This is a genomic window from Hyunsoonleella flava (assembly GCF_004310325.1).
In the GTDB taxonomy this organism is placed as follows: domain Bacteria; phylum Bacteroidota; class Bacteroidia; order Flavobacteriales; family Flavobacteriaceae; genus Jejuia; species Jejuia flava.
The window spans coordinates 1-57,671 of sequence record NZ_SIRT01000012.1 but is presented as its reverse complement, the minus strand read 5'-3'; the positions used below and the strand labels follow the sequence as shown (position 1 = coordinate 57,671).

Below are 57,671 nucleotides of genomic sequence, written 5' to 3'. Positions count from 1 at the left end.
TATGCTGAAAAACTTAAACAAAAACTGTTCAGTTTGGATGACGAACTGTTAAAACCATATTTCAAACTTGAAAATGTGATAGATGGTTCATTTAAGATTGCTAACAAATTATTTGATCTTCATTTTGAAGAAATAGACACTATCGATAAATATCACGAGGATGTATTGACCTATAAAGTAACCGATTCCAAAGGTAATTTAGTATCTATTTTTTATGCTGATTATTTTCCAAGAGCAGGAAAACGAAATGGAGCGTGGATGACCGTTTACAAACCTCAATACGTTAAAAATGGAGAAAATAGCAGACCGCATATTTCTATAGTTTGCAATTTCACCAAGCCAACAAAAACCAAACCTTCGTTGTTGACATTTAATGAAGTCACAACGCTTTTCCATGAATTCGGACACGCTTTACATGGTATGTTGGCCAATACCACCTATCCCAGTTTATCGGGAACTAGCGTGTATTGGGATTTTGTGGAATTACCAAGTCAGGTGATGGAAAACTGGTGTTATGAAAAAGAAGCTCTAGAATTGTTTGCAACGCATTACGAAAGTGGAGACCTAATTCCTATGGATTTGGTTGAGAAAATAAAGGAATCAGCTACGTTTCACGAGGGTATGCAAACCTTACGCCAATTAAGTTTTGGGTTGTTGGATATGAGTTGGCATGCTGGCGAGTCGCCAGAGACCATTGAGAGCGTAAAAGCTCACGAATCTGAAGCATTTAAAAACACAAAACTATACCCTGATGTTCCTGAAAATTGTATGAGTACAGCTTTTGCACATATTTTTCAAGGCGGTTATTCTTCGGGATACTACAGTTATAAGTGGGCAGAGGTTTTAGACGCCGATGCTTTTGAGTATTTTAAGGAAAAAGGCATTTTCAACAAAATTGTTGCCGATAAATTTAAGGACAATGTGCTTTCTAAAGGTGGCACAGAAAATCCAATGACGCTTTACAAACGTTTTAGAGGTCAAGAACCAAAACCTGAAGCGTTGCTGAAGCGAGCGGGATTGTTGAAATAAATTGACAGGATTTTTCGTTTAGGTGTTTATGAAGTTTTTAAAACTGATTGGACACCTTTTCTTTTTTATTTTTTCTAACATTACTAACTCAAGTTGGCGGAATAATTTGGTTGTTGAGTATATGGTTTTCAAAACTTCTACAAAAGAAAAAGCGTTTTGTCTTTCCTCTGATATATTTAGTATGTAATCTTTTATTAGTTGAACCCATTGCAAAAGTTTTTGGCAGAGAGGCTTTACCTGTTTTTAATTCTGAACTAAGACCAAGAAATCTAGTCTATCCTTTACTATTTAGAAATTATGTGAACCCTGTACTCAAAATTAAACTAGAAGATTCTGCTCACGCTTTATTTACATCTCATCATATCAGTATCACCTATCTAGATGCCAATTTCCCCTTTTTTGATAGCTTTCCGCTACTGCCCCATCTTAGTCATAATGATGGGAAAAAGATAGATATTTCATTTATGTATTTAGATAGTGATAAAAAAACTTCAAACAAAAAACCATCAATTTCTGGCTATGGAGTTTTTGTAGATTCAGACAAGAACCCAACAAGCAACAGATGCTTATCACAAGGATATTGGCAATATGACTTTTCAAAATATTTAACTTTTGGAACTATTAATAAATTAGAATTTGATACAACAGGGACCAGAACTTTAATTCTAAACCTACTATCCAAACCTTCCGTTAAGAAAATATTTATCGAACCCCATCTTAAAGAATCGCTTGGTTTATCTGACCAAGGTAAAATTCGCTTTCATGGCTGTCATGCAATAAGGCACGATGATCATATCCATTTAGAAATCAAATAAACTTTCATAAATTATTGAAAGTTTAGAAATTATTTATATCTTTGTATAAGAAATCAAAATTATAAGATTGTGGAATATCAAGAAGCCAAAGAAAAATTTATTAGCACATGGGGTAGTTTAGGCTCAATGTGGGGCATAAATAAGGCTATGGCCCAAATCCAATCTTTACTTTTTATTTCTACAAAACCTCTGTCCATGGAAGAGATTATGGATGAATTGAAGATTTCGCGCGGTAATACAAGTATGAATTTACGCCAACTTATGGATTGGGGAATTGTAACCAAAGAACTAGTTCCTGGTGAACGCAAAGAGTTTTTTACCACTGAAAAAGATGTACAAGAATTGGCGAGACATATAGCTAAGGAACGCAGCAGAAGAGAAATAAAACCCGTAATAAAGGTGCTAAAAGAAGTTTCTAGCATTCAGGACGACGGAACAGCAAAAACAAAGGAGCTTATAAAGCAAACAAAAGCATTGCATGATCTGGCAGACGCTGCTGATTCATTATTAAATAAAATAGCAACACAAGAGCAAAACTGGATTACTAAATCTTTGTTGAAATTATTTAAATAAAAAAATTTAAGATATACTTTCAATATTTTCTGAAAGTTTAAAATAATTGAAAAATGAACTATAATGTCATTTCTTATATCATTTACATCCCAACTATATTCTATATAATGATTTATGTTGGGTGGTTATTTTATCATCATGGAGAAAAATTCCTTCTTAACTTATTTCATAATAACAAATCGTTGGTTAAAAGTATTAACAATTTATTGCTACTAGGTTACTATCTCGTCAATCTCGGTTACGCCATAATTACCATAGCCTCTTGGGAAGTTGTCGAGTCCATTCCTGACATGCTTAATACTTTAAACCATCGTTTGGGAATTATAATTGTTGGCCTTGCCGTTTTGCATTACAACAATGTCTTATGCCTTACCTATCTCGTAAAATCAAAATCATTAAAACAATAAATCATGGAAAACTCAAAAATCATTTTCGCTTATCTCATCTATTTACCAATAGTAATTGCATTAACTATTTATGTTTCAAAAATGCTATTCAAAAATGGCAAACTATTTATGGTAGATATTTTTAAAGGAAAAGAAGATATAGCTATTGCAACTAACAAGTTATTCGAAATAGGATTTTATCTTATAAATATTGGGTGGGCGATGCTAATTCTTAAAATATCGTATTACAGTATAAATGAAATGAGCTATCAAACACTTATAGAAATACTAAGCAAAAAAATTGGCGGATTTTCAATCTATTTGGGAATAATGCTATTCATCAATTTATTCTTCTTTTTTAGAGGAAGGCGAATTTCCAGAAAATCCTTAAGAACTAATAATGAAGTATAATTGAATACATATGAAGACGATACTAATTGCAGGAGGAACAGGGTTTTTGGGAAAAATCCTTGAAGACTATTTCTCAAAGAAAGAATTTACAGTTAAAATATTGACCAGAAATCCTAAAAAAGAAAATCATATTTTTTGGAATGCTAAAGATATTGGAACTTGGACAAGAGCACTTGAAAAAATTGACGTGCTTATAAATCTTACTGGGAAGTCTGTAGATTGCAGATATACCAAAGAAAACAAAAAACTAATTTATGATTCTCGAATAGACGCTACGCATTTACTTGGTTTGGCTATTAATTTATGTGATAACCCACCCAAAGTTTGGATTAACTCATCAACTGCAACTATTTACAGGCATTCCCTTGATAAAGAAATGTGTGAAAAAAATAGTGAAGTTGGTGATGATTTTTCAATGAACATTGCAAAAGCATGGGAAAACACGTTTAACTCAATACCAAACCCCAAAACAAGGAAAATTATTTTAAGAACCTCAATTGTACTTGGAAAAAAAGGTGGTGCACTAATTCCTTTAAAAAATCTAACAAGGTTTGGACTTGGTGGTTATCAAGGAAGTGGAAACCAAAAAGTAAGTTGGATTCATGAATTAGATTTTGCACGCTCAGTAGACTTTCTAATAGAGAATAAACAACTATCGGGTATATTCAATCTATGTGTACCAAAACCAACAAGTAACACAAACTTAATGCAAGCATTAAGAAGAGCTCTCGGTATTCCGTTTGGAATAAATCATTCTAAGCTGCTATTAGAAATAGGCGCAAAAATAATAGGTACAGAAACAGAACTTATTCTCAAAAGCAGAAATGTAATTCCAAAAAAACTATTAGAAAATGGATTCAATTTTAAATATACAAATATTGAAAATGCATTACTTAACCTCATTAAAAACTAAGCAGAATGACATTTCTAAGAGCATATTGGAAAAACCTGATTCTTATAAATTATGAAATACCTCAAGAGCTATTGCTACCTTATCTTCCAAAAGGCACTGTATTAGATTTCTATAATGGTAAATGCTATGTAAGCTTGGTAGGTTTTATGTTTCAGGACACTAAAGTTCTAGGTTTAAAACTTTTTAATCATGTTAATTTTGAAGAAGTTAACCTTCGATTCTATGTAAAAAGAAATAACAAAAGGGGTGTAGTTTTTATTAAAGAGATTGTGCCTAAACCGCTTATAACCTTTATTGCCAACTCCATTTACAAGGAGCATTACCAAACGCTTGAAATGCAACATCGTTGGACGTATGGAGAAAAAACAAAAAACTTTGAATACCAATGGCTGATAAACGACACTTGGCAATCGATTGCTGTACAAACAGAAAAAAACCTATCACCTATTCCCAAAAACTCCATTGAAGAATTTATTACTGAACACTATTTTGGATACACAAAACATGGTAATACAACCTTTGAGTATGAAGTAGAACACCTGCGATGGCAACAGTTAAAAGTAAAACGTTTTGAAATTCATATGGACTTCGAAAACACTTATGAAAGTGATTTTAAATTCCTTAACCAATCAAAACCTGAATCTGTAATTCTTGCTACTGGTTCCAAGATTTGTGTTAAGAGCAAAAAAAAGATTTGACCAGCGCTTAACGAAGGCCGAGATTTTAGTTTTCTTTCATACTTTAACTCTTGAATTTATCAGAAAAATTAGCGAAATTCGTTTAGCAGCCGGTATAGTTTATTAAAACCAGGCAATATATCTACATTGGTAAACATTTCTTCATAATTCAATGAAAATATTTGAAACACAGCGGTTAATACTTAGAGAGTTAAAAATTGAAGATATATCTTCATTATTTCAAATATTGAATGATAAGGATACAATGAGTTATTATCCTTCTACCTATGACATTTCTGGTGTAACAAAATGGATTGAAAAAAACATGAATAGTTATAGAGAAAATGGCTTTGGCCTTTGGGCTGTTTTACTTAAGAAAAACAATCAGTTTATCGGTCAATGTGGGATTAGTCTACAAAATATTAATGGGAAGATAGTCCCAGAAATTGGTTATCATATAAACAAAAATTTCTGGAATAATGGATATGCCACCGAATCTGCAAAAGCATGCCTTGAATTTGGATTCAAAAATTTAAGATTAGATGAAATCTTCATTCATACTTATATAAAGAATATTGCTTCTCAAAGGATTGCAGAAAAAATTGGAATGACAAAATTATATGAATACGAAAAACTACTAATCGCACATAATGTTAAATGGAATCATGTGGTCTACAGTAAAAAGTGTTAGCCACAACGTTTATAACTAAAAAATAAGGCAACCATTTCGTTTACATTTATATAAATCAAAATTTTAGCTTATTTTTGAGTTTCCAAAAAAAGAGCTATACGAATGCCCGATCATAAAATTGATCCTAATAAGTGGATTGACCTTTATTCTGACTACCTTTTTAACTACACTATAACACGTGTAAGTGATCGTGAGATTGCGCAAGATTTGGTACAGGAAACTTTTTTGGCTGGGTTAAAGTCTATGAAAAACTTTAAGGGAGAAGCGAGCGAGCGTACGTGGCTTATCTCTATTTTAAAGCGAAAAATAATTGACCATTATCGTAAAATTAACTCTAATAAAGGTAAGGCCGAAGTTAGAATTAATTATAATGATGCTGAAAGTGAAGGCGATTGGCTAGAGGAACGTGTTGCAGATCCGTTTGACAAAACTGCGGAAGACACCTTGCAAAATAATGAGTTGGGAGACGCCATACACAATTGCTTAGGCAAGTTGCCCCAGAAGCAAGCCGATGTTTTTAAAATGAAAACCATTTTAAATTATGAAACTGAAGTTATTTGTAATGAACTAGGTATAACTGCGTCTAACCTTTGGGTAATTATCCATAGAGCGAGAACTGCCATGGCGGATTGCCTTAAAACAAATTGGTTTTAGTTATGAGTAAGTTTAAAATTTTAATGCCTTGTGACGAAGCAAATCATACCTGTGACAAAACACAGTATAATGATGCAACGCTATGGGAAAAAATTAAACTAAACATCCATTTAATATATTGTAGAGCTTGCAGAAAGTACACTGCAAACAATAGCAAGCTTACAAAAACCATAAAAAAAGCTGATGTTGAGTGCTTGGATACCTCTACTAAAGCTGAAATGAAAAAAGAGTTTGATAGAGTATTGAACGAAGTTTCTAACTAAGAAACAACCTAAACAGGAGCCATAATATTGGTACGCCTTCAACCCAAAACGCACTGTAATATTTATCTTGTTCTATTTTAGAAAACAGTACTAAAACTGCTGTAATTACTAAGGTTATAAAAAGGGAAAAGATACTTTTATCAGTTATTTCATCCTTTAAAAACTCCAATAAAAACATCATCAAAGCCAAAGCTATTCCAATATACTTGGTGTTCTTTACTCCAATTTTCTGAGGGATCGTGGAAAGCTTCAAGCTATCAAATTTTAAATCCCTAATTTCAAACGGCAACATTAAAACTATTACAAAAATGAACCTCTGAAAGGCAGTTATTAGCACGTCATCGTTTATTGACAGGCCATTGCTTAAAATGGGTAAAAAAACCGTAACGCCACACCATACTAAGGCTATAACATACACCTTTAAACCGCCTATACTCCTCAAGTTATGCTGCTTATCTACAAAAATTCGTTTTGGTAAAAATGGAACCGCATAAAAGAAGGTAATCAGTCCAAAAACTAATATGTACATTAAAATCTTGGTTGGCAGTTGCAAACCGTAACAGCACATTAAAACAAAACATACCAAAGAAAATATTTGAATAGCTTTTAACCAAGTTGCTAAACTTCGATGATGAAATTTTGCGAGTCCAAAATACTTCACAAAATTATAACCGGTAATTGTAGCGTAAAACACAAAATACAACACCGGCTTATCATATGAAATACCAAACTCAACAAGAGTTAAATACGTAAGCGCATATACAGCCAGTGCCACATGTATACTGCTATTGATGTAAAAATTGAAGAGTTGTTTTAAGACGCTCATTCTGTAAAAATAGACAATGTGTTAATAATTGCACCAGATGGTTAAAAACTTTCCCTTTTCTTCAATAAAAGCTTTCTAATATTCACTAATTTTGCAAATTATGTAATAAATTTTGCTTGAAATGAACACAAATGCTTTCGCTTTGCGCCATATAGGTCCTCGAGAAGAAGATCAAAAACTAATGTTAGAAGCCTTAGGTTTAAACGCTTTAGATGAATTAATCTCTGAAACTATTCCCGATGATATTCGTCTTAAAACAGACCTAAATCTGGATGAGCCAATGTCTGAATATGACTATTTATTACATATCCATGAGTTATCTAAAAAGAACAAAGCACGAAAAACATATATTGGTTTAGGCTACCATCCAACGGTAATGCCAGCGGTAATCCAAAGAAACATTTTAGAAAACCCAGGATGGTATACAGCTTACACACCCTATCAAGCCGAAATTGCCCAGGGCAGATTGGAAGCGCTGTTAAACTTTCAAACTATGGTAACGGACCTAACGGGCATGGAGATTGCAAACGCCTCTCTTCTTGATGAAAGTACTGCAGCAGCAGAAGCCATGAGTCTTTTATTTTCGGTTAGAAGCAGACCCCAGAAGAAAGCGGGCATAAACAAGTTTTTTGTGTCTGAAAACATTTTGCCTCAAACCTTATCCTTGTTACAAACTAGATCTACGCCTATTGGTATAGAGTTGGTTATTGGCAAAGAAGAGGACTTTAGTTTTTCTTCAGATTTTTTCGGGGCTATACTCCAATATCCTGGAAAGCATGGGCAAATTACCGATATAAAATCCTTTATAGAAAAAGCAAATGAAGCTGAAATAAAAGTTGCCGTTGCAGCCGATATTTTAAGTTTGGTAAAGCTAGAAGCTCCTGGAAAATTTGGAACTGATGTTGTTGTAGGGACAACGCAACGTTTTGGTATCCCGATGGGGTACGGAGGCCCTCATTCTGCTTATTTTGCTACTAAAAAAGCATATAAGCGTGATATTCCTGGTCGTATTATAGGCGTTACCAAAGATACTGATGGCAATCGTGCTTTACGAATGGCATTGCAAACTCGCGAGCAGCACATTAAAAGGGATAGAGCAACCTCAAATATCTGTACAGCACAGGTATTGCTTGCTGTAATGGCAAGCATGTATGTTGTATACCATGGCCCTAGAGGTTTAAGTTTTATTGCGAACCAGATACATAATAAAGCATCAAAAGTTGCTCAAGTTCTTCAATCATTGGGCTACAACCAAACCAATACTTCCTTTTTTGATACGCTTCAAATCAAAACAAATTCAAAGAAAATTAAGAAAGTAGCTTCAGATAAAAAGGTGAATCTTTGGTACCCTGATAAAGAAACCGTTACAATTTCTATCAACGAAACAACTTCCATTAGGGATATTAACTACCTAATTTCAATTTTTGCTGAAGCAGCCCAAAAGGAAACTATAGAGATTTTGGAGGTTTCACCAGCCAACAATATCGATGCATCGTTAGCTAGAACATCAGAATTTTTAACTCTGGATGTATTTAATACATATCACTCAGAAACAGAATTGATGCGTTATATTAAGTCTTTAGAACGTAAAGATTTAGCGTTGAATCATTCTATGATATCCTTAGGCTCTTGCACCATGAAACTAAATGCAGCTTCTGAAATGTTACCTCTGAGCATCTTTAAATGGGCAAACATTCATCCTTTTGTACCATTAAAACAGGCCAAAGGCTATTTAGAGGTTTTAAAAGCATTAGAAGATCAGCTCACAGAAATTACTGGTTTTGCCGCTACATCATTACAACCAAATTCTGGGGCTCAAGGTGAATTTGCTGGACTTATGGTCATAAAGGCATATCATGAATCTCGCGGAGACCATCATAGAAATATATGTTTAATCCCATCTTCCGCTCATGGCACAAATCCAGCTAGTGCAGTAATGGCAGGCATGAAAGTGGTAGTTACTAAGTCCACAGAAGAAGGTAATATAGATGTTGAAGATTTACGTGAAAAGGCAGAACTTCACAAAGCGAATTTAGCAGCTTTGATGGTAACCTATCCTTCTACTCACGGTGTTTATGAATCGGCTATTAAAAAAATCACACAAATTGTTCATGATAATGGCGGACAAGTATATATGGACGGTGCAAATATGAATGCCCAAGTAGGTTTAACAAACCCAGGGAATATCGGTGCAGATGTGTGTCATTTAAACCTTCATAAAACATTTGCTATTCCACATGGCGGTGGCGGCCCTGGTGTTGGCCCTATTTGTGTTGCAAAACAACTGGCACCTTTTTTACCAGGAAACCCTGTAATTAAAACAGGAGGAAAAGATGCCATAACCGCTATTTCGGCTGCACCATATGGATCCGCTTTGGCTTGCTTAATTTCGTACGGATATATTAAAATGCTTGGAGCATCTGGCTTAACCGAATCTACCAAAATTGCTATTTTAAATGCTAATTATATCAAGCACAGGTTAGATGGGTATTACAATACCTTGTATTCTGGCGAACGCGGTAGAGCAGCTCATGAAATGATAATAGATTGTCGCCCTTTTAAAGAAAAGGGAATTGAGGTTACCGATATTGCGAAACGTTTAATGGATTATGGTTTCCATGCCCCAACTGTGTCTTTTCCTGTTGCAGGAACTATGATGATTGAGCCAACAGAAAGTGAAAGCAAAGAAGAAATGGACCGTTTCTGCGATGCCATGATATCTATTAAGAATGAAATAGATGCTGTTTCTGTTGATGAACCTAATAATGTACTAAAAAATGCACCACATACTCAAGACATGGTAACTTCTGACGAATGGTACTTTCCGTATACTAGAGAAAAGGCCGCTTTTCCTCTAGGATATATACGCTCAAACAAATTTTGGCCATCTGTAAGACGTGTTGACGATGCCTATGGCGATAGGAATTTGATTTGTACCTGTGCACCAATTGAAGACTTTATTGAAGCTTAAAATGTTATTTGAACATCGTAAATTATTTCAGAAATAAATCGCAACTATTGTAAAACAAACTATATTGCTTTTGGTTGAATAATTAAAAGTAATTTTTCTTTCTATGAATATTAAAATCACTGGTACAGGAAGCTATATTCCTTCTAATGTTGAGAAAAACGAAAGTTTCCATAATCACGAGTTTTTAAACACCGATGGCTCTCAAATTAATGCTCCTAATGAAGTAATTGTTGAAAAATTCAAATCTATAACCGGTATCTCTGAACGTCGTTATGCTAAAGACCATTTAGACTCTTCTGATTTAGGTTCGTTTGCAGCTGAAAAAGCTATTGAAGATGCCAATATCGACCCAGAAACTATTGACTATATTATAGTTGCCCATAATTTTGGAGACGTAAAACATAACACTATTCAAAGTGATATGCTCCCTTCCTTAGCTTCTCGCATTAAGCATAGCTTGCGTATTAAAAACCCAAAATGTGTGGCTTACGATTTGTTATTTGGCTGCCCAGGCTGGGTGGAAGGTGTTATACAAGCCAAAGCATTTATAAAAGCTGGAATGGCAAAACGGTGTTTAGTTATAGGCACAGAAACCTTATCACGTGTAGTTGACAAACACGATAGGGATGCCATGATTTTTTCTGATGGTGCTGGTGCTACAATTGTTGAGGAAACCGATGAAGAAGGTGGTATACTTGCACATGAAACCGCAAGTTTCACCTATGATGAGGCCTATTTTTTATTCTTTGGAAACTCCAATAATCCCGAACTGGATAAGGACACGCGCTATATTAAAATGGATGGTAGAAAAATCTACGAATTCGCTTTAATGAACGTACCAAAAGCTATGAAAACCTGTTTGGATAACAGTGGCGTTGACATTAAAGATGTTAAGAAAATTTTCATCCATCAGGCCAATGAAAAAATGGACGAAGCCATCTTGAAACGTTTTTACAGACTTTATAGAACAGAAATTCCAGAGCATGTAATGCCAATGAGCATTCAAAAGTTAGGAAATAGTTCTGTCGCAACAGTTCCAACACTCTTTGATTTGGTAAAAAACAAACAATTGGCACCCCATGAGTTGAACAAAGGTGATGTAGTTATTTTTGCCAGTGTTGGTGCTGGAATGCATATTAATGCTATTGTTTATCAATACTAATAATGTACGAACACACCTATCCCAGCAAGCGTTTCAAGCATACCATAGAATTTTTGCAGAAGCATGTTTCAACATCTGAAACTATTTTAGATTTAGGCGTTGTAAACCCCTTTTCTGAAATAATGGAACAACATGGATATTCTGTTGAAAACACAAAAGGTGAGGATTTAGATATAGATACTTCTAACATTGAAAAATCTAAAGCTGAAGTTGTTACTGCTTTCGAAATTTTTGAGCACTTACTATCACCATTTACTGTTTTAAAAACCATAAAGGCCGATAAATTGGTTGCAAGTGTTCCTCTTAAACTTTGGTTTTCTTCTGCTTACAGAAGCAAAACAGACATGTTAGACAGACATTACCATGAATTTGAAGATTGGCAATTTGATTGGCTGTTAGAAAAAACTGGATGGAAAATTATTGACAGCGAAAAATGGACCAATCCAACAAAAAAGATTGGTATTCGTCCTATTCTAAGGTGGTTCACGCCAAGGTATTATATTGTTTACGCTGAAAAAGTTTAAACTTTGAATTTCTACATCGTCATACCCGCACACAATGAAGCAGATTCTATAGGTCTTACGCTATATTCATTGTCGCAACAAACCTTAAAACCTAAACAAATTATCGTAGTTAATGATAATTCTACAGACAAAACAGAGTCTGTTGTTGATGGTTATGCACAAAAACACAGTTTTATTTCGCTTGTCAATATAAAATCCTCAGATGAACACCTACCTGGTTCAAAAATCATCAATGCGTTTTATAAAGGTTATGAGGTTTTAGATAAGGAATATGATGTTATCTGTAAATTTGATGCGGATCTAATTTTCCCTGATAATTACCTAGAACAATTAGATCTTCATTTCAAAGGAGATAAAACTTTAGGTATGGCTTCTGGGTTCTGCTACATAGAAAAGGATGGGAAATGGGTGCTAGAGAACTTAACAAGGAAAGACCATATTAGAGGTGCTCTAAAGGCCTATAGAAAAGACTGTTTTCTGCAAATTGGAAAATTAAAACCATCCATGGGTTGGGATACTGTTGATGAATTATTAGCACAGTATTATGGTTGGAAAATTAAAACCGACGAAACATTACAAGTAAAACATTTAAAACCTACCGGTATTAGTTATAACAACGCATCAAAAAATCTTCAAGGTGAAGCTATGTATAAGATGCGCTATGGTTTCTTAATTTCTCTGATTTCAGCCGTAAAACTGAGTCTTAAAAAACAAAAAATTGGATTATTCAAAAACTACATGGGTGGTTATTTTGAAGCCAAAAAAAATAAACTAGAATTTTTAGTTACCGAAGATGAAGGCAAATTTATCCGGAAATTGCGCTGGAAAGGCATGTTAGGTAAACTAAAATTTTAAATATTTAAACCTTGTATTCTTATTCCAAAACAAATTCCAAGGGTTGTCCGATCGCAAAATTTGGGAAGCCAATTCCCAATAAAGCAGAAATGGTTGGAGCAATATCGCTAATCTCAGTTTTTTTATAGGTATGTCCTTTCTTGATGCCTTTTCCAAAAAACAATAAAGGCACGTGTGTATCATAATTTAGTCCACTACCGTGTGTAGAACCTGTCTTCCCATAGCTGATGTAGGCTGGATCGTTTACTAAAATGACATCACCCGAACGCTTTTGATTAAACCCTTTTTGCAATAATGCCTCAATACCTTCTGTAAAGTCAACAGAACCCATTGTGTTAGCAGTATAAGCTTTTGAAATATGCGGGTAAGTAATTTGCTCATTTACCACAGCGTTTTGTATAGCATTCAAATCTAAATCAAGAGCCTTTATCATTGCTCTATTTAAGAAAATTTGATTGTTACTAATGTCCTCAACAATATCGGTAGTACCGTATTTATCCATTAAAAACTTTTGAAACAATGCTTTTCGTTCATTGTTATCTAAATATCCAGCTGGAATTTTAGCAGACTGTAAATACGCAGGTACATCAACTGCACCATGATCGGCAGTTAAGAAAACCACATACTCGCCTTTGCCAACTTTTTCATCCAATGCCAAAAGAAAACGCTCTAAATCTTTATCCAAACGGATATAAGTGTCTTCAATTTCTTTTGAATTTACCCCAAACTTATGCCCTACATAATCAGTACTTGAGAAACTTACAGTCAAAACATCTGTTATATTATCGCTTCCTAAATGCTCTCCATCAATTGCCGCCAAAGCAAAATCGGTAGTTAAACTATTCCCAAATGGTGTTGCTTTTAAAATATTAAACCCATTATTTTTCTTTTTTAAAGCGTCTAAATCGTAGGGAAAAGTAGCGGTTTCTTTCCCTTTAAAAGTGCCTTCAAAGTTATTTAAGTCGCTACCACTTTCGGTATAAGTCTCAATATCATAAAGCGTATTCCATACTTTAAAATAAGATTTTGCCTTATTAGAATTATTAAAGTCATTCACCCATTTAGGTAACTCATTCATATAAAATGTACTGGATATCCAATACCCTTCTTTACCTCCTTGAAACCAGTACGCTGCATTTGCCGAATGACCAGCAGGTAATATTGCACCCCGATCTTTTATAGAGATACCAATAGTTTTACCTCGCATTTGGGTAAATAATCTGTTTTCATCAGCAAAAGTTGTAGTTAACATGCGGTGAGGAGACATTTGTCCGGAGGCTGCTTTTGTGCCTACTGAATTATAGGTTGTATCCCCAGCACAATACACTATTTTCTTTATATCCTTATCATACCAATGGTTGCCAATAATGCCATGGTATTTTGGTGTAGTTCCAGTAAAAATTGAGGCATGCCCAGGTCCTGTATAGGTTGGCACATAATTAAAATGATTGTTTTTGCAATTGTAGCCTTCATTCATCAAACGCTTAAATCCCCCTTCACCATATTTACTTTCAAAACGGGTTAAATAATCATAACGCATTTGATCTACAACTATGCCCACAACCAGTTTAGGACGTTCCTCTTGTGCAGTTATTGACAGACTAAAAGTAAAGACTAATAAAAAGGCAACAAAATATCTCATTATATTCAAAATTTATTGTTTTCAAAAATACGCATATTAAAGCATCATTATTTAAAATTAAGGTTAAATACCCCTAAGTTTTTTTTAATTTAGCACTTACAATATTACATATGACATACCTGCATAATATAGGAGCATATTTTTTAATGATTGCTGAGATGTTTCGCAAACCAACAAAATGGTCTGTGATGCGTCAATTAATTTTAAAAGACATAGACGATCTCATCATTGGTTCCTTGGGTATTATAGCGTTCATCTCTTTTTTCGTAGGAGGTGTAATTACCATACAAACGGCTCTAAACATCGACAACCCTCTAATCCCCAAATACTTAGTGGGTTTCGCCACAAGGCAGTCCGTAATTTTAGAATTTGCACCTACGTTTACTTCTATAATTATGGCGGGTAAAGTAGGGTCTTTCATTACCTCTAGTATTGGTACTATGCGCGTTACTGAACAAATAGACGCTTTGGAAGTCATGGGTATTAACTCCCTTAATTATTTGGTCTTTCCAAAAACTATAGCCTTAATGCTGTACCCTTTTGCGATTGCTGTTGGTATGTTTTTAGGAATTTTGGGAGGAATGGCAGCATGTGTGTTTGGAGGCTACTCTACTCTTGCAGATTATATTCTGGGTATCCAGACTGATTTTGACTCCTTTCATGTTATTTATGCGTTTATAAAAACCTTTGTATTTGCCTTTGTTTTGGCTACCATACCTTCGTTTTATGGTTACTATATGAGAGGCGGTGCTCTAGAGGTGGGTAAAGCTAGTACCACTGCATTTGTGTGGACGAGTGTAGTTATCATATTGCTAAATTATGTTATAACCGGAATGCTATTAGGCTAATGATTGAAGTTAAAGATTTACATAAATCGTTTGGAGATGCCCATATTTTAAAAGGTATTACAACCTCTTTTGATAAGGGAAAAACCAATCTTATCATTGGGCAAAGTGGCTCAGGAAAAACTGTTTTTTTAAAATGTTTACTCGGACTCTTTGAATATGAAGCTGGAACCATCTCCTATGATGGTAAAATTTTTTCAAACCTTTCTGAAAGTGAAAAGCGCGATTTACGTGCTGAAATAGGAATGGTATTTCAAGGAAGTGCATTGTTTGATTCTATGACCATTGCCGAAAATGTGATGTTTCCACTTCAAATGTTTACGAAAATGAGTAAAAGCGAAATGGAAGACAGAGCAGATTTTGTGCTAAAACGGGTAAATCTTCCTGAAGCTCACAATAAAATGCCAAGTGAAGCATCTGGTGGGATGCAAAAACGTGTGGCTATCGCCAGAGCTATAGTTAACAATCCGAAGTATTTATTTTGCGATGAACCCAATTCTGGCTTAGACCCGAAAACAGCGATTGTAATTGATAACTTGATTCAAGAAATCACAGACGAATATCAAATTACAACTGTAATCAATTCACATGATATGAATTCTGTAATGGAAATAGGTGAAAAAATTGTTTTCCTAAAAAACGGATTAAAAGCTTGGGAAGGCTCCAATAAAACTATTTTTAAAACGGATAACGCATCTGTAACCGACTTTGTGTATTCTTCAAACCTATTTAAAAAAGTGCGCAAAATGTATATTGAGGAAAACGAATAATTCCTTTCTATGCGCTACAATTGAAAATTACTTCAAGATTAAAATACTATCTGTTTTTAACTCCTTAATTAACCAACTTTTTAGGTCTTTTTCTTTTTTAAGTTTAGTACTATCTGGAAGATTTTTATTCCATTTTAAGTTTACAACAGAGATGGTATCAATATTTATAAAATCTTTTGAAGATAGCATTTTTGAATATCCAAAATATTCTAAATCTTTAAATCTCACCTTAGCATCGCGCGAAAGATTGGTAAACGACATTTCATTTCCATTACTATTGGCCTCTACCTGCTGATTTAAATTGGTAATATTTTCCTGCAATTCGGTTATTTGTTTTTGCAAACCTGCTATAATATTATCCTTATTATCTAAATCTTTTATTGCTCTGTCATAGGCTTCAGATATTTTATCAAAGCTTCTATTCTTATTCCCTTTGATGTTTAAAGTGAAATCTTTAATTTTTTCATAGTTCTTTATTTCATTAGTTAAATCAGCAATGGTTGCCTCTGTTACTTCACCGTTAAAATAAAGAGTAATTGACTTCTCCTCCCATGCAGGAGTCCCTTTTTGAAGCCATAACTCATTATTAGATTCTACTTCAGTTTTTAAAAAGTTATTATAATCGCTCTCAAAACCACTTTGTTGAATAAATTTCACAAAGGTCCAAATTGCGGGTGCCATTACCAAAATAGCTGTAATCGAAGCTAATCTTGCTATACGCTTACGTTTTTTGGAATTGGCATACCTTAACATTGGGAAACGTAAAATCTTCAATACCAAAAATGTGGCGAGGGCAATAAAAATGGTATTAATAGTAAAAAGATACATAGCACCGATAAAATAATCCCAGTTATGCGCCAAACCATAACCAGCCGTACAAAGCGGCGGCATTAACGCCGTAGCAATAGCCACACCAAAAATTACCGATGCAATAGTTCCTTTCTTAGTACGAGCAATTATTAGAGCTGCACCACCAAAAAACGCAATGAGCACGTCTCTCACATCTGGTTTTGTTCTACCAAACAGCTCGTTGGTCATAATATCTGCAGTAGGAAAAAATTTAAAGAATAGAAATGCGGCAAGTAAACTTAAAACTATCATGGTAGCTAAGTTTATCATCGATTTTTTTAAGGTATCTATATCGTTTATAGCTATGGAAAGCCCCACTCCTAAGATAGGTCCCATTAAAGGAGAAATTAACATGGCACCGATTACCACAGCAGTAGAATCGGCATTTAAACCTATTGATGCAACAAATATAGAACAAACCAAAATCCAAGCCGTAGCACCTTTAAAGGGGATATCATTTTTTATAGCTTCTATAGTTGCAGCCCTATCCGTATCATCCCTAAAATCTAAAAGTTCACTTAAAAACTTTGAAATACTGGCATACAATCCCTGAGCATCTTTTTTTACATTTTCTTTGGATTGCTCTACGTTTTGTTCTTTTTGATTTGCTTCTTCCTCTTCAGAGAAATTGAATTTACTTTCTTCCATTGTAACTAAATTGCCTCATTGCTTACGAATATAATATAATTTAGAATACAATGTACTTAAGCTCTAGCCATATTGCTCCCCGAATTTATCTTTTACTTTTTGAAGTGTTTTCTTGATATCTTGCTCTTTAGCCTTTGGGTAAATTAATAAAACCTCGTCCTTATCAACGATGATAAAATCACTTAAACTATCGACAACAACAATTTTATCATTTTTGGTGCGAATCATATTTCCTGAGGAATTTTCCTCAAGCGTGCGTGCATTAACCACCGCATTGCCAGATTCATTTTTATCTAGCTTATCATATAAACTACCCCACGTACCTAAATCATTCCAATCAAATTCGGCAGCAATAACGAAGACATTTTGAGACTTTTCCATTATGGCATAATCCACCGAAATATTTTCTGCCTTTGAGTAATTTTCTTTAATAAAGTCGCTCTCAGCAGCTGTATTATATGCAGAAACTCCATTTTCAAATAAAGAATACAAATCGGGCTGATTATTTTTAAACGCATTAACAGCACTTTTCACGCTCCACATAAAAATACCAGCATTCCACAAGAAATTACCTTGAGCTATAAACTCCTTGGCAGTTTCATAATCCGGTTTTTCCCTAAATTGGTTTACAGGTTTAACGATATTTCCTGAGGATTTATCAAATTCTATATAACCATATCCAGTATTAGGAAATGTAGGCTGAATACCTAGAGTCATTAATGCATCGTTTTCTTCACAAAAATCAAAGGCGTCCTTAACGTTTTTAGAAAAGGTAGCTTCGTCTTCAATCCAATGGTCACTTGGCGCCACAATCATAACGGCGTCAGGGTTTTCTTTTTGAATTTTTAAAGAAGCATATAAAATACAAGGCGCAGTATTACGCATTGCAGGTTCCAAAACTACTTGTCGTTGCTCTACTTCAGGCAATTGTTCTAAAACCAAATCGTTATATCGCTCATTGGTTAAAATCAATATATTTTCCTTTGGGATAAGGTGAGCCAAACGCTGAAATGTTTTTTGAATTAAAGTGTCCCCAGTTCCCAGCATATCATGGAACTGTTTCGGGTAATCCTGTGTACTTACAGGCCAAAATCTTGATCCTACTCCTCCTGCCATCAATATGGCGTAATAATTCTTATTCATTTTTTTAATTTATCAGTTCTACTTCTGCATTTGGGTTAAACAAATATAACCTGCCAGTTTTCACTTCAACACATTCATAACGCTTCACTCTTTTTTTTCCCATTTTAAAAACTTTATTATTGTGCAACTTAAATGTTTGCCCCAAAGGTATTTGAAAAACGAACGTTTTATTATTTGGTTCGTCGAACTGCTTTAAGGCTAAGCTTAATGGCGCATCTGTATCGCTAGATGCCCTTGGATTCTTAAAATGATTTGCCAATAATGGCAATATTTCATTCGGAAAAATATCAGGATTTAAAAATGGCAGCATTAAATGCTGAAACGTTCGCTTCCATTCAATTCCGTGGGGTTTGATATGCCTACCATAAGATGCAAAAGCCTCAAAATGAGCAATTTCATGAATTAATGTGATTAAAAAACGAAATTGATTTAAGTTTGAATTAATGGTAATTTGATGTTTCCCATTTGGTAACGGTTTATAATCGCCATGTTTCGTTCTTCTCTCATTTTTAATTTTGATAACAAGATTATCATGTTCTAAAAGTAATTTTACTTTTTGAATGGCATTTTCTGGAATATACGATTGAAGTTGGGCTAGCATTACTACGAAAATAATGGATTTTTTGTTAAGGGTCACACTTGATTTTATAAGAAAAATTTACGAGCTTAAACCATCCCCAAAAGTTCACCCATAGTATTAAAAGTTTTAGTAGCTAAAGCTTCAAGTTCATTTTTATAATCGTGTTCGGTATAACCAAAAACGTCAAAACCACCAGCTAAGGCTGCTTCAACACCTGAAACACTATCTTCAACAACCAAACATTCATTGGGTTGAAATCCCATGGTTTTTGCAGCCCACAGAAATACATCTGGTTCTGGTTTCCATTTTTGAATGGTATAACAACTAAAAATATTATCTCCAAAAAATGGAAGTAAACCAGTTAACTCAAGATTTAATCTGATTTTATTTTCTGGTCCGCTAGATGCCGTACAAAACGGGATTTTCAAGTTTTCCAATACTTCTTTTATCCCTTTAATAGGTTGAATTTCTTTTTTGAATGTTTCAAAAGTTCTGGCTCTATAATCTATTTCAAAAGTTTCCGGCAGCGACTCTCCAATCAAACTAGATATAAGTGCCATACAGGAATTCAAAGACTTACCCTTTAAGTTGATGAGCGACTTTTTAAAGTCCATATTTGCCCCCAATGCGTTACCCATTTCAACCAAAACGCCAATTGCAATGGATTCACTATCGATTAAAACACCATCACAATCAAAAATGACACATTTGTATTTGCTCATCTAAACTATCGTTTTAAGGTAAAGTGCCCGATAATTTGTCTTTCATTGGTCAGATTCGCCACAAACCAATAATCAGATGTTACTAATTCAGCACCATTAAATGTGCCATCCCACCCAGAGCTATTTGCAGAAATTTGTTTTATGAGCTTACCATACCTATCGTAAATAAAAATTATGGCCTCAGGAAATCTTTGAAGTCCTTTTATCTGCCATCTATCATTTATGCCGTCCCCGTTTGGTGTAAAGAATTTTGGGTAGTCTAATAAAATAACCGTTTCACTGCCTTCTCCACAGCCTTTTTTATCTCTAAAGCGTACTGTATACTCTCCACCAACTAAATTTTCAAACACATTTGAATCCTGATAGTTTATACCGTCCAGTGAATATTCTAACGCATCACCAGATGGTATAATCTCAATAAAATTGGCATCGGAGAGTTCGTTTATTTTTATTTCTGATATTTCAGGTGGTTGCGAACGTTCCAGTCTAAAACTGAAGGTACTTTCACAAAGTTGTCCTCCAATATTGTCTGTTACATGAACGGCATAACTCCCAACATTTGAAACTGATGCTTCATTGGTATTTGATATGACACTACCATCTTCAAAAGTCCATTCCCAAGATAAAAAGCTAGGATCAATGGATAACTCTATTGTAGGATCGGAATCACAAATTAAATATACATCCTGTAATTCAATTTCAGGGTTTTGAACAGAAAGCTGAATTAAATTACTTTCAGTACAGTTTTCAGTAGATTGAAATTTAACCTTATACAAGTTACTACTCACAAGGTTTTCAGGAATTGTAACCGAAATGGTTCCGCTGGTATTAGAAGATACCGTTGAAAGCAAAGTACCATTATCAAAATTGCCTTCACTATCACTTAAATAGACAGAGAATGTAGTATTTGAGACAAACTGACCTAAAAGTGTATAAGACACATCAAAAGAAGCACCAGCACATATAGGTTGTGGGATTTGACCATCAATTGTGATGCCTTTTAAAATATTATCATACACTGATACAAAAATTTGTCCATCTTTTGAATATACAGCGACTACGTCATTATAAGTATGATTGATTTCAAGATTATGACTTGTACCTTGTGCAACCAATACTGGAGGCCCAAAGTTTTCTCCTTGATCATAACTAACATTGAACAACAACTCTCCATTTGCATTCTTATAACCATCTATTAATGTACCTCTATCATCAGCAACAAGGGTTCGCCCTGTTTCCCTGCCACTATTGGTACCTAGGGATACTAGTAGATTTGCGCCGGTATTCACATCAATTTTATAACCTATACTATTGGTATCTCCACCTCCTCCAACAAAAATAAAATCACCACAAGGCCCTTGACTTAATGCATAACTTGAAAAATATATCTGTGGCACATTTTGGAAGCGTACTGGTTGATATGTTTCTCCTGAATCTAAACTTTTAAAAAGGTACAACGTTGGGTCGTCGGCAGGTACATAAACCACTCCGTTTTTATCCGTCCTTACATCTGCATAAACATACCCTGTAAAACTGCGAGATCTAAAGGCACCTTCACCATAATTATCGTTGGCATATACCACAGATCCGAATCTATCAATGATATATACCATATTTTCATAGGTAGTCATATGTACAGCATCTCCTGCTCCTCTTCCTATAGCTATCGGTAAGCTAAATGTATTTCCTCCATCGTTACTTTTAGTAAAACGGATGGATTCACCTTGCATCCACGCTACAAAAACATCCCCTCTTTCATTTACTGCTATTTCTGTTTCTCCAATTGCATTAACCACTAAAACACTTGGTAAAAAACTCTGACCTCTATCTACACTTTTTACAACTCTTATTCCGGATGAACCGCTATAAACCACATATATTTCACCAGCACTGTTAATGGCTATGTTTCTGCTGGTATTTGCCTCTCCTATGGAATTATTGACGAGTGACCCATCACTAACCGGAACATCTGAGAATAACGGTGCTTGCGAATTAATTGCCGTTAGCCATAAGAACATAAAACCAATACACGATCTATTGAAGTAATAATTTAAATTCCTGTATGCTTTTGAATTATGGATAGGTGTCTTTCTTTGGGGTTCTATTAACTATTTAAGGAACGTAAAACTAAATAACTGATTGCCTGTTGAACATTATTATCGTTAAACATCTTTTATACTAGTTGAACTAACAAGATGTATTACAACGTATTACGGCGTAGAGTTTGAAACCTGCAACAGCTTACCATTGTAGTATTTATTTCCATTTAAAGAAAAATCAAAAATATACTGTGCCATTTCTAAGGCAGTTATTGGTGCCTGATACCCTGGAAACGCTTCCTCCAACATTTCAGTTTGTACTGCACCTAACGCCAAAACGTTAAATGAAATACCTTCATCTTTGTATTCCTCAGCAAGTAACTCTGATAAAGTTATTACAGCGCCTTTGCTCGAACTATAGGCTGCCAGCCCAGGAAACTTCATACTTCCTTGTACACCTCCCATAGAGCTTATAGTTACAACATGACTTCCTTTGTTCATAAATGGAATTGTAACCCTTGTAAGCTCTGAAACTCCAAAAACATTGGTTTTGTACACATACTCAAAATCTGAAATGGTAGTTTCAGCAAATGGTTTGTTCAAAAGTGCCCCAGCATTATTTATGAGAATATCCACATGCTGCCATTCACTCTTTATAAAATTCTCTACTTCGCTATACGCTCTGCCGTCATTCAAATCAAAAGAAAAACAGGCAACATTCTCTAAACTTAAATTTTGAATCGGCTTTTCGTTTCTAGACAATGCTAAAACCTTATGTCCTGCTTTTGCAAAAAGCTGCACTAACTCGAATCCTATGCCACGACTAGTTCCAGTAATAATGATGTTTTTACTCATTTGTAATTCTTATTTCCTTTGTTGGCGTATTACTCATATTTTCAATGGCAGGAATCGTTTTATTGATTAAACTAGCCATAAAATTGAAATCTAATTTATCAACCTCATCATCTACATGATGGTAATAATCAAAATTAGACATATCACAAGAAGATATGGTTTGAGAAGGCACCTTAAACTCTAAATAAAATGGATAGTTATCCGATCTTTTAAACAAATTATATTTTACAGCTACATCAGATTTCCCAATGAGATTTGATTCGGTATAAGCATTTATCTTTTCAGCCATGTTAGACATATCATAACCCGTTACAAAAGCCTCGTAATCGCGATCTTTAAAAGGGACACCTACCATTTCAAAATTAACCATGGTGTATAAATCAATTTTTTCTGCTTTTAAACGTTGTGCCAAATGTTTTGAACCCTTAAGCCCTTTTTCTTCTGCTGAAAATAATGCAAACATAATACTGCGCTTGTTGTTCTTCATATGAGCTAGATATTTTGCGATAGTCATTACCGCACTTGTACCAGCTGCGTTATCATTAGCTCCGTTTGCAATGGAATCACCTTCAATCAATTTTCCATAACCAATATGGTCGTAATGGGCACCTAAGATGATAAACTCGTGCTTTAATTTATCATCATTTCCTTCAAGATAACCTACCACGTTAAACGCATCCAGAGTATCCACTTTAAAATTGTCGCGATAGGTCTCAAAATAGGGCTTCACACCATAAGCTTTAAACTGCGTTTCAATATAAGTGGCTGATGTATCGATACCATCTGTACCTGTATTTCTTCCTTTTAAATCATCTGAAGCCAAATAACTTACTATGTCTTTTACGTCATTTGATGTAATAGTAATTGGCTCGATTTTTACAGTACTTTTACAGCAACAAAGCAGTACAGGCAGTATCAAATAAAATAGTTTTTTCATCTTTTAGTTTTTTAAAAAATTAAAGATAAAAAAAACCTGTTTCAACAAGTGTATGAAACAGGTTTAATATTGGGGACTTAACTATCAACCTAACTTAGAGCCAAAATTATTAAGCTTACCATGAAAACATAAAAAAAAGTGTAAACTATTTCTAGTTTATATTTTCTGAGTTTTGAAAACATACATTAACCATTTTCGTTTACATCTAAAATATTGATTGTTAGCGCGGATGCCGTTGTATTAACACCATCAGTAACTTCGATATTAATTATGATTGTGGTGTTTTGCTCATAATCAAATGCGCTTGCATTAACGATATAAATTTCACCATTTGCAGTATTAATACCAACACTATTTTCAGGTGTTTGCGAGACTATGGTATAGGTTAATTGGTCATCATCTGCATCTGTGGCGGTTACTGTAGTCACTAAATCCGACGTTGGATTTTCATTCATATTCATAGTCCTGTCTTCCAATACCGGAGCACTATTTGTGGGGGTATCATCCTTCTGGCACGCACAAAAAAGCATTACTGCGCAGGCTAATGAAAAAAATTTAATTGAATTCATAATTTTAAGATTTGGGGGTTATTAAATAAGAATTTACTTCTTTGACTTTTTAAAATATTTTACCGTTGAATTGGTAAAACTAATTATTACAAAGCATTCTACAGCCACCCCTTACGGGTGGTATTTTGATAATATCAAAATGTGATGCATGTAGTTGTTTTTTTCTTAACCCATAGCTTTTACTCCTTGACAACTTTTTTTGTTATTTTTCCTTTTTCAGTTTGAATATTAACAAAGTAAACTCCAGGAGCCAAGTCGCCCACGCTATATTCCTTTCTGTCTCGTTCAAAGTTTTTTATCTGTTTTCCGGAGATATCAAAAATTGATATGTCCATAATCTCAGAAGCTGCTTCTAATGAAAAGCTATCTTTTATAGGGTTTGGGTATAATCTGGTATTTTCTAGTACAAAGTTGCTTGTAGATAACGTTGGATCTTGATATTTCCATAATTCATTTCCAGCCGAACCATTATCTGCTGAGAAGAATAATAGATTATTGGCTACAATCAAATCTATTGGATTACTGTTTCCCGATGGATTAATATCACTAATCATGAAGGTTCCCGCATTTGTTCCATCTGTAACCCAAAGTTCTGTGCCATTCGCTCCGTTTGTAGCCGAAAAATAAACCTTCCCATTATATTCTGTAAACCCGATAGGGTTACTATCTGCAGAAGAAGGAGAAGTATTAATATCCTTTACCATATTAGTGGTTGCAGAAAACCCGGTAGTTGACCATAATTCAATACCATTTACTGTATTATCTGCTGAAAAGTATAATCTATTTGAAGAGGCATAAAGATTGGACGGATTACTATCTCCGCTACCTGAAGCGATATTTTTTAGGTTTGATATGGTTGTTCCGCCCAGTTTAAAAATCTCTGTGCCTAAAGTAGGATGCGTTGCTGTAAAATATAAAGCATTATTAAATATGGTAAGGTTTTCAGGATTATCCAAATCTGCAGCAATTGGATTTATATTGCTAAATCGTTGTGTTCCAGCCAAAGTTCCGTCCGAAATCCATAATTCTCTGCCATTTACTCCGTCATCAGCAGTAAAATATAGATTGTTACTTATAGTTATTAAATCTGCTGGATTAGAACTAGCAGCACCTGAATTAATGTCAAATAACAAGTTTGTACCTAGGTTTGTGCCATTTGTCACCCAAAGTTCTCTTCCATTTGTACCATCATCAGTTGCTGCAAAGTAAAGCAAGTTATTGTACTCGGTATAAAAATCAGGTGAAGAACTATTCCCTTGAGGGTTAATATCCTTTATCATTATTTGATCGCCTCCACCCGTCCAAGGACTTCCATTAAATCCCATAATCTCCTCTCCATAAAAAGGCGTAGATTGATTGAAGGCAGATGGTCTGGCACTAAACACTAAAAGGCTACCAAAAGTTGTAAATAACCTTGGCGATGCCGAACCAGTGCCACTCCTGATTTGTGGATAAGATGAAATAGCAATTCCATCTGTTGAGAAAAGATTATATTTGTTTTGAACGCCAGCTGCCGAAAAATAGATTTGCGAATTAAATTCATGAAATCCATTTGGGTTAGAATCTGAAGCTCCTGATCTCATATCACTTATAAGGATTGTTCCCAACGTAGTGCCGTCAGACTCCCAAAGCTCAATACCATTTACACCATTATCAGCAGCAAATATAAGTTTCCCCCCGTAGGCTATCCTATTTTTTGCATAAGTAGGCATTGCATCGGGAAAACCAATATTAATATCCTTAACAATGCTTTGAGAGTGGACTATGGTAAATGTAAATACTAATAAAATAAGTAATTGTTTCTTCATCATAAATAGGTTTTAAAAGTTCTGGGTAAAAGTAAATCGGATAACAAAGGGCTGTACTACCCAATTGGGTAGATTTTAAAATGAAAAAAATTGGAACTACTTAAAGGAGGTTCTCTTTACTTGCTTTTTGTACTGCTTCAATATTAGAGTTTACCTGAAGCTTAATGTAGATATTCTTTAAATGAAACTTAATGGTATTTCTACTTATAAATAATTTTTCGGCGATAACATCGTAACTATTGCCAACTGAGAGCAAAGTCAATACCTCTTTTTCTCGGGGAGACAACTCTATTTTACTTGGCTTTTTTTGAAAAGACCCTACGACCATTTTTGCAATTTTTATACTCATGGGTGCACCTCCAGCTACGGTTTCGTTGAGCGCATCAACCAGATCTGAAGGCGGCAGGTTTTTTGTTAAATATCCCGTGGCACCCGCACATAGCGCATCAAAAACGACATCTGAATTCTCATAAACAGTAACCATGATGATATTTGACTTAGGGCGCGCTTTTTTTATTTCTCGAGTACCTTCAACACCATTCATCCCTGGTAATTCTATATCAACCAAATAAATCTGCGCATCATCATATAGCATATTTTCTATTGCGTCCTCACAATTATCATATACACTCACAACCGCAAACTCTTGGGTATTGTTTATAACCTCTTTAAAGCCCAAACCTAATGGTATATTGTCTTCTATGATTACCACCTTATACTTTTTCATCTTATTTAAAGCTTTGTTTTTCCCGTAAAACTGAGTGTTGTACCTTTATTCCTAAGTGATTTCACTTTTAACTCTCCTCCAATCTTTTCGGCTCGATATTTCATGTTGTACATCCCATTGGAAGATTTTAAGTCCTCTTCATTTAATCCTTTTCCATCGTCTTCACAATCCATTTGAAGCTCATTATCTTTATGATTAATCCTTAATATAACTAAAGAACATTGTGCATATTTTAGCGCATTGGTCATCGCTTCCTTAAATATATACACTAAATGCCTGTTCCAGTAATACGGAAGCTTCACATTAGTATCGATCTTTTTTTCAACCTTAAATTTTATTGAGGTGTTGCTAAAATAATCTTGTCCGAAATCAGATAGATAGGTTATGACTTCCTCCAAATATTCACTGCGCGATTTCAATGAAAAAATAAAATCCCTTGTGCCATTATATAGCCCATTGGCATCCTCGGTTATTTGCTTTATCTTAGATTTTACACTCGGTGTTTTTAGGGTAGCTTCACCACTTACCAAATTGGAGAGCAGAGAAATTCTTGCCAATTTGTTGCCCAAATCGTCATGAAAATCTTGGGCTATTCCATCGCGAACATCAGCTAACTCTTTTTCTAATTGCAATTGTTTTTCAAAAGCCAATTGTAATGCTTCGCTTTTCTGTTTTGTTCGTTTTAGCTGAATCATTTTTCCTATAAAAAGTATCCCCACAATTAGAAAAGCCGCTACGATAAGCAATATAATTAAGCGTTTAATCTGAGCATCTTTAAGCTCTGTTTTATATTTTGTTTCTAATTCGCTAACCACCTTTAAGCGCTCAGTATTTAAAATACTGTCTTTCATTTTACTATAAACCTTATAACTATCCAGTGCCTTCTTATGTTTACCTGCCCCTGCATAAATTTCTGAAGCCTCGTGTTGTAACATCATATAACCAGCTATATCAGTTTTGTTATCATAAAACAAAGAGGTATCCATCCATTTATTAGCTTTTTCTAGCTGACCTAAATCCAAATGATCCCATGCTTTCGAAAGGTACAATCCAGATAAATTTTTTTCACCCTTAATTCTTTTCCCATAATAAATTGATGAGTCTATGTATTTAAGTGCTTCCTTTGGGTTTCCTTTGTGATATGCATGAGCCTCTAAGGCTCTGTAAACTAATGCCAGTTCATCATACACTTTATGTTTTAATGCGTCAGGTTTTGCTTTATTGATGAATAATAGTGTTGAATCGAGAAGTGTTTCACGGTTAGTTTTTGTGTATTTGGTTTCATATTGATAACCCAACCACCGATAGTCGCTTATAGATTGAATCGGATTATTTTTCTTAACAATTAATTTTTCCGCTCTTTTCACGTAACTCCAAACCTTATGGTCCTCATTAAGTCTTGTAAATAAAAAAACAATTTCTTTAATCGCTTCAATTTCTTTAGCTTCATCATCAAGTCTTTCTGCTTCCCTCAAAGCCTTAAAAGCAAATTCTGAAAGCTTTTCGAAATCATGCTGAACCTTAAAAAAGAGTGTCTTATTTAAGTAAAAACCAAAGAGAAATTCATCATTACAATTCATAAAACTGAGCATACGTTCTTGCGCCTTTAGCATTTCTGAAATCTCTTTTATGTTTTTGCGGGTATGGTAATACTCTAACTCAAGCACCAAAGCTTGGTAGATACAACTTTCAGTACCTGAGGTCTTATAACTATTAATTAACGGAAAAACTTGGGATGAGTCTCTTTTACTAAAAATTTCTTTTTTTTGTTTTGAAATCGCTAGCTCGCAGGTGCATTCCTCTTGACCAAAAGAAAAGTTGGAAATTACCCCGAAACAAATTATAGCGAAAAGCCTAAAAAACATTGAAACATTTAAAGATGTTTAAATGTACAAAAACATACACAAGCAAAAACCTACCCAATAGGGTAGGTTTGAGGCAATTAGTCCCAAAAAAAAGCTGTTTCAATCGAAACAGCTTTTTTAATTTTTATCACAAAATTACTTCTTTCGTGGTAATTGGTTACACCAACATCGTTACAGGATTTTCAATATATCCTTTTAAAGTTTGCAAGAATTGTGCACCAGTTGCGCCGTCAACCGTTCTGTGGTCACAAGCTAAAGTTAATTTCATCGTGTTTCCAACGACGATTTCCCCATTTTTCACTACTGGTTTTTGAACAATTGCTCCAACAGATAAGATAGCAGAGTTAGGCTGATTGATAATGGATGTAAAATAGTCAATACCAAACATTCCTAAATTAGATACTGTAAAGGTGCTTCCAGACATTTCATCTGGCGTCAATTTTTTATTTCTAGCTTTTCCAGCTAATTCTTTGACCTCAGCACCAATTTGTGGTAAACTTTGCTCGTTTGCAAAACGTACTACAGGTACAACCAATCCGTCAGGAACAGCTACAGCTACACCAATATGTACATGATTATTCAAACGCATTTTATCATCAAACCACTGTGAGTTTACTTGCGGGTGCTGTTTTAATGCCAACGCACAGGCTTTCACCACAATATCATTAAATGATATTTTTGTGTCAGGGATAGAGTTAAATTGCGTTCTAAATGCAATGGCATTATCCATATCGAACTCTACTGCCAAATAATAATGTGGTGCAGAGAATTTAGACTTCGTTAATGATTTTGCAATGGCTTTACGCATTTGAGAGTTTGGCACCTCATCAAAATCTTCTTGACCTGAAGGCACAAATTTACCAACTGCCGCTGCTCCAGCTGCAGGTTCATAATTCTCAATATCTCTTTTTATAATGCGTCCGTTCTCACCAGAACCTTGAATCTTTGTTAGGTTAATACCTTTTTCCTCAGCTAACTTTTTAGCCAAAGGCGATACATATAAACGCCCGTTTTCTGTTACTGGTGTTGGCGCAGGAGCTTTTGATTTTGTTTCAGTTTTAGCCGGTGCAGATGACTTCGGAGTTTCCGTCTTAGTTTCTGCTTTAGGAGCTTCCTCTTTTTTGGCAGGTGCAGCACTTGCGCTAAAGTTAGATGCTACTCCTGAAACGTCAGTTCCAGCAGGCCCTATAATAGCTAAAAGCTCATCTACTTTTGCAGATTCTCCTTCTTTTAAACCTATCTCCAATAACGTTCCTGATTGGAATGATTCAAATTCCATGGTAGCTTTATCAGTTTCTATTTCCGCTAGGATATCACCTTCTTCAACCGTGTCTCCTACCTTTTTCAACCAAGTAGCAACTGTACCTTCTTCCATAGTATCACTTAACCTCGGCATAGTTACCACTATGACACCTTCAGGTAATTCAGTAGATCCGGTTGCTGATTCATCAGCAGTAGGAGCATCCGAACTCGAATCGTTGCTTGACGTCTCCTCTTCTTTTTCTTCTTTAGCTTCCTCAGCAGAAGCATTTCCTCCACCATTTAATAAGTCCGAAATGTCTTCACCTTCATCTCCTATGATAGCTAAAAGTTCATCTACTTTAGTAGTTTCACCTTCCTGCACACCAATATGAAGCAAAGTACCTTCATTGAAGGATTCAAATTCCATAGTGGCTTTATCTGTTTCAATTTCAGCTAAAATATCACCTTCCTCTATTTTGTCTCCTACTTTTTTTAACCAAGTAGCGACAGTTCCTTCTTCCATTGTGTCGCTCAATCGCGGCATGTTTACAACTATTGCCATATCTTATAATTTGTGTGGAATAAATGGATAATCTTCTTGTTCGTAAACCATATCATAAAGTTGTTGTACTTCTGGGAATGGCGATTCTTCAGCAAATTTTTCGCACTCAGCAACTTTTGCTTTTACGCGCTTATCAATTTCTTTTATATCTTCTTCTGAAGCATATTTCTTTTCAAGAATTACATCCTTAACCTGAGTAATCGGATCAATCTTTTTATATTCTTCTACTTCATCTTTAGTTCTATAGTGCTGTGCATCGCTCATTGAATGCCCCCTGTAACGGTAGGTCTTCAATTCTAAAAATGTTGGTCCGCCACCTTTTCTAGCACGTTGAATGGCTTCGTCAAAAGCTTCAGCTACTTTCACGGGGTTCATCCCATCAACTGGAGCAGAAGGCATTTCATAGCCTAAGCCTAATTTCCATATATCATCATGATTCGCTGTACGCTCAACAGACGTACCCATAGCATAACCATTATTTTCACAAACAAATACTACTGGTAAATTCCAAAGCATTGCTAAGTTAAACGTTTCATGAAGCGATCCTTGTCTTGCAGCACCATCACCAAAACAACATAGAGTAACAGCATCCTTACCATGATATTTATCACCAAAGGCAATACCTGCTCCTAATGGAATTTGCCCTCCAACAATACCATGACCTCCATAAAAACGATGTTCTTTAGAAAAAATATGCATAGAGCCTCCCATACCTTTTGAGGTTCCTGTTACTTTTCCATATAACTCAGCCATTACACGTTTAGGGTCTTCCCCCATGCCAATAGGCTGAACATGATTACGATATGCCGTAATCATTTTGTCCTTGGTTAAATCCATTGCATGTAAAGCTCCTGCCAAAACAGCTTCTTGACCGTTATACAAATGAAGAAACCCTCTTACCTTTTGTTGAATGTATACTGCAGCAAGTTTATCTTCAAACTTTCTCCAAAACAGCATGTCTTCGTACCATTTGAGGTAAACCTCTTTTGTGATTTTTTGCATCGACGAATTTTATATGTTAATTAAGCGAAATACAAAAGTAATACTTTGATTGGTATTGAAAAAACCCTTTAGGAATGAAAGTATAAAAAATATGAAAAAATCAGATTTGCCAGTAATTTTTAAATGATTCAAATGCAAAAAACAACTATCCCAATAAGTATTCAGAATTAAAACTACCTAAAGTTGGTTTTTGTCAAAAATCAAAGGCAATAAATTTTCTAGAGAATTGGATTTTAAAATTTTCCCCGATGTCCCGGTAAAATAAATTTCGATAGGATGTTTTTGATTGACTTCGTATTCAGCTATTGCTTGACGGCAGGCACCACAGGGAGGTATTGGTTGAGAGGTTTCTCCTTTCAAAGACCCTGCTACAATAGCTATTTTTAATATTTTTGAGTTGGGGTATTTTGCTCCAGCATAATAAATAGCTGTACGTTCGGCACATAAGCCCGAAGGATACGATGCATTTTCTTGATTGTTACCAATTACTATTTCGTCGTTATCTAACAATATGGCAGCTCCTACAGTAAAATTTGAATATGGGGCATGAGCTTTCAGTCTTGCATCTCTCGCCGAATTCAATAGTTTTCTAACGTCCTCAGATAATTCAAGCTCATCTTCGAAAACTAAAAATTTGGTTTCAATTTTTATTTCCTCCATCTAATAAATTGTAATTATCTAAAAATACGATTCTATTCTAAACAAAAAAACTATTGTCCAATGAACAATAGTTTTTCTGTATTAAGGGTGATGTACTTTTAATATTCTAAATATTCTCCATCTCCAATGTTGAATGTTAGAGAGAAACGTAGTGTATTTTCTAGTGGACTTTGCACTCTTGAAGCTGAGAATAAATATGATAAATCTATATTAATTACATTATATTTAAATCCGGCACCGATGGCTAAAAATTTACGCGCGCCTTTGTCTTCTGCCTCATTAAAATACCCTGCTCTAAATGCAAATGAATCTTGGTACATATACTCTGCTCCTAAGGACCATGTAAACTCTCTTAGTTCTTCACTAAAACCTCCAGGGGCATCACCAAAAGACTGGAATATTCCCGATAAGAAACTTACATCCTGTGATTGTCCTTGGAAAATTACATTTTCTCTTGTTGGATTAGCATCCAGGTCATCAACATCTTCCTCATAAGTTCCGTTACCATTGTTATCTGTAAACCCAAATTCATCTCCTAAAATTGGAGGCGTTGGCACTAATAATTTTGCAACTTCCGCAGTAACTGCTACCTTATTGTAATCATCAAAAATGAAATCGAAACCTGCTCCTAATCTTAATGTTGTAGGCTGAAAGTTTTCCACACCGCCATCATCGTACTTGAATTTTGGTCCTATATTTTGAATAGCAAATCCCGCTCTCCAACGTCCATTGAAATCATTATAGGCCTGTTCTTCACTTTGGTAATATCCAGAAATATCAACCCCAAAAGTATTGGCCGAAGAAGCATCGTTATTCCCCACATTTAATCTTAAATCAGAACGCAAATATCGCATAGCAACCGACATTGCATATTGGTCTGATAATCTTAAAGCATAAGATGCATCGATGGTTAGTTCATTAGGTCTTTGTATCAATGCCTCAGAAAACTCATCTGCACGAAATTCAATATCACCTAAAGAGAAATATTTAAAACTAGCTGCAAATGAGCTACGTTCGTCTATTCTGTTAAAATAAGTTACGTTACCTAAAAAGATATCGTTTACCAGTTTACTTAAGTATGGTGTATAACTAATTCCTATTCCAGATTTAGCTTCTGAAAACACATATTTAGATGAATTCCATTGTTGCGAAAAGGCATCAACTGAGGTTGCAACCCCCATATCACCCATTGCGGCAGCCCTTGCATCTGGGGCGATGAGCACAAAAGGAACACCAGTTGTAATTACACGAGAATCGTTTTCATTTGGGATAATTACAGTTTGAGCGGTTAAGTTAAGCGTAAATACTAATGCAAATAACGCTATTAGTTTATTCTTCATAGTTGAGTTTTATAGTTGCAAATATAATTTTTTATTGAATAACTCATCTTGACTTTTATTATTTCCTAAAAAACGGATAAAAGTCAAGATGAGTTATAGTATCACAAGTTTCTCAATTTTCTCTACTTTCTTGTTTAGCAGATTAGATTTTACGGTTAACTTGTAAATATAAACACCTTTTCCAATTTTTTCTCCAAAATCATCTCTTCCATCCCATACAATATCTTTGGACAAAGAACTTGTTGCTTTTATGCCTCCAGATGTTTGTCCATTTAGCGTTCTTACCAGTTTCCCGGAAACGGTAAATATCTGTATAGAAACGTCCAAAGGTTCTGAACTATTGTGGTTAAACCAAAATTCTGTGTAATTTACAAACGGATTTGGGTAGTTTAGCACATTGTTTATTACCAATTCTTGATCTTCATCAAACACAATAAATTGAATTTCAGAGGTTGATGAATTATTGTAAACATCCCAAGCTTTAAGTGTTAATGTGTGCAATCCAGGTTCTAGATTTCTAAATGGAAAACTTACTGTTCCTTTTTGGTAATCGTCAACTTCAGTTTCATAGTAATCATTCAACACAAAGGGATTTGTTTCGTCTCCATCAATTATTGCTACAATATCATGACCAATACCACTGGCTGTATTAATGCCGTTTGCATCTTCCAGTTTTGCCAACAACGTTGGAGACTCATTTGTAATTCCTCCTGAAACAAAGTTTTCATCGTTCATATAAAGCGTAATTACGGGGCCTACATTATCCTCTTCTGCATTTTCGTTTACACCTCCAATTCTAACGTTTGCAACATCGGCTCCCGTCTGATTTTCGGATAAATGTTCATTTTTGGCATAGAAACTAACTCTGCCTAAACCAACAGGAACACCAATATCTTTAGGCACTATGAAGTCTAAGTCAAATTGACCGTTTTTCACTGAAGCTTGTCCTCTAAATACGATAGCCCCAAGTGTTTTGAAATCCAACTTTACTAAAGTTCCTCCATTTCTTGTATTATCATTTGCTAGGGTTTGCCTATCAATAAACTTATCATAAACCGTGGTGGACACAACACCATTATAATCACTTAAAAGATTTCCATTTACATCAGTTACTTCTCCTGCTAACTTAACTCTACTTAATGCTTTTAAAGTATCTGTTGATTGCGCTATTGGTACATCGTTAATTTCTGTTAGACGAATATTCGGTTTTGGAAATGCTAATTTCATGGCAGGATCTCCAATATAAAACACCAATCGCCTTTGAGCAGCAAAACCAATGTTTGGGGCATTCTTAGTTAATCGCAACGCTTCAGCCATGGTTGGATATTCATCATCTGCAAAAGTATCATCATCATTAAATGAAAATAAATATTGCCCTAAAGTATTATTGAATAAAATGCCAAAATTCACAAATACTTGTCTTGTGGTCGTTATCAAACTTATTGCTCCTGCTTGCTTATTCCAATACGTAAATTCTCCAGCTGTTTTTCTAAACGGATTGTCAAACTTTGTAAACTCACAAGTTACAGTTACAAAGCAATTTAGCTTACAGAAGTTCTTTAAGTTATCAATGGTTGGAACGTCCAAAATGCGTTCTTGAGACAGCCCTTCTTCTCCACCATGTCCAAAATAATTCACAACTAAAGCACCATTATCAATCGCGTTAGAAAACTCTTCTACAACATCAGGATATCTTTCTCCACCTGCAGAAGATTGCTGTTGAAAAGCATCAGTATGTATCTTTACAACATTTACAAATGGTTTTTCATCAGTAACCTCATCGCCAATATTATCTGTGGTTTGTTGGATAATACCCTCCCAGTCTTCATCTACATCATCAGAAACCACTACATAATTGTTACGCCATCTACCCAGGGATTCTTTTGTATAATAAGATTCTATTTTATCTACCAAATCTCTTGCCCGTTGAGGTGTATCTGCTAGAATGCGCCCCACAGCTATATCTAAACGATCACTATTAGTCATTCTCCCTTCGGTATCATCCATCATTCCAAAAAAATCATCTGAAACAAAAGAGTTTGTTAAATTCAAACTACTGTAAGAGTGCCATGACGGCATTATGTTGGTATTATTCGGGATTCTATCTTTATAATCGTATGAACCATCTCCAAATAGGCATAGGTACTTAATTCGCTTTTCTGGGCTGCTTGCATTATCATAAATATACTTTACCAAATTACGTATGGCGGAGATGTCTTGATTTCCTGTGCTAAATTCTGTATAAATCTCGTCCAAGCCTATAACTTTTGCATGTAGATTATACTGATTACGGTTAATTTGTGCTAAGCGCTCAGCTTGGTTCAACATATTATTTGGAGCAACTATAAGATAATCTATATCCTGAAAACTTCCATTCGCATCATTGAAAATCGTGCCTTTAATATTTTGATTTCTTACAGTTTTAGTGGCATCAAATTTAGGCTCAAAATAATCTGACGAAGATAATGCCATATAAACCCGAGCTTCTCCCATAGTTGATGTGAAACTAAAACTGTTTTCTTCATCTGTGTTTTCTAAGCTAGATACATTATAAATATCTGTAATATCCCAAACTTCTGAGAGCCTTGATGCATTAGATACCGTATACTCAGCAATTCCCGAATTATTAACTACCTCATTACTTTTGAACCTAAACTGCCGGTTTTCAAATTTTAACGATCTTGTAGCTTCAATGGATATATAATCTAAATAAGCTTGTGCACTGGGGTTGCCCTGATTGTTGTAGTTAAATTTTACCTTAATATCTCCCGAAGAAACATTTACATTTCCATTGAAAAAGCTTTCTGAACCAATTATAGTATTACTTGTTGAGCCAAAAGTTAAATTTTGTAGTCCAATACCGTTTACACTTATCTCCATAGAAGAATTACTTGAAGAAACAGCTGCAGCATGAACTTTTAGCCTAATTGGCTCTGATGTTATGATATCAGGAAAATTAAAGGAAAACTCCTGTTCATTTTCAATATTAAAGCGTTCTCCAAACCAGCGCCTTCCTACAGTTCCTATATTATGAATATCTCGTTCATGAAATTGATAATCTTGATAAGTATTTACCACTAAATCAACCGCTCCAAGGGGTTGATTAAAAGGTGAAATTCTTTTCCCAGCGGCCCCACCAACCGTTACATAGTAATAGGTTTTATCAGTATAACAATTAATATTGGTGTTGCTTTCCTGGTCGTATTCCTTAGGCCCTTCTCCATAAAAAAGCACATAATCTTCATTGTCAAAAACACCATCCTGCTCCCCTACAACTTTTATGGCATTTTCAGTAACATCAAATGGTTGTGGTTCAGCATTGCTATAGGGTATCATTCGCCCTCCGTTTCCATAAATCTTAATGGTTCTGGGGTCTACACCATTAACATTAACTCCTAAACTTTGTAAAAACCCTTTTGACAATTTAAAAACCCCCGTGGTATCAATGTAAAACTTATACCAATCTCCAGAGTTCAATACTGAATTAGTGATTACTTTGGAGTTTCTGAAAGTCTTTGACCTACTTGACATAATTCTATTTTGAGGGCTGTATTCGACCTGAAACGACATAAGCTTTTTATAAGCTCCTGTTTCATCTTTAATTATTGGAGACACCTCTAAATAAACAAATTGTTTATCCCTTGATTTTGAATTTCTTAAAGCGTAAATGAGTTTGCTCGGGATTTTCGACTTATCAATATCTAGAAGTTCTCCTTCAGAAATGTTTTGATAATTTACATTACTTAAAGTCGCTGACATTTCATCGATAGCGTTAGAAGTTTCCCATTGGGCAATAAACTGCAAGCCATCATCAAAATCGTAACTGTAATTTTTTGTCTTGAAGGAAGGCAGCTCTATACTATTAGACCCAAAAGTGAGTTTGGTTGTGCCATTCCAATCAATCGAAAAGCTTTTTTTTTGTCCAAAAATAAGGCTAGAAAATAGCAGTAAAAAAATTAAAATCTTCTCTTTCATGAGCTAAAATAACGTGTGCAAGTAACAGTTATTATCAAATAAAACAACAATTTTTTTCTTAAGCCCAAAAATACAATAATAATTTGTGAAAAGTAACGTTATTTCTATGCGATGTTTTGACGAAAAGTGTCAAAATCATCGATGTAATACATCAAAAATAGGATGAAATACATAATTTTTTCGTCAAAATGCAAAAAATAGCTTGTTCTGTAAGGTTTAATTCTTATATTGCAGCACCAAAACAAAAATTTAGCTTACTTAAACGTATGAATATGAAAAATGTAGCGATATTAAAAGTATTCTTAATCGCAATTCTTTCGGTTACGGCTTTTAGTTGTAAAAAATCATCCAGTTCAAAAAACAGCTCAAGAGCGACAGGATGGCAAATAAATGGAAGAGACGGTGGTTTCCAATACAATACAAACTTCAAAGAACAAGAAACTGCCCCAGGCTTAGTTTTTATTGAAGGCGGTACGTTTACCAAAGGTCGAGTGCAAGACGATGTAATGCACGACTGGAACAACACGCCTACGCAGCAGCACGTACAATCATTCTATATGGATGAAACTGAAGTTACAAACTTAATGTATGTTGAATATCTTGACTACATGAAGAAGCTTTATCCACCTGATGATGAACTTTATAAGAACATATATAACGGTATTTTACCGGACACTCTTGTTTGGAGAAATAGACTAGGGTATAACGAGGTAATGACTGAAAATTACTTGAGACACCCTGCCTATGCTGAATACCCAGTTGTTGGTGTTAGCTGGATTCAAGCCGTGGAATACTCTAACTGGCGCACAGACCGCGTTAACGAGCTAAATTTACAAAAATCTGGTTATCGTGATATAAACGTAGCTGAACAAGATCCTGACAATTATTTTAGTACTGACAGATATAAAGTAGACCCAAGTGCTTACGATAATGGTGATCCTGACGGAAGGAGAAACAGAAACGTAAGAGTTGATGCAGATGGCAATGAAACTGGCGTTTACGCATCAATGGAAACCGGTGTTATTGGTCCGAAGTACAGATTACCAACAGAAACTGAATGGGAATATGCGGCTTTAGGTTTAAGCGAACTAAGAAGTTACAATCTTTATCGTGGTCGTAAAAAATATCCTTGGGACGGACAATATACACGTTCTGGAAAGCGTAAATATCGTGGAGATCAGTTAGCAAACTTTAAGCAAGGTAAAGGTGACTACGGTGGAATAGCTGGATGGAGTGATGATGGTGCCGACATAACAAACGCTGTAAAGTCTTATGAACCAAACGATTACGGATTATATGATATGGCTGGTAATGTAGCAGAATGGGTTGCTGATGTTTACAGACCTATTGTAGATGATGAGTTTAACGATTTTAACTACTACAGAGGTAACGTTTACACAAAAAACGCAATAACAGAGGAAGGTACTGTAAAAGTGATAGAATCTGATGAAATAATTTACGATACACTATCAAACGGAAGAATTGTTGCCAGAAATTTACCTGGAGAAATTGCAAAAATTCCAGTTGATGAGAATGAAACTTACTTGAGACCAAACTTTGATAGAGCTAACAACATTAACTTTAGAGATGGAGATCGTCGTTCTTCTCGCTACTTTGAAAGTTTTGGTGAAGAAGATGAGGAGGAAGCTAATGCAGATTCTGAAACCAGAAAAATGTATAATTCTCCAAAACACACCATCACTAGAGATTCTTTAGGAAACATGATTAGAGAATATGACAAGTCTAACAGTAGAACTTCAATGATTAACGATGAAGTAAGAGTTTATAAAGGTGGTTCTTGGAAAGATAGAGAGTACTGGTTAGATCCAGCCCAAAGACGTTATTTCCCGCAGGATATGGCCACTGACTATATTGGTTTTAGATGTGCAATGTCTCGTGTAGGTTCTAAGTCAAAAATGAAAAACAAAAAGAAAGCTTAAGTTTAATGCTTATCTGATAAAAATTAAAAAGTCCTGATACTAAATTAGGACTTTTTTTTTTACATTTATTTCATGAATATAGAAGCACTGCACAACCTTTTTTTACACTGTAACTCAGTCAGCACAGACACCAGAAAAATAAAAAAGGGAGACCTTTTTTTTGCATTAAAAGGCGATAACTTCAACGGCAACACCTATGCCCAACAGGCAATAGACAAAGGTGCTAAATACGCGGTAATAGATGAAAAAGAATTTGAATCTGACAACACTATACTTGTTAAAAATGTTCTAGAAACCCTTCAAAATCTTGCAACATACCATAGAAAATATCTCAAAACGCCTATTATCGCATTAACTGGTAGTAATGGTAAAACTACAACCAAAGAGCTTATAAACGCTGTTTTATCAAAACATTATAAAACCTGTGCAACCGAAGGCAATTTAAATAACCACATCGGCGTACCGCTAACTTTGCTTAAAATGACCAAAGACACCGAAATAGGCATTGTGGAAATGGGAGCAAATCATCAAAAAGAAATTGAGTTTTTATGCAATATTACTTTCCCAGATTATGGGTTAATAACCAACTATGGTAAAGCTCACCTAGAAGGTTTTGGTGGCGTTGAAGGTGTTATAAAAGGAAAGAGCGAAATGTTCTCGCATATGATTACTCATGATAAAACAATTTTTTTGAATCTGAATGATCCAATTCAGGTTAAAAAAGCCCAAAATGCGCGTACTTTTAGTTTTGGTGATCGTAAGTCAAATGCTGATGTATCTATAGATTTTATAAATGCTCAGCCTTTTGTATCCTCAAAATATAGAAACCAAACGATTAATAGCCAACTTATAGGAGATTATAATTTTAATAACATAGCTGTAGCTATAGCTATTGGCAATTACTTTAAAATAAACGATAGCAACATTGCATCTGCAATAGAAGGCTATGTGCCTTCAAACAATCGCTCTCAGATCATAGAAAAAGGATCGAATAAAATTATTTTAGATGCTTATAACGCAAATCCTACAAGCATGAGGGCTGCACTTCTCAATTTTGAAAAACAAGAAGGCTACAAAGTTGCAATTTTAGGTGATATGTTTGAATTAGGTGAAGATGCCGAATTTGAACATCAAGTCATAGCTGATTTAGCATCTTCGTTAAATATTGAAGAAGTATTTCTTGTTGGCGAAAACTTTTTTAGTTCTAAAGTAAAAACTCAAAAAACTTTAAAGTTTAAAAATTTCCATAGATTTAATGAAACATTTGATTTATCAAAAGTGTATAAATCAACCCTTTTGATAAAAGGCTCCAGAGGAATGGCCTTGGAGAGAATTCTATAAGATGTTTCTTTATTCTCAATAAATCAATTCGAAACGTCACCCATATACAAGGTCTTTAATAAATATGTCTCATAAAAGGTGAGTTGGTTAATTTTATATTATCTCGTCCAAGTGGGTGTTGTATCGCCATTTTCGTAAACTTCAATAGTAACACCAGCGGGGTTTATTAAAAGGTGAAAATCTACATTTCCGTCCTTAGTTGAGGTAAACTCAACGATTAGGTTAGATCCGCCACCAGATTGCACCCTAGTCCAGTCTCCATCAGTAGAATGCCCTGTAACGTAGCTAAAGCTTCCTGAAACTTTCACTTTTAATGCTTTACCTGAAGGAATAATTGCATGCATTGAGAAGTTGCCAGCACTAGTATTTGTATTGTCTAAGTTTAATACATTGGGCCCATAAAGCCCATTTAGGGGATATACATAATCTAATATAACACCATTACCGCTTATAGACATGTGGTTATCAATATTATCAACATCATTATTTACTATAACATCACCTGAGTAACTTTTAACTTCAGTAGGACTAAAAGTTATAATAACATCTTGAGAAGCATTGGCTAAAATAACACCAGATGTCCAATCTGCCGTAAAGCCCTCTGGTAAATCAATAGAAGCCACATTAATAAAAGTATTACCATTATTAATAAGTTTTAATGTTCTCCCCTCTGAGGTATTGATTTCTATGTCTCCAAACTCGAGATCACCTGATAAGGCCAATTGAGAAATACCGTTTCCGCTAATAGCTATGGTATTATTAACAGAGTCAATATTATTATTTACAACCAAACTACCAGAATATTGCTGAACATTGTTAGGGCTAAAAGTCACCAAAATATTTTGCGAACCATTGGGCTGAATTGTTCCGGAATTCCAGTCTGAAGTAAAACCATTTGGCAATTCTAATGAGGATACTGTCATTGCTGTTTGACTGTTGTTAGTAATCAATAAATCTTGACTTTTGGAACCATTTATAACTACATCTCCAAAATTCATATTCCCTGAAAGATTAATAGTGCCATTATCAATTCCCACACCAGTAACAGGATGTGTATTATTACCTTGATCAACGTCGTTGTTTACAACCAAAAAGCCAGAATAAGTGCGCACTTCAGCAGGTGTAAACTTAATAAGTACAGTTTTTGATTCACCAGCATTAATAACCCCACTTAAGAAGCCATCGGCGGCAAACGTTCCTAATACGTTAATAAATTCAATCGACGATACATTAATTGGAATTTGGCCATTATTAATTATCGATATATTACCAGCATTATCATCGCCTATAACTACTTCACCAAAATCTGTATTGCCCGTTATTTGCATAGTCCCTGCCAATACACCTGTTCCCGCAGCTCCTAGGGTCTGAAGTCCAAAATTAGTGTCTACAATTATATTTCCTGAATATTCTTGTGCCAACTCGGGTGTAAATACAACGTCTACTGAAATTGTTTCATTAGGTTGAATAACAAGTCCTGTTTGTACTGAGTCTCCAAAACCTAAAGGGAATGAAATTGTAGCAGACATAGCAGAACTTAAGGTATTTTTAATTGTGAACGATTTAGTTTTTGATTCATTTATTGGAACTTCACCAAAATTTAAATCGCCTTGTAACTCAAACCCTTCAACTCCAATTGCCGAAACTGTTGTAATTGCCAAGGTTTGACCTTGAAAACCTATGGCCCTTATATTTCCAGAATAATCTTGGGCATTTAATGGTTCAAAAGTTACTGTTGCATTTTTGCTTTCACCCACTTGAAAAACCTTATCTTCTAATTCAATATAACAGCGTTCAGGTAAATTAAACTCCAAAACTTCCACCTCAAACTCATCAATATTAGTTATTGTAATTTCTTTTGTAGCCACTTGCCCAACTAACACTTCTCCAAAATCTATAGGTCCCTCAAATTGGAGACCCTCACATGCTATAATCTCACCATCTTGCTTTATGAAACATAATTCAATTTCAGATTTGAACTGTTTCCAATCCGCTAACATTGCCCCCGTATTAAAGGCTGTGATTAATTTATAGGTTGCATCAAATAATTTTAAAAGTTTTACGAAGTACCCATCCAGCATTTCTTTTACAGTTTCATCAGAACTAGGGAAACATGATTTTATAGTTTTTAGCAATTTCTCATATCCTTGCTGCATTAGTTTAACAGTAACCTTAAGTAACTCGTATTCTGTAATCTCTCCTTTAGAATATTTTTTAATACTATTTTCAAAAGTTAACGTCCCAAATACATACTTATATAACCATTCTCCTGAAGATACAGTACAATTAGCAGCCTGCGACAATAACTCTTTTAACTTACCTGAAAACATACTAAGTATATTTTGAAGCACCAACAAAGAATTATGATATGCAGCCTGCTGATTTTCTAAACTCCCATCAAAGGACAACCCACTTTTAGCCTTAAGTACCCATCTACCTTCACTTGGTATGTTAAAGTTCACCGTTGAATTCTCATTGGAGGTAGACCCTATTGCAAAATTTTGAAAATCTGGAAAAAAATAATAAAGCTTCTCAATACCAACAGCAAGTTTATGTCCAAAATATTCGTTATTACCATCATATAAACCAACAGAGTAGGCCGCACTACTTTCTTTGTTTGTGATTGTAGCTTTCTGGGGTTCTATTTTAAAAAATAAAGGTTGTTTATACTTCTCTATTGTTTTAGCTACAAGGTTTTGAACTTTAATCAACGCGTTCAAAACCTCTTCTGACTGCAAGGGGCTAAACTCTCCTGTTAAAATTGAGCCTTTTATAGCTTCCGTAAATTCAATAAATTCTGGTAAGTTCTTTATGAAAGATTGAGCTTCTGCCTTTGCAATGTCAGACAAATCAAACGTCCACGGATGCATCATTATCAATGTCATAGCAGTCGACTCAATACTCAACTTTACTTCAAAACTTGTATTCTTTGTACTCGTGTTTGCTAGTAGAACTATGTTTCCTTCTGGATTAGAGGCAAAGATTAGCTCTGAAGTACTATTTTTAAACGTTTGAATAAAACCCTCTCCATTTGTCAAGGGTTTGTCTTCGGAAAATGCGGAAGAAACCGTCAATTGATCCACATTAAATGGTACATCTTCAGGTAACTCTACTAAAACATTTATTGGATCAAGATTAGGGTTTATTACTTCCTCTTCCACTAATTTTTCATCTTGTACTTTTTCGATGTTACATGAATTTATACAAAATAAAAAGGTAAAAGACAGTAAAATACGTATCGATAAATCAATTATACGTTTCATACTTAAAATATTAGTTTAAAATTGAGAGTAAGTGAATTGAGAGGCGAACAAAAAACAGACTCCTAATCGATTTTCTTTAAGGTAATTCTAAAGCTAGGAAAATAAAAACATATACAATATACTCAATTTGAGTATTTATGTGCAAAATTCGATGAAGCAAATGATATTTTAGATTAAAATCAGATTCTCTTTTAATTTCATTATAATTATTCTGAAACAGGCTGTTTTATGAGTGAGCTTTATTGAAATTAAAATATTATAATATCCAATTTACTGTTGTACTTTACTTTGGAAATAATAACAATTATTCCTCAAAACTTTACAATTACTATTTATATTTAATGATTATTAAAAACAATGAAGTTGTAATTTCAAGTGAAAACCTAAAATTGTAACGATAGAAAGAGTACTATTATGCCTGTCGTAGTTTTAATAAAAAGTGCCTATATATTGATAAAATAGACACTTTTTGTAATTCTCCCTAAGAACTAATTAATAGCAATGTAAATATCCTTTAATAATCAGTAAAAAGCAATACTCAAATTGAGTAATTACCTTAAAATAAGACCTCTATTCGATAAAAAACAATAAATAGACGATATAATGGATTGCACCTTTAATCAGTTAGATTAGATTCTGATTCATCTTCAGCATCCCTATGAGCTCGCCTGTGGAGGATATATTTAACTTTTTTAAAATATTTCTGCGGTGTGTATCTACAGTATTGGGGCTAATATTAAGTTTATCTGCAATAGATTTACTTGAATGATTCAAGACTAACAGACGTATGATATCTCTCTCCCTATTGCTGATAGAATTTGACAACAACTTTTGGGAAAAATTGCTAAAATAGATGGTTTCGTATTCATTTTGCTCATTCAATAATTTAGCAGAGGCACAAACTTGCATATTCAAATCAGGATGTAAAACTGTATAATGAGCTAAACCAATTATGGGTTTATCCTCTGTATCAAACTCTAAAGGTGTAGTATTCTGAACAACATTTACATATTCATCTTTTTCATTTTTTAATCTGTAGTTCCAGGTATAGGTCACTTTAGCCCTGTCCTCAATCTTTATTTCACCAAGTGTAAAGTCCATGAGACCATTTAAAGCCTTTAGCCAATGTTCAATATCATCAGGATGCATTCTACTCCAAAAGTATCGCATACCACCATTTTTTAAAGTATTTACATCATAGCCTAAACAAGCCTTCATGTTTTTACTTATGTACTCAAAAGTGAGATCTTGGGTATTGGTAATGCAGAAAAACGTTGAACTATAAGGCAGATAGGTATCAATCTCTATAATCTTTTTTATATGTTTTTCTATTGAAGGGTCATCGTATGACTTAAATATTTCTTGGTAAGTGTCCTTAATTTTTTCGAACATGAGAGCGTTTTTCTAAAAATACAGAAAAATTAAAGCTTATAAAAATTGACAGACTAAATAACAGGTAGAAACAAAAAAAGCTTCCGTTTCTGGAAGCTTTTGTGGGCGCGAAGGGATTCGAACCCCTGACCCCTTGGGTGTAAACCAAGTGCTCTGAACCAACTGAGCTACGCGCCCTAAATAATAGGTGTGCAAATATAATCTAGTTTTTAATACTGCAAAAACTTTTTAGAGAAAAATTTAAATTATTTCAGCTACTACAAATGTACTTCCACCTACAAAAATAAAATCATCTTTCGAAGCATTTCCAAGCGCCGTTTCATAAGCTTTTATAGCAGATTTATAAGCTTCTCCAATTAGGTTATATGGTTTTAATTCTGTGCGCAATACATTAGCATTCTTACCTCGCGGAATATTTGGTTTACAAAAATAATAGGTGGCGTTTTTGGGCAATAAATCTACAATGGATTTCAAATCTTTATCATTTACTACCCCAAAAACCATATGCAAGTGGTTATAAGCATGATTCGAGATTTGATGCATTACATAGCTTAATCCTTCCCTGTTGTGCCCTGTATCACAAACTACTTTAGGCTCTTCATTTAAAACTTGCCACCTACCTAACAATCCCGTATTTTTTACAACGTTTAAAAAGCCTCGTTTAACTGCTTCCTCAGATATCTTATACTCCTTTAGCCTTAATTCTTCTATCGTTTGAATCGTTGTTTTAATATTCTTCTCTTGATAATACCCCATCATATCAGAAGCATATATGCTATTAACAACTTCATCTGCATATACTATTTTAGAGTTCTTAGCTTTAGCAATAGCATCAAATACTGGTTTGGTTTCTATTTGTGTTTCGCCTATAACAACGGGAATATTGGCCTTAATAACACCTCCTTTTTCTCCTGCAATCAGTTCTAAAGTATCACCAAGAAACCGAGTATGATCTAACCCAATATTAGTAATAACTGAAACTTCTGGAGTTAATATATTTGTAGAATCCAGTCGCCCTCCCATACCTACTTCAACTACAGCGATATCAATATTTTGTTTTGAAAAATACTCAAATGCCATACCGACTGTCATCTCAAAAAAAGATAACTGGTTGGCCTCAAAAAAAGCTTTGTGTCGCTTTATAAAACCCATTACAAATTGTTTACTAACAGGCTTTCCGTTAATTCGTATACGCTCTCTAAAATCTTTTAAATGAGGTGATGTGTAAAGACCTACCCTGTAACCAGCCTCTTGAAGTATTGAAGTTATCATATGGCTGGTAGAGCCCTTTCCATTAGTTCCGGCTACATGAACGGATTTAAATGTTCGTTCTGGATAATTTAAGTGTTCTGCTAGTTTTAAGGTGTTGGATAAATCAGCTTTATATGCTGTTTTCCCTTCGCGCTGATACATTGGTAGTTGCGCAAACATCCAATCTAACGTATCTTGATAAGTCATTGATTATTGACTCAATTTGAAGTTAACACTAACAAAGCCTATTTGACGTGAAGGTGCTTTAGAATCGGCAGGCCATTTATGGGATAAAGCTATTTTTTTTGCAGGCTCTAACAAACATTGTGCAGTGTTAGTAGTACCTTTAACACCCGGTGTAGCTTCAATAACGTTGCCACTCTTATTTACTACGATACGAACAATAACAAGCCCAGATTCATTACAATCTTGTTTTAACCTTTTGAAAGAAGCTCTTCCTCTACCATTTAAACCATATCCTACACCACCACTGCCAGTGCCTTGTCCTCCAAAATAACTAGGCGCATATGGATTCCCATCTAATTGTCCTTTATCGCCAGCTTTATTATCATTTCCTTCACTACCAGTTTCTGAACCATCAGATTTACTTACACCACCAATTAAAGCATCTAGTTTTTTACGCTTTTCTTCCTGTTCTCGCTTTTCTTTTGCTATTCTATCTGCTTCTGCTTTAGCTTTCGCCTCGGCAATAGCCTTTGCCTTTGCTTCAGCTTCTTTTTGCTTTTTAATGGCTATTTCTTCTGCATTATCTTGAGTTAACACTTCTTCTTTTGCTTCAGTAGATTTTGTTGGTTCTGCTTTCGCAGACTCGGGTTGTGGTAGCTCTTCAATAACTTTGGGCTCAGATTTTACAGGCTTTTTAGGTTGAACATTGCCTCTACCAAAATCAGAGTTTCCAAAGTTTACGGCGACACCATATTCTTCAGGAGGATCCATGTAAGGAGGACCAACCACAAACAATAGTAATAGTAATATAACAGCAATTAATGCTGTTATTTTTGCAGAATTACGTTCGTGTTTGGTTTCAAAATATTTCATATGGATTACTCTACAATAGTCGTTCCTAAAAGTAAATCGGAATTCTAATTATTTGGTTTAACTGCTAATATCACTTTAAATTTATTCCTATTAGCAATATCCATCACCTTTACAACATTCTCTACAGGTACCGACTTTTCAGCACGCAGCACGATAGTTGGTTTTGCTTCTTGAGAAAGCGCCGCCAACAGCTCATTTTCCAGAACACTTACACCAACTCGTTTTTGATCGATATAATACGTTAAATCTTTTTTTATACTTACTGCAACCGACTTTTTATTTTCTGTTTTTCCACTGGCCTTTGGTAATAAAATATCTATGGCGTTTGTAGTTACCAACGTGGACGCAATCATAAAAAAGATTAATAACAAAAAGACAATATCCGTCATAGACGACATATTGAATTCCGGCGTTACCTTATTTCTTCCTCTAATATCCATATTACGTAGGTTCGTTTAAGTGATCTAAAAACTCTAAGGAGTTGGCTTCCATTTGATACACCACTTTATTGGTTCTTACCACCAGATGGTTATACGCTATGTAGCCAACAATACCTACAATTAAACCTGCAACTGTTGTTGTCATTGCCGTATACAAACCGCTGGCCAGAGTATCCATCTGTATGGTTCCACCTGCATTTGCGAGTTCAAAAATTGCTAAAATCATTCCGATTACGGTTCCTAAAAAACCAATCATAGGTGCCGCTCCAGAAATAGTTGCTAGTACACTTACATTTTTTTCTAACTTATAAATCTCTAAGCGTCCTGCATTTTCAATAGCAGTATTAATATCCGCCAAGGGCTTTCCTATCCTTGTAATACCTTTACCAATCAATCTTGAAACAGGCGAATTCACCTGCGCGCATAACATTTGAGCAGAATCAATCTTACCATTACTTACATGGTCTTTTATTTGATTCATAAAATTTGAATCCACCTTTGAAGCAGCCTTAATCGCAAATAAACGTTCAAAGTAAATATAGGTTGCAACAATGAGCAATAAAAACAAAATAGCGATGATTACTTGTCCAGCAACACCACCACTACTAATTAATTCTATGATTGAAAGTGTTTTTTCAACAGATTCCCCTTCTGTTAATTCTGTTCCCTCTTGGGTGTTTTGTAATAATGTATTCAACATATAATCTTAGATTAATTGCAACTGTATAACGTAGGTTTTGTTGCTAAAGTATAATATTTTAAGTTTTCAATTCTATTTACGTATCTGAAAGACAGAAAGATTAGCAAAACACTAATCTTTCAAATTTTATACCAATTTATGTGCTCAAAGTTAAAATAGGGTTCTAGTAACCATAAATGCCGCTGCACCAACTAAGAAACCAGCAAGTGCCAACCATGAAATTTTTCTTAAATACCAGAAAAAATCAATTTTTTCCATTCCCATGGCAACTACTCCAGCTGCAGAACCAATGATTAACATACTACCTCCAGTACCAGCAGAATAGGCAATAAAGTGCCATAGCTCATGATCTATGGGTTCTGAAAACATCCCTAAACTTGCTGCAACTAGCGGTACATTGTCTATGACCGCTGAACCAACTCCTAATAGTAGTACTACTAAATCAGAAACACCTCCTTCATGTAATTCAGTGCCTAATTGTGGCATAGTCTCTCTTAAAGTATCAGCAAATCCAAATAAAATCCCTAACGATTCTAAAGCTGCCACAGCCATTAAAATTCCTAGGAAGAATAAAATACTTGGCAATTCAATTTTTGAAAGCGATTGATGCACTGGGCTATGGTGGGCGTGAAGCTCACTTTCTTCGTTATCAAATTCTGTCATACTAAATTTAGAACTACTATATATTTCTGCAAAAGTAGCTACTACACCTAAGGACAACATCATGCCTACATAAGGAGGCAAATGGGTAATCACCTTAAATATTGGTACAAATATGATAGCGCCTAAACCTAGATATAACATTGTAGCACTAAATTTAGATTTTGTCTTTTCAGTATCTTCAACAATATTTAATTCCCCCTTAAATACTGGTAAAAAAGAGGCTATTAAAGAAGGTACTATCATACATAATAAAGAAGGAATAAATAAATATCCTATTAAATGACCCGTGGTAACTTTTTTTCCTATCCATAACATTGTTGTGGTTACATCCCCAATTGGAGACCAAGCGCCACCTGCATTGGCTGCAATAATAATTAAACCAGCATACCAAATACGAATATTTCTGTCTTTTACAATTTTTTGAAGTATTGATATTAGTACGATGGTTGCAGTAAGGTTATCAATTATAGCAGAAAGAATAAATGCTAAAACAGAAAATATCCAGAGTATTTTGGTCTTTTTTTTCGTTTTAATAAAGCCTTTTATAGTAGCGAATCCATCGAAGTAATCAATGATCTCAACTATAGTCATTGCACCTAAAAGAAACACTAATATTTCGGCGGTCTTACCCAAATGATGTAATAATGTTTCTTCCATTAAATGCATCTTATCCTCATGACCTAACGCGCCAAAATTTTCAAGCAATGCGTGTTTGCCAGAATCAAACCATTGTGGGAAGCTCTCCAGTCCTAAAGCGATTAAAGCCCAACAAATGGCCATCATGACCAGTGCAGGAATTAATTTATCAATTTTTATACTGTGCTCTAGGGTAATGGCTAAATAGCCCATAACAAATACTAGAATAATTGCTGCTTCCATAAATTATAGTTTATATCAATTGGTTAAGCGCAATTTCAAATGCTGTTGCGCTAATTTCAGTTTTAGACTTATTCTTATTATAGATATTTTCTAACGCCTTTTTTATTGTTTTCGATGTGTCATCAAATATGGCTTCATCTGTCATTTGTACTTTTCGTTCCATAAAATAGGCAAAAACACGAGCCATTCCACAATTTGAAATAAAATCAGGTATTAAACTCACTTTATAATCGGTGTGTTCCATAATTGGCCCGAAAAAAATTTCTTTGTCAGCAAAAGGCACATTCGCACCACATGAAACAACTTCCAACCCACTATCAATCATTTCATCTATTTGATGAATGGTAATCAATCGAGATGCCGCACATGGAGCAAACACTTCTGTTTGTAATCCCCAAATTCTTTTATTCATCTCTTCAAATGGTATCAAATTTTCCTCTGCTAAAGTATTACCCTTTTTAGCAAGAAAAAAATGACTTATGTCATCAAACGTAAAACCGTCTTCATTTATTAAGCCACCAACACTATCAATGATGCCAACAACCTTAGCTCCCATTTGCGACAAATAAAACGCTGCAGCTGCACCAACATTTCCAAAACCTTGCACTATGGCGCGTTTGTCTTTTATAGAACCGCCATAAATATCGTAATAATGTCTCGCAGCCTCTGCAACCCCAAAACCGGTTATCATATCCGCCACCTTGTACTTTTTCGACACATCTGGAGAATATATGGGGTTTTCAATCACCTTTATTACCCCTTGGCGCAATTGTCCTATTCTATTTATCTTATCGGCTTCCGTTGGCTTAAAAAATCCATTAAAAACACCCTCTTGCGGATGCCAAACACCGCTTTCCTCTGTTATAGGTATAACTTCGTGGGTTTCATCTACGTTTAAATCTCCACCAGTACCGTAATAGCTTTTCAACAATGGTGAAACCGCTTTGTACCAACGCTCTAAAACACCCTTTTTTCTAGGGTCTTTCGGATCAAAATTTATTCCTGATTTTGCTCCTCCTATTGGTGGACCAGAGACCGTAAATTTTATCTCCATAGTTTTAGCTAGAGATAAAACTTCATTTAAGTCTAATCCTTTTCGCATTCTGGTTCCTCCTCCTGCTGCACCGCCTCTTAAGGAATTTATAACTACCCAACCTTCGGCTTCAGTTTCAGAATCTTTCCAATTAAAAACTATTTCTGGGGCTTTTTGTTCAAATTTATCTAATAATTCTTTCATCTTTATTTAATTGATCCATTTTTAAACTTACACATATCAAAATCTTAAAAACAAGATGCGCAGCTAAAGTTGAGTCATGATGAAGTGATTTAAAATTATTATAGAAACAAATATAAAAAACTAAAATACCTTAAAAGATTAATTTTATATTAATTTAGGGCTGATAGATTTCTCCTGTAGAGTGATTTTTTGAAGCTCCTGTTACACTTTTTAAACAGTTTACCTCGTTACGAAGTTTTAGAATTCCCAAAAATGCAAAAATCAAGGCTTCTTTGAATTCTACGACCTCTTTTTCAGGGACTATAATGCGACTGTTACAATGATGCTTTAAACGACTTAAGAGATAGGCATTGTAAGCCCCACCACCAGTTAATAGAACTGAGCCACCTTTCTTTTTCTCAGTTTCTTTAGAAACTTGGATGGCAATATGTTCGCAAAAAGTGCACAGAATATCCTTAATTTCTAATTGAAAGCTATTAATTAATGGAAATATATAGGCTTTAACCCATTCCAAACCAAGTGATTTTGGATAGGGCTTATGATAAAAATCTAATTCATTAAGCTTAAGTAGCAAATCTTGATCAATATTACCTGATGAAGCAATCGAACCATTATCATCATAATCAAGACCTAACTGCATTGTGTAATAATTTAAAACAATGTTAACTGGACAAATATCATAAGCAATACGCTCACCATTGAAATCCAATGAAATATTGGCAAATCCTCCAAAATTCAAGCAAAAATCATAATCGGAAAACAATAACTTATCTCCAATTGGCACCAATGGAGCTCCTTGTCCCCCAAGTTTAACATCTTGTATCCTAAAATCGCACACCACTTTAAGCTCAAGTAATTTTGAAATAATTGGTTTATTACCTATTTGATAGGTAAGATTTTTTTCTGGCTTATGAAGCGCAGTATGACCGTGTGAGCATATAGCATCCAAATGAATAATATCATTGTTTTCAATAAATGTATTAATTGTTTTGGCTAAAAACCTGGTATATTCCTGATCCACCTTTTTCAAATCATCAGGACTTAATTCTACTAGACTTTTCAACTTTTCAATCCAAAAATTATCGTATGAAATTGTTTTTGATAGCAATATTTTAAATGTCCATTTGTGCTGAAAATGAAATTGGGTATAAACTAAATCAATCCCATCTAGAGAAGTACCAGACATGATACCAATAACATGATATTCGTTTTTTGCCATAGAGTGTAAATTTAATATTCTTCATTGAAAAATTCACACTAAAACGCTATATTTGTAAACTTTTTTTACCTAAAACACATTTTAATTACGAATTATGAATTTTAACCTTTCTGAAGAACATAAAATGATTCGTGACGCCGCTCGCGATTTTGCTCAAACCGAATTACTTCCAGGAGTTATTGAACGTGATGAAAAACAACAGTTTCCTGACGAACTTGTAAAAAAAATGGGGGAGCTTGGTTTTATGGGCATTATGGTTGACCCCAAATATGGAGGTAGCGGTATGGACACTATTTCTTATGTTCTCATCATGGAAGAGTTATCCAAAATTGACGCATCGGCGTCAGTTATTGTTTCTGTAAATAACTCATTGGTGTGTTATGGTATTGAAAAGTACGGTACAGAAGAACAAAAAGAAAAATATCTTACTAAATTGGCAACTGGCGAATTCGTTGGAGCTTTTTGTTTAAGTGAACCAGAAGCAGGAAGTGATGCGACTTCACAGCGAACAACAGCAATCGATAAAGGCGATCACTATATACTTAACGGTACAAAAAACTGGATTACAAACGGTGGTAGGTCCGATGTGTATTTGGTAATTGCACAGACAGATAGAGATAAAGGCTCTCATGGCATAAATGCTTTTATAGTTGAAAAGGATACAGAAGGATTTCATATTGGCCCAAAAGAAGATAAACTAGGAATCCGTGGAAGCGATACGCACACCCTACAATTTAATGATGTAAAAGTGCCGAAAGAAAACAGGATAGGAGCTAATGGTTCTGGATTCAGGTTTGCCATGAAAACCCTTTCTGGCGGGCGAATTGGTATTGCATCTCAGGCACTCGGTATAGCTCAAGGAGCATACGAATTAGCACTTAAATACTCAAAACAACGCAAAGCCTTTGGTACCGAGATTTGCAACCATCAAGCTATAGCCTTCAAGTTGGCAGATATGTACACTGAAATTGAAGCAGCTCGATTATTAGTTATGAAAGCTGCGGCTGATAAAGACGCTGGAAATAATTATGATAAATCGAGTGCTATGGCAAAACTCTATGCATCGAAAGTAGCTATGGAGCAAACTGTTGAAGCTGTACAAATTCACGGTGGTAATGGTTTTGTGAAGGAATACCATGTAGAGCGTCTAATGCGTGATGCGAAAATCACCCAGATTTATGAGGGCACTTCAGAGATTCAGAAGATCGTGATTTCTAGAAGTGTATTAAGGGATTAATTATTTGCACTTATCGTTTCAGAGTGAAATGTCCACGATCTACAGTACCATCCTCAAAAATGGCTTCATACCAATAATCGTTTTGTGGAGCAAAATTACCATTATATGTACCATCCCAACTATAATTATTTTGTTTATTTAAACGAGTTATTAGTTTACCGAATCTATCAAAAATCTTAATTTTAATTGTCTCTAATTCACTCTCAGGCAACCCAAGCACTCTCCACAAGTCATTAATTCCATCATTATTGGGTGTAAAAAAACTTGGGTATCCTAAAATATAGACATCTTCCTGCACTGTTGGTTCACATTGATTTATATCTCTAACATAAACTGTATGTTTTCCGGCAGGAACATTATCGAAACTATAAGTACTTTCCCCTTTAAAATATGTAGTGTCATCTATAGAAAACTCGTAGCTACTGCTTCCTTCGATTTCTATCTCTATAAGATGATTATTTTTGAATAATTTCTTAACCTCTATGCTGGTAAAGGAAGGTTGCTCTGCTTTACTAATTGTAAAATCTTCAGTATTCGAACATTCTAAACCATTCTCAAATTTATAAGCTATGTGTTGATACAACCCTGGTTCGCTCAAACTTAATGTCCTTTCTGTTGACATTAGATTTCCTGTTGTTGTATTTATCCATTCATACCTATTATTCGAAACATCTCCTGATAATACAATAGGTTGGTTTTTACAAATAAGATACTCATCTTCAATATCAATCTTTGGTGAAGAATTTACAATTAGCCTAATTGAAGATATTCCACTACAAGACAAATTTGTTTCTTGTGCTCTAACCCAAATAGTAGTAGATTCTGAAGTAAAAAACCGTTTTCTTATTTCATTCAATTCTGTAAAAGCATCATCCAAAGTTGGATAATATTTTAAGCTTGTAGATTGAGCCAAATTAACTTCAGTTATAATATCATCCTTTTTAAAACCTAAAGCAAAAACGCCAAAGCCGTCATCTGGATCTAAATCTGAACTGTCACAGGCATACACTTCTGTAATATTTCCCAAATCGACAAAAACTGCTGATATAAAAAATGAAGTAACTTCAAAACAGCCATTTTTATTTGTAACCCTAACAAATACCTCTTGATTCATTACAGTATTAGTGTAATTTTCAGGGTTTAAAATTGGTTGAACGTTCAACTCTGCATCTACCCTATTCTCAAAAAATACTAATTCTTCATCAAACAAAGGGTCTGTAATTTTCTCTCTAATAGTGTATAAGTTAAATAATGAAATACCATCTGTATCAACATCACATTGCACTAATTCTTGATTTTCAATCAAGTTAGGTAATCCATATATCTTAATATCTTTAGCAACTGTTATTGGACAATTGTTAACAGTAACTGTGGCTTGTACTTTATAGTTTCCTGGCGCTGAGTAAATATGTTGAGGATTGGTAAGGTTTGAAATATTTCCATCTCCAAAATCCCATACTGCTTCCGTAATTTCTCCATAGGTATCAACTTCCATAGAAATAGGTTGTCCCAAACACCCACTTTCTACTATTATCCTAGTTCTAAAATAAGACTGTATAAATGTTGGAAGTCCAAGCCTAGATTCTCCACTAATTAAATCTATAGAATTATGCACATAATTGGCACGAACACCTAAAACATTAGGATTGTTTAATTGTCCAAGAGATGACGTTCCTGCATTCTCGCTTACAGGTAAAGCCCTGTAAATTTTTCCATTCTTAGCAAGTTGAAGACCACCTGCCGTTAGTTCACTAACTTCCTCATGCAAAGAAACTGAATACTCTTGAGGATTGAGAATAGAAAAATCGTATTGATATAGTAAATTCTTTTTCTCTTCAAGTTCTTCAAAACTTCCATTGCTTCCATTAACCATTCCTTGTCTCGTTAATGTGGCATATAAATATTTTGAATCATTTGAAAACTCGACACCATAGGCAGAAACCACTTCAAAAAAAGTAAATGATGTTAATAGATTTCTCTTATTACTAACCAATCCAAATTTCGAATCGAAATCAAAAACCATTAGATGATCTGATAAAGATTGTGGCCTATAGTTAGCACAAGCAATCTTTTGTCCATCAGGTGAAAACTTCATTTGGCCAATTTGCAAGCCATTATAAGAAAGACCATTAGTTATGACTGGGCTGTCAATATTTCCGTTTTCATCTATTTTATAAGCGTAAAAAGAAGTAAAATCATCATTCTCATTTTTTTTTGTAGTCATCAACCAAATAGATTTTCCATCAGCATGATGTACGGCCGAAATTTTTCCTAGCCCAAGTCTATTTAGTACGGTTTCGTTTTTTAGAGTTACTTCTCCTAAACCTCCATCCCTATTCATATCAACTAAGGAATATCTTAATCCATTAGTAGATGTAATTGTAAATATATAATACAATCCAGCTTTATTAGTTATAGGAATAATTATTGTGTTAAGTAAAATAGGCGGTCCTGTAATTATTGACCCACCGACACCAAGAGTTCCTGAAAGCACTCCATTAATCATTATAGCATGGTTACGATTCCATACATTTGTACCATTTGTATAAAATAATAGATTACCATTCTTATCTGAAATTGTTGCGCAGGCATTTGAAGCTATCGTTTCGCCATCTATCAGCACTTGAGGATCATTTTGAAGATGAAAAAGTAGTCCTGATTTCTCTCCAAAATACCAATTATTACTTTCATTTTGTCCTTTTATACAAGGAATCCAAAATATCAAAAAAAATAAAAAAAGAATTATAGAAAAGTATTGGAGAAATACCTTTCTTTTCAAAAATAAAAACTTACAAATGTAGATATGTGTCAATGGATTTTTCATAGCAAAAATCCACTAAACTACACGTAAAGTTAATAAATTAAGAGACAACAAAAAATCCCTTCACTATTTCTAATGAAGGGATTCAAAAAAGGCGGCGACCTACTCTTCCACGAAGTGCAGTACCATCGGCGCTAACGGGCTTAACTTCTCTGTTCGGAATGGTAAGAGGTGAGCCCCGTCGCTATAACCACCTTAAATTTTGAGTAATTAGACTTTAGATGATAGTAATTAGACTTATTCGTTCTAACTACTAATGACTAATATCTAAATACTGTCACGCTTGCGGCGTGACCAATATCTTAACATATTGAAAAAGTCTACATGAACTGTTTTGATAGAAAAAAAGACTGCCGTCCCCTTCCTTAAGAAGGGGAGGCGCAATAAGCCTATGGGTTATTAGTACTACTCGGCTATGACGTTACCGCCCTTGCACCTGTAGCCTATCAACGTGGTCATCTCCCACGACCCTTTAAAGAAATCTCATCTTGTGGTGGGTTTCGCGCTTATATGCTTTCAGCGCTTATCCCTTCCCAACGTAGCTACCCAGCAGTGCTCCTGGCGGAACAACTGGTACACCAGAGGTTGGTCCAACTCGGTCCTCTCGTACTAGAGTCAGATCCACTCAAATTTCTAACGCCCACTGTAGATAGAGACCGAACTGTCTCACGACGTTCTGAACCCAGCTCGCGTGCCACT

At 34.8% G+C, this 57,671-nt stretch carries 47 protein-coding genes, 1 tRNA gene and 2 rRNA genes (1 of these 50 running past the window's edge); 19 read left to right on the top strand and 31 right to left on the bottom strand.

Translation table 11 applies throughout. From position 1 onward, the window contains the following. From EYD45_RS13105 to EYD45_RS13060, 10 genes are all read left to right on the top strand, one after another. Positions 1–1,029, top strand: the 3' portion of a protein-coding gene (locus EYD45_RS13105; protein ID WP_130965015.1) for a M3 family metallopeptidase. The gene continues 1,011 nt to the left of window position 1, outside the view; the window shows 1,029 of its 2,040 coding nt (coding positions 1,012–2,040); the start codon falls outside the window, past its left edge; the stop codon is at positions 1,027–1,029. A gap of 113 nt (positions 1,030–1,142) precedes the next feature. After that, positions 1,143–1,844, top strand: coding sequence for a hypothetical protein (locus EYD45_RS13100; RefSeq protein ID WP_233702648.1), 702 nt, complete (start codon positions 1,143–1,145; stop codon positions 1,842–1,844). A 69-nt stretch (positions 1,845–1,913) separates the two neighbouring features. Continuing rightward, a complete protein-coding gene (locus tag EYD45_RS13095) occupies positions 1,914–2,417 on the top strand; it encodes a GbsR/MarR family transcriptional regulator (protein WP_130965014.1) in 504 nt (167 codons plus the stop codon). A 53-nt stretch (positions 2,418–2,470) separates the two neighbouring features. After that, positions 2,471–2,824 (top strand): hypothetical protein, encoded by a 354-nt coding sequence (locus EYD45_RS13090; protein ID WP_130965013.1) that lies wholly within the window; start codon positions 2,471–2,473, stop codon positions 2,822–2,824. 3 nt (positions 2,825–2,827) lie between these two features. Continuing rightward, positions 2,828–3,214 (top strand): hypothetical protein, encoded by a 387-nt coding sequence (locus EYD45_RS13085; protein ID WP_130965012.1) that lies wholly within the window; start codon positions 2,828–2,830, stop codon positions 3,212–3,214. 10 nt (positions 3,215–3,224) lie between these two features. Continuing rightward, positions 3,225–4,127: a TIGR01777 family oxidoreductase gene (locus EYD45_RS13080; protein ID WP_130965011.1), complete on the top strand. Its 903-nt coding sequence runs from the start codon at positions 3,225–3,227 to the stop codon at positions 4,125–4,127. 5 nt (positions 4,128–4,132) lie between these two features. Further along, positions 4,133–4,825 carry a YqjF family protein gene (locus EYD45_RS13075; RefSeq protein ID WP_130965010.1) on the top strand — a complete coding sequence of 231 codons (693 nt, stop codon included), beginning with the start codon at positions 4,133–4,135 and terminating at the stop codon, positions 4,823–4,825. 151 nt (positions 4,826–4,976) lie between these two features. Continuing rightward, entirely contained in the window at positions 4,977–5,495 is a 519-nt protein-coding gene (locus EYD45_RS13070; RefSeq protein WP_130965009.1) for a GNAT family N-acetyltransferase, read from the top strand. Positions 5,496–5,597: 102 nt separating this feature from the next. Further along, positions 5,598–6,149, top strand: a complete 552-nt coding sequence (locus EYD45_RS13065) for a sigma-70 family RNA polymerase sigma factor (protein ID WP_130965008.1) — start codon at positions 5,598–5,600, stop codon at positions 6,147–6,149. A 2-nt stretch (positions 6,150–6,151) separates the two neighbouring features. Further along, positions 6,152–6,412, top strand: coding sequence for a hypothetical protein (locus tag EYD45_RS13060; protein ID WP_130965007.1), 261 nt, complete (start codon positions 6,152–6,154; stop codon positions 6,410–6,412). On the opposite strand, the gene EYD45_RS13055 is transcribed toward EYD45_RS13060, so the two are convergent. Beyond that, the gene (locus EYD45_RS13055; protein ID WP_130965006.1) at positions 6,405–7,238 is read right to left on the bottom strand and encodes a UbiA prenyltransferase family protein; all 834 of its coding nucleotides are present in this window, start codon (positions 7,236–7,238) and stop codon (positions 6,405–6,407) included. The genes EYD45_RS13060 and EYD45_RS13055 overlap by 8 nt on opposite strands. 121 nt (positions 7,239–7,359) lie before the next feature. Between EYD45_RS13055 and gcvP the strand changes: the two genes are divergently transcribed. From gcvP to EYD45_RS13035, 4 genes are all read left to right on the top strand, one after another. Then, complete coding sequence (gene gcvP / locus EYD45_RS13050; protein ID WP_130965005.1) at positions 7,360–10,209, top strand: aminomethyl-transferring glycine dehydrogenase; 2,850 nt, start codon at positions 7,360–7,362, stop codon at positions 10,207–10,209. Positions 10,210–10,312: 103 nt separating this feature from the next. Beyond that, positions 10,313–11,371: a 3-oxoacyl-ACP synthase III family protein gene (locus EYD45_RS13045; RefSeq protein WP_130965004.1), complete on the top strand. Its 1,059-nt coding sequence runs from the start codon at positions 10,313–10,315 to the stop codon at positions 11,369–11,371. Between the two features lie 2 nt (positions 11,372–11,373). Beyond that, positions 11,374–11,895: a methyltransferase gene (locus EYD45_RS13040; protein ID WP_130965003.1), complete on the top strand. Its 522-nt coding sequence runs from the start codon at positions 11,374–11,376 to the stop codon at positions 11,893–11,895. 3 nt (positions 11,896–11,898) lie between these two features. Next, on the top strand, positions 11,899–12,750 hold the full coding sequence (locus EYD45_RS13035) for a glycosyltransferase family 2 protein (RefSeq protein ID WP_130965002.1): 852 nt from the start codon (positions 11,899–11,901) through the stop codon (positions 12,748–12,750). A 19-nt stretch (positions 12,751–12,769) separates the two neighbouring features. Here the strand turns inward: EYD45_RS13035 and pafA are convergent, their stop codons facing one another. Beyond that, complete coding sequence (gene pafA, locus EYD45_RS13030; protein WP_130965001.1) at positions 12,770–14,392, bottom strand: alkaline phosphatase PafA; 1,623 nt, start codon at positions 14,390–14,392, stop codon at positions 12,770–12,772. A gap of 110 nt (positions 14,393–14,502) precedes the next feature. On the opposite strand from pafA, the gene EYD45_RS13025 reads away from it, so the two are divergent. Both EYD45_RS13025 and EYD45_RS13020 read left to right on the top strand, forming a co-directional pair. Beyond that, complete coding sequence (locus tag EYD45_RS13025; RefSeq protein ID WP_165453936.1) at positions 14,503–15,240, top strand: MlaE family ABC transporter permease; 738 nt, start codon at positions 14,503–14,505, stop codon at positions 15,238–15,240. After that, entirely contained in the window at positions 15,240–16,007 is a 768-nt protein-coding gene (locus tag EYD45_RS13020) for an ABC transporter ATP-binding protein (protein WP_130964999.1), read from the top strand. Before EYD45_RS13025 ends, EYD45_RS13020 begins: the two co-directional genes overlap by 1 nt. A gap of 27 nt (positions 16,008–16,034) precedes the next feature. Here the strand turns inward: EYD45_RS13020 and EYD45_RS13015 are convergent, their stop codons facing one another. From EYD45_RS13015 to porU, 16 genes are all read right to left on the bottom strand, one after another. After that, positions 16,035–17,504, bottom strand: a complete 1,470-nt coding sequence (locus tag EYD45_RS13015; protein WP_130964998.1) for a DUF389 domain-containing protein — start codon at positions 17,502–17,504, stop codon at positions 16,035–16,037. 63 nt (positions 17,505–17,567) lie between these two features. Further along, entirely contained in the window at positions 17,568–18,647 is a 1,080-nt protein-coding gene (locus EYD45_RS13010; RefSeq protein ID WP_130964997.1) for a mannose-1-phosphate guanylyltransferase, read from the bottom strand. A gap of 4 nt (positions 18,648–18,651) precedes the next feature. Further along, positions 18,652–19,248: a SprT-like domain-containing protein gene (locus tag EYD45_RS13005; protein WP_130964996.1), complete on the bottom strand. Its 597-nt coding sequence runs from the start codon at positions 19,246–19,248 to the stop codon at positions 18,652–18,654. Positions 19,249–19,313: 65 nt separating this feature from the next. Continuing rightward, complete coding sequence (locus EYD45_RS13000; protein WP_130964995.1) at positions 19,314–19,949, bottom strand: HAD family hydrolase; 636 nt, start codon at positions 19,947–19,949, stop codon at positions 19,314–19,316. A 5-nt stretch (positions 19,950–19,954) separates the two neighbouring features. Further along, positions 19,955–21,967 carry a T9SS type B sorting domain-containing protein gene (locus EYD45_RS12995; protein ID WP_130964994.1) on the bottom strand — a complete coding sequence of 671 codons (2,013 nt, stop codon included), beginning with the start codon at positions 21,965–21,967 and terminating at the stop codon, positions 19,955–19,957. Between the two features lie 192 nt (positions 21,968–22,159). Beyond that, on the bottom strand, positions 22,160–22,843 hold the full coding sequence (locus EYD45_RS12990; RefSeq protein ID WP_130964993.1) for an SDR family NAD(P)-dependent oxidoreductase: 684 nt from the start codon (positions 22,841–22,843) through the stop codon (positions 22,160–22,162). Beyond that, positions 22,836–23,780, bottom strand: a complete 945-nt coding sequence (locus EYD45_RS12985; RefSeq protein WP_130964992.1) for a M20/M25/M40 family metallo-hydrolase — start codon at positions 23,778–23,780, stop codon at positions 22,836–22,838. The genes EYD45_RS12990 and EYD45_RS12985 overlap by 8 nt, the downstream gene beginning before the upstream one ends. 185 nt (positions 23,781–23,965) lie before the next feature. Further along, positions 23,966–24,349 (bottom strand): cadherin repeat domain-containing protein, encoded by a 384-nt coding sequence (locus EYD45_RS12980; RefSeq protein WP_130964991.1) that lies wholly within the window; start codon positions 24,347–24,349, stop codon positions 23,966–23,968. A gap of 179 nt (positions 24,350–24,528) precedes the next feature. Next, complete coding sequence (locus tag EYD45_RS12975) at positions 24,529–26,160, bottom strand: ELWxxDGT repeat protein (protein WP_130964990.1); 1,632 nt, start codon at positions 26,158–26,160, stop codon at positions 24,529–24,531. A gap of 97 nt (positions 26,161–26,257) precedes the next feature. Continuing rightward, complete coding sequence (locus EYD45_RS12970) at positions 26,258–26,884, bottom strand: response regulator (RefSeq protein WP_130964989.1); 627 nt, start codon at positions 26,882–26,884, stop codon at positions 26,258–26,260. Positions 26,885–26,889: 5 nt separating this feature from the next. After that, positions 26,890–28,749, bottom strand: a complete 1,860-nt coding sequence (locus EYD45_RS12965; protein WP_130964988.1) for a sensor histidine kinase — start codon at positions 28,747–28,749, stop codon at positions 26,890–26,892. Between the two features lie 157 nt (positions 28,750–28,906). Next, entirely contained in the window at positions 28,907–30,553 is a 1,647-nt protein-coding gene (locus EYD45_RS12960; RefSeq protein WP_130964987.1) for a pyruvate dehydrogenase complex dihydrolipoamide acetyltransferase, read from the bottom strand. Between the two features lie 3 nt (positions 30,554–30,556). Continuing rightward, on the bottom strand, positions 30,557–31,555 hold the full coding sequence (gene pdhA, locus EYD45_RS12955) for a pyruvate dehydrogenase (acetyl-transferring) E1 component subunit alpha (protein ID WP_130964986.1): 999 nt from the start codon (positions 31,553–31,555) through the stop codon (positions 30,557–30,559). Between the two features lie 177 nt (positions 31,556–31,732). Further along, positions 31,733–32,215, bottom strand: a complete 483-nt coding sequence (locus tag EYD45_RS12950; protein WP_130964985.1) for a cytidine deaminase — start codon at positions 32,213–32,215, stop codon at positions 31,733–31,735. A 98-nt stretch (positions 32,216–32,313) separates the two neighbouring features. Continuing rightward, a complete protein-coding gene (gene porV / locus EYD45_RS12945; protein WP_130964984.1) occupies positions 32,314–33,555 on the bottom strand; it encodes a type IX secretion system outer membrane channel protein PorV in 1,242 nt (413 codons plus the stop codon). A gap of 93 nt (positions 33,556–33,648) precedes the next feature. Continuing rightward, positions 33,649–37,530 carry a type IX secretion system sortase PorU gene (gene porU, locus EYD45_RS12940; RefSeq protein WP_130964983.1) on the bottom strand — a complete coding sequence of 1,294 codons (3,882 nt, stop codon included), beginning with the start codon at positions 37,528–37,530 and terminating at the stop codon, positions 33,649–33,651. A gap of 266 nt (positions 37,531–37,796) precedes the next feature. Between porU and gldJ the strand changes: the two genes are divergently transcribed. Next, positions 37,797–39,470 (top strand): gliding motility lipoprotein GldJ, encoded by a 1,674-nt coding sequence (gldJ, locus tag EYD45_RS12935; RefSeq protein ID WP_130965078.1) that lies wholly within the window; start codon positions 37,797–37,799, stop codon positions 39,468–39,470. A 72-nt stretch (positions 39,471–39,542) separates the two neighbouring features. After that, on the top strand, positions 39,543–40,811 hold the full coding sequence (locus EYD45_RS12930) for a UDP-N-acetylmuramoyl-tripeptide--D-alanyl-D-alanine ligase (RefSeq protein ID WP_130964982.1): 1,269 nt from the start codon (positions 39,543–39,545) through the stop codon (positions 40,809–40,811). Between the two features lie 98 nt (positions 40,812–40,909). Here EYD45_RS12930 and EYD45_RS12925 read toward each other — a convergent pair whose 3' ends face one another. The 10 genes from EYD45_RS12925 to EYD45_RS12880 all read right to left on the bottom strand — a co-directional run bounded on the left by EYD45_RS12925 (position 40,910) and on the right by EYD45_RS12880 (position 52,914). Beyond that, positions 40,910–44,074: a choice-of-anchor D domain-containing protein gene (locus EYD45_RS12925; protein ID WP_130964981.1), complete on the bottom strand. Its 3,165-nt coding sequence runs from the start codon at positions 44,072–44,074 to the stop codon at positions 40,910–40,912. A 624-nt stretch (positions 44,075–44,698) separates the two neighbouring features. Then, the gene (locus EYD45_RS12920) at positions 44,699–45,466 is read right to left on the bottom strand and encodes a helix-turn-helix domain-containing protein (RefSeq protein WP_130964980.1); all 768 of its coding nucleotides are present in this window, start codon (positions 45,464–45,466) and stop codon (positions 44,699–44,701) included. A 102-nt stretch (positions 45,467–45,568) separates the two neighbouring features. Then, positions 45,569–45,643 (bottom strand) — tRNA-Val (locus EYD45_RS12915). A 63-nt stretch (positions 45,644–45,706) separates the two neighbouring features. Beyond that, entirely contained in the window at positions 45,707–46,924 is a 1,218-nt protein-coding gene (locus EYD45_RS12910; RefSeq protein ID WP_130964979.1) for a bifunctional folylpolyglutamate synthase/dihydrofolate synthase, read from the bottom strand. Positions 46,925–46,927: 3 nt separating this feature from the next. Beyond that, a complete protein-coding gene (locus EYD45_RS12905) occupies positions 46,928–47,776 on the bottom strand; it encodes an energy transducer TonB (protein ID WP_130964978.1) in 849 nt (282 codons plus the stop codon). Positions 47,777–47,820: 44 nt separating this feature from the next. After that, entirely contained in the window at positions 47,821–48,216 is a 396-nt protein-coding gene (locus EYD45_RS12900; RefSeq protein ID WP_130964977.1) for an ExbD/TolR family protein, read from the bottom strand. A gap of 1 nt (position 48,217) precedes the next feature. Beyond that, positions 48,218–48,916 carry a MotA/TolQ/ExbB proton channel family protein gene (locus EYD45_RS12895; RefSeq protein WP_207303313.1) on the bottom strand — a complete coding sequence of 233 codons (699 nt, stop codon included), beginning with the start codon at positions 48,914–48,916 and terminating at the stop codon, positions 48,218–48,220. A gap of 150 nt (positions 48,917–49,066) precedes the next feature. Next, positions 49,067–50,458 (bottom strand): sodium:proton antiporter NhaD, encoded by a 1,392-nt coding sequence (gene nhaD, locus EYD45_RS12890; RefSeq protein WP_130964976.1) that lies wholly within the window; start codon positions 50,456–50,458, stop codon positions 49,067–49,069. 10 nt (positions 50,459–50,468) lie between these two features. Beyond that, positions 50,469–51,695, bottom strand: a complete 1,227-nt coding sequence (locus EYD45_RS12885) for a Glu/Leu/Phe/Val dehydrogenase dimerization domain-containing protein (protein ID WP_130964975.1) — start codon at positions 51,693–51,695, stop codon at positions 50,469–50,471. 154 nt (positions 51,696–51,849) lie between these two features. Beyond that, positions 51,850–52,914 (bottom strand): anhydro-N-acetylmuramic acid kinase, encoded by a 1,065-nt coding sequence (locus EYD45_RS12880; RefSeq protein ID WP_130964974.1) that lies wholly within the window; start codon positions 52,912–52,914, stop codon positions 51,850–51,852. 94 nt (positions 52,915–53,008) lie between these two features. Between EYD45_RS12880 and EYD45_RS12875 the strand changes: the two genes are divergently transcribed. After that, a complete protein-coding gene (locus tag EYD45_RS12875) occupies positions 53,009–54,151 on the top strand; it encodes an acyl-CoA dehydrogenase (protein ID WP_130964973.1) in 1,143 nt (380 codons plus the stop codon). 10 nt (positions 54,152–54,161) lie between these two features. Here the strand turns inward: EYD45_RS12875 and EYD45_RS12870 are convergent, their stop codons facing one another. The 3 genes from EYD45_RS12870 to EYD45_RS12860 form a co-directional block, all read right to left on the bottom strand. Then, complete coding sequence (locus EYD45_RS12870; protein ID WP_165453935.1) at positions 54,162–56,876, bottom strand: T9SS type B sorting domain-containing protein; 2,715 nt, start codon at positions 56,874–56,876, stop codon at positions 54,162–54,164. A gap of 185 nt (positions 56,877–57,061) precedes the next feature. Next, positions 57,062–57,170: ribosomal RNA gene (gene rrf / locus EYD45_RS12865) — 5S ribosomal RNA — on the bottom strand. 181 nt (positions 57,171–57,351) lie between these two features. Beyond that, positions 57,352–57,671, bottom strand: a 23S ribosomal RNA gene (locus tag EYD45_RS12860); the annotation flags it as partial.

What these genes read in the sequence shown, in the direction of transcription:
- EYD45_RS13090 (WP_130965013.1), top strand. Translation starts at nt 2,471, where the DNA reads ATGAACTATAATGTCATTTCTTATATCATTTACATCCCAACTATATTC.
- EYD45_RS13085 (WP_130965012.1), top strand. Translation starts at nt 2,828, where the DNA reads ATGGAAAACTCAAAAATCATTTTCGCTTATCTCATCTATTTACCAATA.
- EYD45_RS13080 (WP_130965011.1), top strand. Translation starts at nt 3,225, where the DNA reads ATGAAGACGATACTAATTGCAGGAGGAACAGGGTTTTTGGGAAAAATC.
- EYD45_RS13075 (WP_130965010.1), top strand. Translation starts at nt 4,133, where the DNA reads ATGACATTTCTAAGAGCATATTGGAAAAACCTGATTCTTATAAATTAT.
- EYD45_RS13070 (WP_130965009.1), top strand. Translation starts at nt 4,977, where the DNA reads ATGAAAATATTTGAAACACAGCGGTTAATACTTAGAGAGTTAAAAATT.
- EYD45_RS13065 (WP_130965008.1), top strand. Translation starts at nt 5,598, where the DNA reads ATGCCCGATCATAAAATTGATCCTAATAAGTGGATTGACCTTTATTCT.
- EYD45_RS13060 (WP_130965007.1), top strand. Translation starts at nt 6,152, where the DNA reads ATGAGTAAGTTTAAAATTTTAATGCCTTGTGACGAAGCAAATCATACC.
- EYD45_RS13055 (WP_130965006.1), bottom strand. Translation starts at nt 7,238, where the DNA reads ATGAGCGTCTTAAAACAACTCTTCAATTTTTACATCAATAGCAGTATA.
- gcvP (WP_130965005.1), top strand. Translation starts at nt 7,360, where the DNA reads ATGAACACAAATGCTTTCGCTTTGCGCCATATAGGTCCTCGAGAAGAA.
- EYD45_RS13045 (WP_130965004.1), top strand. Translation starts at nt 10,313, where the DNA reads ATGAATATTAAAATCACTGGTACAGGAAGCTATATTCCTTCTAATGTT.
- EYD45_RS13040 (WP_130965003.1), top strand. Translation starts at nt 11,374, where the DNA reads ATGTACGAACACACCTATCCCAGCAAGCGTTTCAAGCATACCATAGAA.
- pafA (WP_130965001.1), bottom strand. Translation starts at nt 14,392, where the DNA reads ATGAGATATTTTGTTGCCTTTTTATTAGTCTTTACTTTTAGTCTGTCA.
- EYD45_RS13025 (WP_165453936.1), top strand. Translation starts at nt 14,503, where the DNA reads ATGACATACCTGCATAATATAGGAGCATATTTTTTAATGATTGCTGAG.
- EYD45_RS13020 (WP_130964999.1), top strand. Translation starts at nt 15,240, where the DNA reads ATGATTGAAGTTAAAGATTTACATAAATCGTTTGGAGATGCCCATATT.
- EYD45_RS13015 (WP_130964998.1), bottom strand. Translation starts at nt 17,504, where the DNA reads ATGGAAGAAAGTAAATTCAATTTCTCTGAAGAGGAAGAAGCAAATCAA.
- EYD45_RS13010 (WP_130964997.1), bottom strand. Translation starts at nt 18,647, where the DNA reads ATGAATAAGAATTATTACGCCATATTGATGGCAGGAGGAGTAGGATCA.
- EYD45_RS13005 (WP_130964996.1), bottom strand. Translation starts at nt 19,248, where the DNA reads ATGCTAGCCCAACTTCAATCGTATATTCCAGAAAATGCCATTCAAAAA.
- EYD45_RS13000 (WP_130964995.1), bottom strand. Translation starts at nt 19,949, where the DNA reads ATGAGCAAATACAAATGTGTCATTTTTGATTGTGATGGTGTTTTAATC.
- EYD45_RS12995 (WP_130964994.1), bottom strand. Translation starts at nt 21,967, where the DNA reads ATGTTCTTATGGCTAACGGCAATTAATTCGCAAGCACCGTTATTCTCA.
- EYD45_RS12990 (WP_130964993.1), bottom strand. Translation starts at nt 22,843, where the DNA reads ATGAGTAAAAACATCATTATTACTGGAACTAGTCGTGGCATAGGATTC.
- EYD45_RS12985 (WP_130964992.1), bottom strand. Translation starts at nt 23,780, where the DNA reads ATGAAAAAACTATTTTATTTGATACTGCCTGTACTGCTTTGTTGCTGT.
- EYD45_RS12980 (WP_130964991.1), bottom strand. Translation starts at nt 24,349, where the DNA reads ATGAATTCAATTAAATTTTTTTCATTAGCCTGCGCAGTAATGCTTTTT.
- EYD45_RS12975 (WP_130964990.1), bottom strand. Translation starts at nt 26,160, where the DNA reads ATGATGAAGAAACAATTACTTATTTTATTAGTATTTACATTTACCATA.
- EYD45_RS12970 (WP_130964989.1), bottom strand. Translation starts at nt 26,884, where the DNA reads ATGAAAAAGTATAAGGTGGTAATCATAGAAGACAATATACCATTAGGT.
- EYD45_RS12965 (WP_130964988.1), bottom strand. Translation starts at nt 28,749, where the DNA reads ATGTTTTTTAGGCTTTTCGCTATAATTTGTTTCGGGGTAATTTCCAAC.
- EYD45_RS12960 (WP_130964987.1), bottom strand. Translation starts at nt 30,553, where the DNA reads ATGGCAATAGTTGTAAACATGCCGCGATTGAGCGACACAATGGAAGAA.
- pdhA (WP_130964986.1), bottom strand. Translation starts at nt 31,555, where the DNA reads ATGCAAAAAATCACAAAAGAGGTTTACCTCAAATGGTACGAAGACATG.
- EYD45_RS12950 (WP_130964985.1), bottom strand. Translation starts at nt 32,215, where the DNA reads ATGGAGGAAATAAAAATTGAAACCAAATTTTTAGTTTTCGAAGATGAG.
- porV (WP_130964984.1), bottom strand. Translation starts at nt 33,555, where the DNA reads ATGAAGAATAAACTAATAGCGTTATTTGCATTAGTATTTACGCTTAAC.
- porU (WP_130964983.1), bottom strand. Translation starts at nt 37,530, where the DNA reads ATGAAAGAGAAGATTTTAATTTTTTTACTGCTATTTTCTAGCCTTATT.
- gldJ (WP_130965078.1), top strand. Translation starts at nt 37,797, where the DNA reads ATGAATATGAAAAATGTAGCGATATTAAAAGTATTCTTAATCGCAATT.
- EYD45_RS12930 (WP_130964982.1), top strand. Translation starts at nt 39,543, where the DNA reads ATGAATATAGAAGCACTGCACAACCTTTTTTTACACTGTAACTCAGTC.
- EYD45_RS12925 (WP_130964981.1), bottom strand. Translation starts at nt 44,074, where the DNA reads ATGAAACGTATAATTGATTTATCGATACGTATTTTACTGTCTTTTACC.
- EYD45_RS12920 (WP_130964980.1), bottom strand. Translation starts at nt 45,466, where the DNA reads ATGTTCGAAAAAATTAAGGACACTTACCAAGAAATATTTAAGTCATAC.
- EYD45_RS12910 (WP_130964979.1), bottom strand. Translation starts at nt 46,924, where the DNA reads ATGACTTATCAAGATACGTTAGATTGGATGTTTGCGCAACTACCAATG.
- EYD45_RS12905 (WP_130964978.1), bottom strand. Translation starts at nt 47,776, where the DNA reads ATGAAATATTTTGAAACCAAACACGAACGTAATTCTGCAAAAATAACA.
- EYD45_RS12900 (WP_130964977.1), bottom strand. Translation starts at nt 48,216, where the DNA reads ATGGATATTAGAGGAAGAAATAAGGTAACGCCGGAATTCAATATGTCG.
- EYD45_RS12895 (WP_207303313.1), bottom strand. Translation starts at nt 48,916, where the DNA reads ATGTTGAATACATTATTACAAAACACCCAAGAGGGAACAGAATTAACA.
- nhaD (WP_130964976.1), bottom strand. Translation starts at nt 50,458, where the DNA reads ATGGAAGCAGCAATTATTCTAGTATTTGTTATGGGCTATTTAGCCATT.
- EYD45_RS12885 (WP_130964975.1), bottom strand. Translation starts at nt 51,695, where the DNA reads ATGAAAGAATTATTAGATAAATTTGAACAAAAAGCCCCAGAAATAGTT.
- EYD45_RS12880 (WP_130964974.1), bottom strand. Translation starts at nt 52,914, where the DNA reads ATGGCAAAAAACGAATATCATGTTATTGGTATCATGTCTGGTACTTCT.
- EYD45_RS12875 (WP_130964973.1), top strand. Translation starts at nt 53,009, where the DNA reads ATGAATTTTAACCTTTCTGAAGAACATAAAATGATTCGTGACGCCGCT.